Raw genomic sequence first — 56,003 nt, 5'->3', positions numbered from 1 at the left:
GGGCCCCCCCCCTCCCCCGGCGCGCGGGGGGGGGGTCGGCGCGCCCGGGCGGGGGGGCGGCGCCCCCGCGGGCGGCCGGGCGGGCCCCCCCCCCCGCCCCACGCCTCGTCGCCGGGGTCCTCCCCGGCGATCCACCGGCGGGCCAGGGCTGCCGGGCCGGTGTCGGCGGCTGCCGGGTCCGCGGTCGCCGCGGCTCCGGCCCGTCCGTGCCACAGCCCCGCCGGGGCGGCGGCTCCCTCGGCGAACGCGAGCAGCGCCCTGGCGACGGCCGGGCCCTCGGCGCCGACCACGGCGAGCCGCTCGGCCATGGGCTCGCGGCCGCACCTGAGGGTGTGGGCGACATCGGGCAGGGCGACCCGCGCGGTGTGCAGGAACCGGCCGAGCCGGCCGGCGTACTCGCGCAGCCGCTCCTCGTCCCACGCGGACAGCACGTACAGCAGCGGCTCGGAGGTGCGCTGCTCGGCGGCCGGGACCGCCGCGGCGTCCTGGGCCCCGGTGCGGGGCGGTTCGGCCAGGACCAGGTGGGCGTTGGAGCCCCCGGCGCCGAAGGAGCTGAGAGCGGCCCGGCGCGGCCCGGGCGCGCCGCCGTCCCCGGTCTGCGGCTCCCACTCGGCGAGTTCACGCTGTACGCGGAAGGGCGAGCCGGCGAAGTCGATGTTCGGGTTGAGCCGCTGCGAGTGCAGGGACGGCACCAGCCGGCCGTGCCGGAACTGCAGAAGCACCTTGGTGAGGCCCGCGATGCCCGCCGCGGCCTCCAGGTGGCCGACGTTCGACTTGAGCGAGCCGATGGGGAGGTGCGGCAGGTCCCCGTCCGCCCCCTGCTCCCGCTGGAGGGCCTCGTACGCCTTGCGCAGACCGGTGATCTCGATCGGGTCGCCGAGCGAGGTGCCGGTGCCGTGGGCCTCGACGTAGCCGATGTCGCGCGGGGAGGTGCGGGCCCGGCGCATGGCCTGCTCGATCACCCGCTGCTGGGCATGGGGGCTGGGCACGGTGTAGCCGTTGGTCCGGCCGCCGTGGTTGACCGCCTCGCCGAGGATGACGCCGTGGATGTGGTCGCCGTCCGCCAGGGCCCGGCGCAGCGGCTTGAGCAGTACGGCTCCGACGCCCTCGCCCGGCACGTAGCCGGTGCCGTCCGCGCCGAAGGAACGGCAGCGGCCGTCGGCCGACACGAACCGGCCCTGGCTGAGGTACACGTACTTGTGCGGGTGCAGGGAGAGGTTGACCCCGCCCGCGATCGCCAGCTCGCTGTCGCCGCCGCGCAGGCTCTGGCAAGCCAGCTGGATGGCGGTGAGCGAGGAGGAGCACATGGTGTCGACCGCCAGGCTCGGCCCCCTCAGATCGAGAACGTAGGAGACCCGGTTGGCGATCGAGGCGTGCAGCGAGGCCGCCACCGGCCCATCGCCATGCGCCAGGGCGGCCGCGCCGAACAACTGGTATTCGGCGTACATCGCCGCGGCGAACACCCCGACCTGGCGGCCGGCGAGGTCGGCGCGCCGGTATCCGGCGTCCTCCACCGCATGCCAGGCGGTCTGCAGGAACATCCGTTCCTGGGGGTCCATCAGCTCGGCCTCGCGCGGCGAGATGCCGAAGAACAGCGGATCGAACCGGTCCACGTCGTCGAGGAACCCGCCCCATTTGGTGGAGGCGCGGCCGGGGGCCGGGGGGCCGTCCTCGAAATAGCGGCTGTGGTCCCAGCGATCGCCCGGTATCTCGGTCACGCAGTCACGGCCGCTCTCCAGGTTCTGCCAGAACTCCCCCAGGTCGGCGGCCATCGGGTAACGGCCGCTCAACCCGATCACGGCGATGGCGTCCTCGTCCTCGTCCACGGGATGGCCGTCCGCGCCGTCCGCGCCGTCCGCGCGGGCCGGGACGGCGGGGGCCGGGACCGCGGGGGCCTGCTCGCGGGGCGCCGGGGCCGCCGGTGCGGGCTCCGGCCGGTCGACGGGCGCCAGTTCACGAAGCCGGTCCGCATGGTGGTCGGCGAAGTAGCCGGCCAGCTCGGCCAGGGTGGTGTACTCGAAGAACAGCGTCTTCGACAGCTCCCCGAAGGTCTCCTCCAAGTCGCCGTTGAGCCGGACGATCAGCAGCGAGTCGATGCCGTAGCGGTCCAGCGGGGCCTGCGCGTCCATGGCCGCCGGATCGAGCTTGGTCCGCGCGGCGAGGGTCTCCCGCAGCAGGTTCTCGGCCACCGCCCGGGGGTCGGCCGCCGCCTCGGAGCGTGCGGCGGGGGCCTGGGGCACGTCCGGTTCCGCCGTCCTCGGCCGCGCCGCGGGGCTCTCGGCCGGTGACAGGGCGGCCTGTACGGTCCCGGTGTCGCCGAGCGCGACCAGCACGGCACCGCCGGGGAGGGTGAGGGCGGTTTCGAAGGCGGTCAGGCCGACCGGTGCGGGCAGTGCCGCGGAGCCCAGGCGCCGTTCCAGCTCCGCGGCGGACGCCTCGTCGGGCGCCATCCCGCCATCCCGCCACAGCGGCCAGGCGATCGACACCGACCTGCCGTTGCGCCGCCCGTCCGCCACCAGCCGTTCGCGGTGCGCCAGAGCGGCGTCCATGAAGGCGTTGGCGTACGCGTAGTCGGCCTGGCCGACGTTGCCGAGCGGGGCCGCGACGGACGAGAACGCCGCGAAGAAGTCCAGCGGGTGGTGGGCGGTCAGCCGGTCGAGGTGGACCGTGCCGTGGACCTTGGGCGCCAGCACCGCCGACAGGTCCTGCGGCGACTTGGCGGCCAGGAAGGAGTCCCGCAGTACTCCGGCGGCGTGCACCACGCCGTTCAGCGTCCCGTGGTCGGCCTCGACGGCGGCGAGCACGGCTCGTACGTCGTCCTCCCGCGAGACGTCCGCCCGCAGATAGCGCGCCGAGCCCCCGGCTGCGGCGATCGCCTCCAGGCGCGCCCGGGTGCCCGGGTCCGGCTCGGAGCGGCCGACCAGGACCAGGTTCGCGCGCACCCGTCGGGCCAGGTGCTCGGCGAGCAGCAGCCCGATCCCCCCGCCGCCGCCGGTGATCAGGTAGACGCCGCCGTTCCGCAGCGCCGCTCCTCCGGTGTCCTGGGCCGGCGGGTCCACCGGGCGGTACCGGCGGACCAGGCGCTGGTCCCGCTCGTAGCGGACCTCGGCCTCCCGGCCGGTGTCCGTACCGAACTCGCGGAGCAGCACCGGCAGCTGAGCGGTGAGGGTGTCCGGGGCGAGGGCAGCCACTCGGTACTCCAGCGCCGGGTTCTCCAGCCGCGCGGTCCTTGCGAAGGCCGCGACCGCCTCGTGCACCGGTACGGCCTGGTCCGGGCCGCCCGGGACGGCACCCAGGGGATGCGCGAACAGCAGCCGGACCGCGGCCACCGGCCGCCGGCCCAGCAGGGCCTTGGTGAGGTGGAACAGCGAGCCGACGCCCAGGTCGATCAGGCCGGTGCCGAAGGCGTCGGCGGGCGGCGCCGGGCGGCTCCACGCGTGAAGGATCCGGCGGGGTGTGATGCCGTCGGCGGCCAGCGCCGCCATCAGGCCGGTGAAGTCGTCGGGCCGCTCGGGGGCGACCCGGTAGGTACGGGCGTCGTCGCGGCGAAAGGCCGGTCCCGGGGTCACCAGGACCACCGGGGTGTCCGGCTCGCCGGTGTCCCGCAACGCCTGTTCCAGGGCCCGGCGGGCCGCTTCCGCATCCGCGTCCGCGAGCAGCAGGAACGGGCCGCCGGGAGCGCCGGCCGCGGGGCCGAGGGGCGCGGCCTCCCAGTGACCGCGCAGGAACACGGGAGCGGGGCCGCCGACGGCCTCCTGCCGGGGCGCCGCTGCCGGGGTCCCCGCGCCCGCCGGCAGCCGGCGCAGGACCAGGTCCGTCAGGTGGACCGCCACGGTGCCGTCGTCATGGGCCAGGGCGAGGTCGAAGCGTACGACCTGGTCCCCGGGGCCGCCGGAGGACCGCGTGACGTGCACGGTGCACCGGCCCGTCAGGTCGGCGTGCAGGTGCAGCGCGCCGAGTCGTATCGGCAGGTACGCGGCGCCGTCGTCCTCGCCGGATGCGGCGAGCAGGCAGGCCGCCACCTGGAGGGCGCCGTCGAGCAGCGCCGGAGGCAGGACGAACGCCCCGGACGGGCCGAAGCCGCCGTCCGGCGTGGCGGCACCGGTGTCCGCCAGGTCGAGGACGCCGACGGCCTCGTGGCCGGCGCGGTGCGCGAACTCCCGCAGCGCGCGCAGGCTCGGGCCGTGCCGCACCCCGCGTTCGCGGAGCAGGCCGTAGCAGGTGGCGGGCTCGGCCCTGCTCGGGCAGCGCCGCCGCAGGGCGTCCAGTCCGAGGCGCCGCGGGGCATCCGCGGTGGAGGCACCGGCACTGTCCATGACGAGCAGCTCGCCGCGCGAGTACACCGCTTCGGCGCCCGCGCCGTCCTCGGCGTCCTCGCCGTCCTCGCCGTCCTCGGCGTCCGGTGCGCCGTCCGCCGTCACGGTGAAGCTCCGCGCCCCGCCGTGCGGCTCCAGAACCACCCGCAGCGTGCGGGCGCCGCCCCGGAAGGAGAGCATCCGCTCGAAGGCGACGTCCCGCAGTACGCCGATCTTCGCACCGACCGCCGCCTCCCCGGCGGCCCGCGCCAGTTCCAGGTGGACCGCAGCGGGCAGCACGGCCGCGCCCGCGACGGTGTGGTCGGCCAGGAACGGCTCGGCGGTGGTGAGAGTGACCTCCGCACAAGCCCGTCCGGAGCCGGCCGGGTCCGGGACCGTACGCAGCCGCGGGCCAGGCTCCCCGGAGCCGGCCGGTGCGGGGGCGGTGGGCTCCAGCCAGTGGCGGCGCCCCTCGAACGGGTAGGTCGGCAGCGGTACCCGGTGGCGCCGCTGGCCCCGGTGGAAACGCTCCCAGTCCACCTCCGCACCGCGCAGCCAGGCGTCCCTCAGCGCGGCCGGCGCAGAGCCGTGCCCGGCCACCAGAACCACCCCGGCCCCCGCGGCGGCTTCGGCCTGCGCGTACGGCAACACCGGCAGTCGGGGCGCGCGCCGCGCCGGTGCGGTGCCGCTCCCGCCGGAGGCGGCGAGCGCGCGGATCGCCTCGTCGAGCCGGAGGGCGCCGGCCCGGCAGTGGGCCACCAGCTCACCGGCGCCCTCCGCGAAGAAGGTCTCCGGCCGCAGGCCCCAGTCCTCCCAGAGCCCGGCCAGGGCGTACTGGTACGTGAACGCCAGGCCGCGCGGGCCGTGTCCGAGTGCTCCGGCCGCCGCGCACGCCTCGTACGCCTCGGCGAAGGCGGGCTCGGCGGCGGCGAGTTCGGCACACTGCCGCTCATCGGGGCCGTCCAGGGCCGGGAAGGCGAAGGCCGCCGCGGGCGGCGCGTAGCCGGTCTGCGCGGTGTGGCTCTCCCGCGCCGCCCGGTCCTCCAGCAGCGTTACGGCCTCGTCGGTGTCACGGCACAGCAGCCCGAGCCGGAAGCGGTGCGCCGTGCGGCCGACCGCGAGGGTGTAGGCGACGTCCGCCAGCGGCACACCGGTGTCGCGGCGCAGGTGACCGGCGAGCCGGGCGGCGGCCCGGTCCAGTGCGGACGGCGTCGCGGCGGACAGCAGCAGCAACTGCTCGGGACGGGACGGTCCGGACGGCTCGCGCGGCGGCGCCTCCTCCAGTACGGCGTGGGCGTTGGTGCCGCCGACGCCGAAGGAGCTGACCCCGGCCCGGCGGGGACTTCCGTTCGCCGGCCACGGACGCAGCTCGTCGGCGACCCGGAAGGGGGTGTCCTCGAAGTCGATGGCAGGGTTCGGGCGCTGGAAGTTGATGCTCGGCACGATGGTGCGGTGCCGCATCATCAGCACGACCTTGATGACGCCGGCCACGCCGGACGCGGCGTCCAGGTGCCCGATGTTCGGCTTGACCGAGCCGATCGCGCAGTACCCGTTGTCCTGTGTGGTGTGGCGGAACGCCTGGGTGAGCGCCGCCACCTCCACCGGGTCGCCCAGGGTGGTGCCCGTGCCGTGCGCCTCCACGTAGGTGATCGTCCGGGCGTCGGTCCCGGCGGCGGCCTGGGCCTTGGCGACGACCTCTGCCTGCCCGTCCCGGGCCGGCGCCGCATAGCTGACCTTCCCGGCACCGTCGTTGTTGGTCGCCACGCCCCGGATCACCGCGTGCACGGTGTCGCCGTCGGCCACGGCGTCCGTCAGCCTTTTCAGTGCCAGGACGCCCGCGCCGTTGCCGAACACCGTGCCGCTCGCGTCGGCGTCGAAGGCACGGACCTGCCCGTCGGCCGACAGGATGGCGCCCTCCTCGTACAGATGGCCCTTGGCCTCGGGTATCCGCACCGACACGCCGCCCGCCAGCGCGAGGTCGCACTCCCCGGCCCGCAGCGCCTGGCAGGCGAGGTGGAGGGCGACCAGCGAGGTGGAGCAGGCCGTCTGGACGGTGTAGCTGGGGCCCTTCAGGTCCAGCTTGTAGGCCACCCGGGTGGCCAGGTAGTCCTTGTCGTTCCCGAACAGGACGCGGAAGTACTGCGAGGTGGTGCTCTGATCGGTGGCGCCCAGCACGTTGTGCTGCAGGTACGCGTTGTTGGCCGCGCCGCCGAAGACACTGATCGTCCCCGGGTGCCGCGCGGCGTCGCAGCCGGCGTGCTCAAGCGCGGCATGGCACGTCTGCAGGAACAGCCGGTGCTGAGGATCGGTCAGTTCCGCCTCGGCCGGGGTCAGCCCGAAGAAGGCGGCGTCGAACATCTCCGCGTCGTGCAGCGCGCCGAACGCCTTCACGTAAGCCGGGTCGCGGATCAGCTCCTCGGGCACGCCCGCCGCGGCGAGTTCCTCGTCGTCGAAGCGGGCTATCGCCTCCCGGCCGCCGCTCAGCAGGTCCCAGTACTCCTCCAGGTCCCTGGCCCCCGGGAGCCGGGCCGCCAGGCCCACGATGGCGATGGCGCCGTCCGGGAGACCGGCCGCGGCGGGGGGCTCCGCGGCCTGCGGGACGGCGGCTGGGGATGCGGCGTCCGCGGAGACGGCGGTTGCCGGGGCGGCCGCCTCGGGGGCGGGCCGGCCGGGCGCCGTACCGGCGGGGGCGTCGCGCAGCTCACCGGCCAGGAAACGGGCCAGGGCGCGCGGGACCGGGTGGTCGAACACCAGGGTGCGGGGCAGCCGCAGGCCGGTGTCCTGGGTCAGCCGGTCCCGCAGGTCGACAGCCAGCAGCGAGGTGAACCCCAGGGCACCGAGAGACCGGCCCGCCCAGCTCGGTGCCACCTCATCGGGCGACCCGACGCCCAGCAGCGCGGCCACATGGGAGCCGATCAGCTCCAGGACCATACGTTCGGCCGCGGCCTCGGGCATCCCGGCCAGCCGCCCGAGCGGCCCGGTGTCCTCGTCCTCCGGCTCCTCGGCACGGTCCGCGGGCACCGGGGCGGCAGCTGCGGCGGTCACCGCGGTCGGGGCGGAAGCCGGGGTCCCGCCCAAGGGCCCGGCCCAGTCCACCGGAACGCCGCGCACGTACAAACCGGCCAGGGCGGACAGCAGCGCGGTCCGCCCGTCGCGGTCACGCCGGAGGGATCCCATGACCACGCTGTCGAACTCGGCGTCCGCGGCCTCAAGGGTGTTCGTGACGCCCATGGTCAGCGCCGGATGGGGGCTGAGCTCCAGGAACGTCCGATAGCCCGCCTCCACCTGGGCGCGCACGGTCCGTGCGAACTCGACCGTACCGCGCAGATTGCGGCACCAGTAAGCGGCGTCCAGCTCGGTGCCGTTCAGCAGCTCGCCGGTGACGGACGAGCGGAAGGGCACCCGGGCGGGGCGCGGTGTGAGCGACGCCAGATCCCGCGTCATGCGGTCGGTGATGGCGTCGATGTGCGCGGAGTGCGCGGCCAGTCCCACGTTGATCAACCGGGCCCGTACGCCCTCGGCCGTGAGCTCTTCCACCAGCTGCGCCACGTCCTGCTGGCCGCCGGAGACCAGCACCCAGTCCGGCCCGTTGACCGCGGCCAGCCCGAGCCGGCCGTCGTAGCCGGCCAGCCGGTCGCGCAGTGCCTCCGCCGGGAGTTCGACGGAGGCCATGTCCCCGGCGCCGACCAGGGTCGCCTGGGCCTTGCTCCACTGCGCGGCGACCGTGGCCGCGTCCTGAAGCGAAAGGGCGCCGCAGACGTACGCGGCGGCCACTTCGCCGAGGCTGTGCCCGATCACCGCGTCGGGCCGCACGCCCCAGGACCGCAGCAGCGCGGCCAGGGACACCATGATCGTGAACAGCGCGGGCTGCACCACGTCAACGCGTTGCAGCGAGGCCGCCCCGGGCCGGTCGTGCAGCAGGTCCGTCAACGACCAGTCGAGGTGCGGTGCGAAGGCTTCGACGCACGCCTCGGCCTCCTCGCGGAAGGCCGGGCAGGACTCCAGCAGGTCGGCGGCCATGCCTTGCCACTGAGTGCCCTGGCCGGGGAAGACGAGGACGATGCGGCCATCGCTCACCGACGCCGTGCCGCGGATCATCCCGGCGGCCGGCCGGTCGGAGCAGAGTGCGGTGAGGCCCCGCAGGAAGTCCTCGCGGTCGCGGCCGAGCACCACCGCACGGTGAACGGACCCGGCCGCGGCGGCGTTTTCGGCGACCAGGGACCGGCCGAGGTCCAGCGGCGACCGCCCGGGCTCGCGCTCAGCGGCGGAGCTCAGCTCGGCGGCCCGCGCCTTGAGAGCCGCGGCCGACGACGCCGACAGCACCCAGGGCAGCACCTCGGCCCCGTCCGTGCCCGCTCCGTCCGCACCCGCCCCGCGGTGCGCGGCGGCCGGGGCGCCCCGGCCGCCGCGGGGGCTGCCCGCGCTCCTCGGCTGGGAGGCGGCCGGGCGCGCGGGCAGCCGGATCCGGCGGCGCTCCTGGCCGTCGTAAACGTTCTCCCAGTCCACCTGCGCACCGGCGAGCCAAGCCTGACGCAGCGCCTCCAGCGGGGAGCCGCCACCCGCCCGCAGCGCCACGTCGCCCGCCTCGGGACCGGCCTGGTCGAGGGACTCGACGGGGATACGGAAGGAACGTGTGCGCCCGTCGGCGGGCGGCTTCGCACCGTCGAGCAGTGCCACCGACTTGGCCAGGCCCAGCGCGCCACTGACGCAGGCGGCGGCGATCTCGCCGACGCCGCTCGCGTGGATGGCACGTGGCCGCAGTCCCCAGTGCAGCCACAGCCGCGCCATCGCGTACTCGAAGGCGAAGACGGCTCCCCGGCCACCGTGCCGGAAGGCCCCGGCGCGGCGGCACGACTGGTGGTATGTGGCGAAGCGGGGGTGGGCGCGGGCGGCCTCGGCCGCCAGGCGTTCGACGTCGGGCACGTCGCCGGGAAGCTCGAACACCAGCGAGCCGGGGCCATCGACGGCGACCGCGCCGGTGTGGCCGTCGGACGGCGGCTCCTCCAGCAGCCGGGCGGCCTCACCGGGGTCGTGGCAGAGCACCGCACGGCGGTGCCGGTGGGCCCGGCGCCCGGTGGCGAGCGTGTAGGCGGCGGCCGCCAGGTCGGCCTCCGGCAACCGGCGCAGGCGTGCGGCCACGTCGGCGGCCGCGGCATCCAGCGTTCGGGGTGTCCTGGCGGACAGCACGACGAGAGTTTCGGGCCCGGTCGGCGCGGTAGCCATGGGGTGGGTATGGGCACTCTTCGAGAAGCGCGTGGACATCTTCCTCTTTCCTGACCGCCGGCACCCCGGCAGCGAATACCGGATTTCCGCGATGTCAGACCCTCAGCGCGGGCGCCTCGACGCGCCCGCCGACGAGCAACGGTCCGCCCTGCGGTTCGTCGTCGCCGTACGTCGGCGCGGAGCACCCGGGATCGTCGAGGGCCGGCACCCGGACCTCGGTGAGGCATGCCCTGACGGCAAGGGTCGCTCGGGCGGCCATGGCGCCCGGTTCGGCGAAGAAGGCATCCGAGTCGATGAACTCCTCGGCTTTGCGGCGCAGTTGCGCAGGCAACACAGCGGTGTTTCTCCTGGATATCGCCCTGGACCAGGGCATGATCGGACACGGCGCACACGGTGGACACAGCTCGCACGGTGGGCGCGGCGGACGCGGCGAACACGGAGAGGGCAGCGCGGTACGTCGGTGGACTGCGCGCGGAGGACGGGGGTTGGCTTTGAAGCGTAGGTCGACAACCGGCCAACGGCTATTGCCGTTTGCGATGTGGGGCGTTCTCATCTCGTCAAAGGGCCAGGTGTGCCGTGGTGAGTGCAGGGCGCGCTGTGGCGACGGCAACACGCGTGGGAGCTGAAGAAGGGGGCGACATGCCGCTGGTTCCGGTCAACCTCGTGTATTTCCTGGAGGTGGCAAGGGCTGGATCGGTCAGCGAGGCCGCCCACATCCTGAACGTCGCCCCGTCGGCGATAAGTCGTCAGATAGCCAAGCTGGAGGCCGAGATCGGGGTGCCGCTCTTCATCCGTCATCCCCGCGGGATGACCGTGACCGACGCGGGCTCGCGGCTGCTGGCGCACGCTCGCCGCAGCGAGATCGAATCGGCCGCGCTCGTCGAGGAGCTGCGCACAGGGCAAGGAGCCGATGTTCGCTGTGTCGCCGTCGCCTGCTCCCAGGGATTCGCGCGCCGTGTCGTACCGGGTGCGATGGCCGCCTTCCGGCGCCGGCATCCGGACGTGACCTTCCGCCTCGACATCGTGTCCCGGCAGGAGGCGACGCGACGGGTGGCCGACGGGATCGTCGACGTCGCCGCCACCTACGCCATGGGCCCGCAGCACGATGTGCGTGTGGAGTGCGCCGTCGTCATCCCGGTGGCCGCGATCGTCCCGCTCGGCCACGAACTGGCCGGGCGGGAGCGGATCACCCTGCCGGAGCTGTGCGCGTATCCGCTGACGCTCAGCCCGACCGGCTCCAGCCAGCGTGAACTCTTCGACATCGGCGTCCGTCTGGAGGGTCTTTCCGTCCGCCCGGCCCTGGTCTGCGACGGCCTCGCCCCACAGTACGAGTTCGTACGCTCCGGGGGCGGGCTGGCTCTCGTCGGCGATCTCGGCGACCTGGGCGACCTGGGCGAGTGCGCCTCCGCGGAGGGCGTCGCGTACGTCCCGATCGACCACCCGGTCTTCCGGCAGCGCGAGGCGCAGGTCCAGACGATGCTCGGCCGTCGGCTCCCGTGGGTGACCTCGCAGTTCACCGAGCTGCTGGCTTCGCTGCTACCAGGACACTCAGGGGCCCGCCCACCATCGCAGTGACCGGTGCCGCCGGCCGTCGGCAGGCGCACTTGGTCCTCGAATCGCCGGCCCGGCTCGTCCGCGCTGCCGTCACAGGCTCAGCAGCAGGTCCCGGACCGCGGCGGGCTGGGACAGGAACGGGTGGTGGCCGGCGTCGAGTTCGACGACGCTGTCGGCCCGGCGGGCGAACTCGCGCTGGAGGCGCGGCGGGGTGCCCCGGTCCTGGGCGCAGAGGAGGTACGTCGAGGGCACCTGCTGCCATGCGGCCGCCCCGACCGGCTGCGCGGTCACCCGCACGCTCTGCCGGGCGAGGTGGTCCGCCGCCTGTGCCTGGATCGCGGGGTCGCAGTCCTGCAGGAACGTGTCCACGAGCAGCTCGGGGCGGACCCCGAAGGTGCCGTCGTCGGGATCGACGTCGAGGAACGGGGCGGGGCGGCCGCTCCCGAACTCCGACAGGCTCTGCCCGACCTCGGGCAGGTAGCTGGAGACCATCACCAGGTGGCGTACCGACGCGACGCCCGCGGCGGCTTCCGCGGTGATGATGCCGCCGTAGCTGTGGGCGACCACAACGGTCGGCTCATCGCTGTCCAGCAGCGCCTGCCGCACCGCCGCGACGTCCTCGGGCAGGCCCGGACCGCCGGCGCCTCCGGGCAGGCCCGCCTCGCCGCAGCTCGGCAGCGCCGGGGCCACGCTCAGCACCCCTCGCCCCCGCAGCAGCTCGGCGGTGCGGTGCCACCACCACGACCCGTCCCGCACGCACGCCCCATGCACGAACACGACCCTCATCGCTACCTCCATGTCTGCCTTGACTGCTCTTCGATCAACGAGGACAAAGCCACCGTTACGGGGACGTGGCTGATCAGCGTACGCAGCACGGGCCACTGGGAGACCAGGCCACGACGGGATCAGACGGTGAGGACGAGCTGCGCGTTCCCCGGCGCCGTGAACGGCCCCGCACCAGGCCGGACGTGGGCATGGCCGACAAGGCGTACTCCTCCCGCGCGATCCGCGAGCATCTGCGCAGGCGCGGTATCCGCGCGGTGATCCCCGCCCCAGTGGACCAGCGCGGTCACCGGATCCGCCGAGGCGGCAGGCCACCGGCCTTCGACCGCGAGACCTACAAACAACGCAACACCGTCGAGCGGTGCATCAACCGCCTGAAGCAGTGGCGAGGCATCGCCACCCGCTACGAGAAGACCGCCACCATCTACCTGGCAGGACTCCACATCGCAGGCATCTTCCTCCCGTCGATCACCTGTCGATGATCTCGCCAGCACCCGCACCGCCTGTTGCTCACCGGCAGGTGTGGCCGGAGCCGTTCCCACTCGGCATCCGTGAGACCACCGCGTTCCTGTTGCCTCATACGGCATGGCCTCCCCTACCGTCGCGCCAGCCAGGTCGCGATCTCGTCCACCACCGCGGAGTCAACGTGTCCTGGCCGCGCGTACTCGGCTGGGGTGGGTTGGCCGCTGCCGGTAAAGAAGAGGTGGTTGGCGTCCTCGTGGATCCGGATCGTCACCTCGGGCCGGTGCGCCAGGGCGCGCTGCCAGCCTGTCAGGTCGTCGGCGATGGTCACTTGGTAGTCTCGCCCGCCCTGAAGGATCAGCATCGGACAGCCCAATTGGGCTGCTGTGGCCACTGGGTCGTAGGCACGCAGGTCGAGCCAATAGGCGGCGGGGAACCCCAGTGGCAGCTGCTTTGACGGCATGTCAGGCGAGAGTTCCGGGTCCGCCACCGACGCGGCCTGCTGGATCAGTGCTGACACCGCCTCGTCCGCGCTCGGACCGGGTGCGAGCTCCGCGAGATAGCGGGCTACCCGGACGGCCGCCTCATGCATCGGCTGCGTGTCCGCGGCGAGCAGCACCAGGCCCGCGATCGACGGGTCGGCGGCGGCGATCCGGGGGGCCACCTTGCCGCCCATGCTGTGGCCGAGCAGGTGGATCCGGTCCGCTGCCACCTCGGGCTGCTGCCGGAGCAGCCGGACGGCGGCGAGCGCATGGGGCAGGTACTCGTCGGCCATGGTGAAGTCCGATGGCAGACGATCCGGATGCGCGAAGGTCACCTTATCGAAGCGCAGCACGGCTACCCGTCGGGAGGCGAGTCCCCAGGCGAGGTCCTTCAGCGGCTTGTTCGGGCCGCTGCTTTCGTCCCGGTCGAACGCGCCGCCACCGCTGAGCAGCACCACGGCGGGCCACGGTCCGGGGCCGGCGGGCATGCTGAGCGTGCCGGGGACCGCGAGCGGACCGGTACCGAGCAGGACGTCCCGCTCGGTGAACCGGTCCGCATCCGCATAGTGCGGTGACTGCCACTCGGCGCCGCCGTGCAGATCGAGTCTCAATCCATGCAATAAACCGTCGTCGCCGACCGACGTGACCACGGTGAAGCTGCCATGTGCGCAGGTCACCGGGATACGCAGGCGCACCAGGTCGCCCTCGCCGGCCTCGGCCACCGGCTCCTCAACCACTTTGACGCCGCCTTCTCCGGCAGCCTCGGCCGCCCACGCGAGCCGCAGGGCCTCGGCCGAGACTGCGGCCCGCAGTGGGGGCGCGAACAGCGCCACGATTTCGCCGAACCGCTCCGCCCGCAGCAGCGCGGCGAAGCCTCGCGCCAGCTGCTGACCACCGCTCAGCTCTGCGCGCGCATCCCAGAAGCCTCCAAAGCCACCGTCTACCGGCACATCGATCTGCTGGTGAGCGGCGGGATTCTGGAGGTGGCCGAGGAGCGTAGGGTGCGCGGCGCGGTGCAACGGCACTACCGGCTGCGGCGGGACCGAGCTGTGATCGGCTCTGAGATGGCCCGCACGCTCACCCCCAAGGACCACCGACAGGTATTCGCCACCGCAATGACCGCCCTGCTGGCCGAGTTCACCGCTTATCTCGACCGCGATGGAGCTGATCCTGTGGCCGACCAGGTGGGGTACCGGCAGCATGCGCTCTGGCTCAGCCCGGCGGAACTGGATGAACTGATCGGCGAACTGCGGGCGGCCATCGCGCCGAAACTCGCCAACCAGCCGAGTCCCGAGCGAGCGCAATACCTGCTCAGCCCTATCCACTTCCCAATGGAAGCCCCTCAGCTGGAGGCCGAGCGGCGAACGACAGGAGCCGAGCAGGAGACAGATACATGATCGGCCGGACAGCTCCTAGCTGTTCTGCCGGTCCTCTGCCTCGTGCGCACGCGAACGACGACTGCGGAGGCGTTCCAGGACGACTGCGCCGAGGAGCACGAGCCCGATGGCGACGACTTTGCTCCCCTGGTAGCCAGCCGCCGGGTCGTTCGCGGCGCCGGTTCCCAAGAACTCCCACAGCGCCCAGGCGATCCCGGTGACGATGAGGAGGACGGCCCCCACCGGGCCGATGCCCCACCACCACGGCGCCTGGGGGTGCTCGTCGGACTGGTCGCGTTCGTCGTGCGCCAAGGTTGTTCTCCAGGTCATGAGTCGGGTAGCGGTGCCCGGCGCCGTCACGGGCCGGTGAAAGGAGAGACGCGTGGCGCGGACCACCTGGTTGCCTGCGGCGCGGCTCTGTCCCACCGACTGCCGCAACCCCAGGGCGCACGCGATCGGCGAGCTGATGCTCGAAGTCTCGCCGCCCTACCTGTCCGACACCGCCACGGCCGATGTCCTCGCCCCGCTCTGCGAAGAAATCGACGAGGAACTCGAGCACGGCTTCGCAGCCCGCCGCTACGCCCTGTCCGGCAACCGCCGCGCCCTGCACGGCACTGTTCTGCGACCGCTGCTGCTTGGCTGCTGCTGTGAGGCACCAGCGACACCGCCCTGCAACAGCGGCTCACCACCGCCGAAACCGCCATCAAGAAACTCAACCAGAAGCTGGCCGAGGCTGGCTCTGCCGCACGCGCTCAGGCCACCGAACTCCTGGACCAAGCCGAGACGATGGACGCCGAGCACCTTGCTGCCCGCATCGCCGTTGCCGACAGAACTCTGAAGGACGCTGAGCGTGCGGAGGCGGAAGCGGGGCTGCTGGTGCGGCAGGCCACCAAGGACCACGAAGAGGCGGCCACCGCCCTCGATGACTTCCCCGGTGTCAAGGTGCCGGCCATCGACAGCACCCAGGAAGCGCAGAAGCAGCTGCAGGAAGCCCAGCACCTGCTGGAACAGGACCGCGTCCTCGCCCAGGTACGGCATCTGGACGCCGAGAAGATCCACCGGCGCGCCGACCAGGCAGCCAGCCACGCCGCGCAGCTTCGGCAATCGGTCAGCGCCCTCAGTGCGGCAAGCGACCATCCAGCCCTTGGCCAGGGTGCTGACGGCGCCGCGGAGATGACTGTGGACGCGCTCCTGCTCGAACAGCACGGGCTGTCCGCCGTGACCGCGCAGTCGCTGCAGCCGCACGACGCCGAGCAGATCAAGGACGCCCTCGTCCGCGAGGTCACTCAGGCCGACCGCGCCCTGGAGAGAGCCAGAACCTCCCTGCGCAAGGACGTGCAGAAGGTGGAACGGCTCGCACAACAGCCGGAGTACCTGCAGATCGTCGACGGACGGCTGCGCGAGCGCCTTGCAGCAAGACCTCACCACCCCCGCCCGGCTGGCCACACTCCTGGAGGACATCGAGGAGCGCGAACGGCAGGTGGTCGCGCTGCTGGCCGAGTCCGCCGAGGACCAGGCCCGCGTCGTGGACGCCTGTACGAGCACAGTCGAAGCGGTCCTGGACAGCGTGGAAGAAGTCGCCCGCCACTCCCGTCTTCCCAAGTATCTGGGGAGTTGGTCCAGCCAGCGGTTCCTGTCGCTGGAGCTGCGCCAGCGCGCCACAGGCGACGAACTGGCTCGGAGACTGTCCGCCGAGGTCGACCGTCTCATCACCAACCTGCCGGCCAAGGCCGCCGGACGGGCCAGCGCCCTGCCTGAGGCGATTGACCTGGCCAAACGACTGGTCCTGGCAGCTCTTGGCGGCCACGGCAACATCGTCGCGAAAATCATCAAGCCGACACAGAGCCTGGACAACGTCGAACGCCATTCCGTCACCGAGATCCAGAAATTCAGCGGCGGCGAACTGCTGACCGTGTCCGTGCTGCTGTACTGCACGCTTGCCCGGATGCGTGCCGCCCAGCGCGACCGGCGCATCCCCGGCGGAGTGGGCACACTGGTGCTGGACAATCCCTTCGGGAAGGCCGACTACAGGCCCTTCGTCGACCTGCAGCGCCGCGCCGCCGCCCACGGTATCCAGCTCGTCTACACCACCGGATCCAACGATCTGCCTGCCCTGGGCCGTTTCCCCCTCATCATCCGCATGCGCAACGGCGTGGACGTGCGCACTAAACGGCGCTACGTCCAGATCCTCGACCGGTACGGCGACGCCGTCGCTGCCGGCGTCGCCCGCGCCCAAGACGACGGCATCACCTCTGCCCATCTCCTGCGCCGAACCGTCCTGCGCACCGAGGCAGAACCAGACACTCAAGCCCCCGAGCAGGATGCCGTGTGACCGCCGCCGATCACATGGCCGCGTTCCTCGCCCGGCAGCCCCGCCAGCGCGTCGACTTCGACGCGCTGGCGGGCGCCGCCGACGCGGGCGACTCCAGCCTGGCCGCCTCGCCCCGGCGACGCCGCATCCTCGCCGACGCCGCCCGCACCTTGGCCCACCGCGGGCTGGCCATCCTGCCCAAGGGAAGCGACGGCTGGGACTACAGCGCCCACCCACCCCTGCCCCCGCTGGGTCAAACGCCCGCCTGCCACCCGGCCACCCCGCCGCCGACACACCCCCACGCCTATGTCGAGCAGCTGCGCTTCGCCACCACCCTGCGCCTGACCGCGGGCGACCACGCCCTGCTCGGCCCGGTCAACGCGCTGCTGCGCGAGCAGCCGGACGCCGAGATCATCCCGCTGGCCGACCGCTCCTACGAGCTGTACGGCGACGAAAAGCGCCTTAAGAACATCGAACGCCGCCACCTCGTCACCAAAGGACTGCTGGACCTCACCGTGCACCTCCGAGCCCGGCCCACGCCCGCCCCCCTGGCGATGTATGAACTCGGGTCGGCGCCCTGGATGCTCATCGTCGAGAACACCGCCGCGTTCACCAGCCTGCGCGACGTCCTCGGCACCTGGCCCGACCGCAGCCAAGTCGGCTGGCTCGGCTTCGGCGAAGGCGACCACCTAATCGCCTCCCTGCCCACCGCCCAGACCTCCTTCCGCGAGCGCGACCACCCCGTGGACACCCTGCTGCTCTACGCAGACCTCGACCTCAAGGGCCTGTGCTGCGCCCAGAAGGCCAGTGAGCGCGCCCATGCTGTCGGCCTTCCCCCGCTGCAGCACGCCGCCGGCCTCTACCAGGCCCTCCTCACCCGTCCACCGCGCACTCACCCGCCCGTCGCCGCCGACGACGCCCATGCCGCGGCCACCTGGCTGCCACCACACCTCGCCGCTCCCGTCGCACAGTTGCTCACCGATGGCCTGGTCCTGCGCCACGAAGCCCTCCCCTTCCCCCAACTCCGCTCCCTCCTCATCCCCAACACCCCGCTGCTGCCCCAGATCCGCGGCATGACGCTGCCCACCACACCGGCGATCTCGCAGCCCCCGCCTCGATCCGCACCGGCACCGAGAGACCCCAGCAGATGAACCCCCGCTACCCCCGCCATGCCTGCCGGTCCCCAGCGCCGACCTGTCCCGCTCCGACTCACAAACCTGGAGCGACATCTTCATCACGACCATCGGCACCGTCCCGACGCGATCGAACGCGTCCTGTTCGCCCTCGCCCGTGCGCAGGGCATCGATCCCGGCACCGCTCCCTGACCCAGCCGAACCCGTTCGTCACGTAACGGGCACAACTGCGGGCCCCGGGCTTATGGACGGTCCAACGGAATGGTGAGGCGGGCTGCCGGACCATCATCATTTAGCGAGGCGACAGCGGCGATCCAATATCGACCGCACCCGGCGAAGTGCGGATCATCGTTCACGACGAGCGCCTGTTGCCGATTGCGGTCCTCGTGTTGGAGCAGTCGAGGGGGAGCCAGGGCGGACCACCTAGCCCGTGGCGGCGAGGTGGGCGTCCACGTCGACGACACCGTCGACGCCCTGGCAGAGGCCCACGACCACTGGGATGAGACGCGGTTCCGGGACGTGACCCCGAAGGGTGACGTCCCCGTCACGGACTGCGACCGAGACGGTGCCCTCGTCCAGGCCGAGGATGCGCCCCAGGACGTCCTGCTCGACCTCGTCGCGGATCTCGAGGTCGGAGCGGAGGAAGGCGTCGAGGAGGTCGCTGCGGCTGATGATGCCGATGAGGAGCCCGTCGCCGCCGACCACCGGCAGCTGCTTGACGTGCCGCCTGCGCAGTTCCCGCGCGGCCCGGGGGATCGTCCAGTCGGCGCGGGCGGTGAAGACGGGGCTGCTCATGAGCGCGCCCGCGGCCTGGGCCCGGGCCTTGGCCCAGGCGCGGTCGTCGTTCCCGTCCTGCCCCTGCGGATCGGGCCTGCCGGTCTCGTGCCGCAGTACGTCGGACGCGGACACCATGCCGAGGGGTGCGCCGTTGTCGTCGAGGACCGGGGCCGCGGCGATGTCGTTCGCGTCCAGCAGGGCGGCGACCTCCTGGAACGGCGTGTCGGGGCGGAAGGTGACGACCTCCTCGGTCATCACGTCCCCGACCGTGCGGCGGTGCAGCATGGCATCGGCCTCCTCCGCTTCGCGACGGGGCGGCCGCGGCCGGGCCGCCCCGGGCGGGCCACGCGCGGTGCGCCGGCCTCCGCGGCCCTGCCGGCTCGCCCACGACGTCTTCTCTACCCATGACAGCACCGTGCCGCTCCGGCGACCACTGACGTTCGACCTGGCGGGGAAGGCCGGCGGTCCTTACGGCCAGGAGTGCGGCCGAGCGCATGCCCACGGGCACGACCCCCGGAACGGACGAAGGGGCCGCGGCCGCCGGACAGTGGCGGGCGCGGCCCCTTCGGGCTCCGGGGGAGGCCTCAGACAGGCGACCTGGTGCCTGATCAGCCGTCGTCGCCGTCGTCCTGGTTGTCGTTGTCGTCGTGGTCCACATGCTGGTTGAGGACCTTGCCACTGGCGGCGTCAACGGTGACGTCGTGGTTCTTGTGGTCCTTGCCGAAGACGTCGACCTCCCAGATGAGGGAGCCGTTGCGGTCGGCGGTGTCGAGTTCGGCGGAGGTCGCGGTGCCGGGCACGGCCTTCAGCGCGGCGGCGGTGGCCTCGTTGTAGCTGACCGTGTCGGCCTTGACCTCGGTGCGGTCCTGCGCGGTGTCGTCCAGCTGCCGCTCGCCCTGGGAGAGCTGGACCGAGGACTTCGGCGCGGGGCCGTTGTCGTCGGCGAAAGCGCCGGCGGCACCCGTGCCACCGATCAGGGCGACGGCGGCGGCCTGCGTCCAGCCGGTCGTACGGCCATGTGCGGGGGAGGTCTGCGCGACCAGGCCCCCTTCGTTCGCCGCGCCCTGTTGCCTTCGAATTCGAACAAGCGATCTAATCAGGGCATGACCCAGAACGATTTCCCCTCTGACCTCACGGAGGCGCAGACCGCCTGGTACCGCACGTACTGGCAGCTCGCGGAATCCGGCCCGGCAGCCAGCACGACCACGGACCGCCGACGCCTCCAAGAGCTGTCAGCACAGATCGCCGACCACCCTTACTGGCGCGGACCATCGGGCACACCCGCCGCACGCATGGAGCTCAAGGAACTCGCGCGGCGCAGAGTCGGGCGGTGAGTCTCCCTGGTCCTATGAGCTCAGGAACCGGTGCCTCCCGCGGCTCCGGAGAGCACCAGCCGCTGTCGTGGTCGGTCTGCTCGGCAGCGACCTGTTGGTGGTGATTGCTCGTAGCCGAGGTCGTCGACCTCCCCCAGCTCGGAGCGCAACGAGAGCAGCTCGCTCTCCACCGAGCTGGTCTGGTTCGTGAGCCGACGGATCTGGTAGCTGTACTCGTCGCTCACGGCCGCGCCTTCCCGCTGGTCTCCGAATCCTCCATCGAGGCGCCAAGGACGACCATCCAGCCCAGGATGATGGCCGGCAGGAACCACAAGCTGATCAGGCTCAGGCTGACCAGGGCGACCAGGACCGCGACCACATGCAGGCCGACGGCCACCTTGCGGCAGTGGAGGTGCCTGTCGGCATCGACCTTCTGATGGAAGCAACCGGCCATGGTCCCCACAAAGTGCGGGACCAACAGGAACAGCCACCCAAAGGAGCGGTCCCAGGCAAAGGTGAGGGCGATCAGCCCGGCCCCGACCCCCGCCTGCCCGCGCCAGGACCACACCACGATGCGCTCGCTGCGCTTCCGCTTCGGTTCGGCTATCCGCTCGGGGATCGTCTTCTCGAACTCCACCAGCTCGTCGGCGGCCTCAACCAGCCGCTCGTACTCCACCTCGAACTGGTCGTCGTCGGTCGAGCACTTCAGCACCTCGGCATGGCAAGCCCCCACATGATGCTGGAGCTGCGCGAACTGTTGATCTAATTTCTGCTCGGTGCTGTCCACTGAGGTACCCCCACCTGCGATGCGACAACGAGTCGCCCGAACACTGCCCAGCGACAACCGCCGCCAGCCGTCGAACTGATCGACCGTACCCGTACTCGGGAGGGCTGCGCAGAGGGCGGAGGACAAAAGGGGCTGACCCCTCCAGACACCCGCGTCCGAGGGTTCAGGACAGGTTGTCAGTGGGAGCTGGCACCCTCCCCACCGGGACACATCAACCGCTGCCGGTGACACGATGAGTTGGGGCGAAGGGGTGGGGATTCCTTGCGGGATGACAGGCGGCAGATCCAGACCGCGGTATTGGGTAGCGCGGACTCGGAGGAGCCGCTGATGCTGCCGTTGGAGGCGATCGAGCTGGACGCCTTCCGCCACCGGCACGAGCACGACACGTTCTGGTGCGGGCTGCTGCTCGGCGGGTGCGGCGGCCAGTTGACGACCAAGCTCTACACCGACCGGGTCTGTTCCCTGTCAAGTCGTACGTGTTGAGGGGTGGCGAGCCCTGGCTTCGCGTGCTTCAACGCAACGATCGAGGGGTGAGCCGACCGTGCGTGGTGGGGTACACCTCGCCCCACTTTCCCGACCCTCTTGCCGGTGAGTCAGTCCTGGGCGAGGTGGTCGAGGAACTGGCCGATCAGTTCCAGGCCGGTGCGCAGGGTCTCGGTGTCGTCGGCGAAGCCGATGCGGACGGTGTGCTCGATGTCGAAGGCGGCGCCGGGGGTGAACATGACGCCGGTCTGCTGAAGGAGGCGGGTGCAGAATTCGTAGGAGCCGATCGGAGCGCTGTAGCGCAGGAGCGCGGTGGTGCCCGAGGCCGGTTTGACGTAGGTGATGTCGTCGCGGCCGGTGATCCATTCATCGAGGATGGCGAGGTTGGTGCGGGTGATCTGGTGGGAGCGGGCGAGGATGGCGTCCTTGTTCTCCAGGGCGACGCAGGCCAGGAGATCGTCGACGCGTCCGACGCTGATGGTGGTGTAGTCCCGGTGGGTGGCTACCTCGGCGAGGAGGCGGGTGGGGCCGACGATCCAGCCCAGGCGCAGTCCGGCCAGGGAGTAGGGCTTGGACATGCTGCCGGTGGAGATGCCGCGCTCGTACAGGTCGGCGATCGAGGCGGTGAAGCCGTCGCCGTCCTGGTCGACGCCCCGGTAGACCTCGTCGCACAGCACCCATGCGCCGACCCGTTCGGCGATCTTGGCGATGCGGGCCAGTCCGGCTTCGCCGATGAGGGCGCCGGTGGGGTTGTTGGGGTTGTTGACGGCGATGAGCTTGGTGTCGGCCGTAACCAGGCGGTCGAGTTCGTCGAGGTCGGGCAGCCAGCCGTTGGCCTCGCGCAGCGGCAGTTGGGTAACGCGGGCGCCGTAGCTCTCGGGGATGGAGTAGTGCTGCTGGTAGGTGGGGACGACGGCCACGATGTGGTCGGCGGGTTCGACCAGAGTGGCGTGCACGAGGGCGTTCGCGCCGATCGCGCCGTGGGTGATCAGGACGTTGTCCGGGCCCTGGCTGTCGTAGAGGCCGGCGACGAGGCTGCGCAGGCGTGGGCTGCCGGGGATGGGGCCGTAGGTGAGCGGGGTGGCGTCGAGTTCGGCGAGGATCTCGCCCCGCCGTCCGGACATCTGCAGCAGTTCGCCGGTGGTCAGGGAGCGGACGCAGGTCTCGGCGAGGTTGTAGCGGCAGGTCTCCTCGTAGTCGTTCATCCACTGCTCGACGGCGAACGGGCGGATCTTCACCGGGACTGTCCCTTCGTCATGGCATTGTCGTTGTACAGGGCGGCCCAGGCGACGGCCGCGTCCTCGATGCCCAGTCCCACGGACCGGAAGTACACCGGCCGCTCGCCGCTCGGGCGCTGGGCGCAGCCGGCCACGAGGCCGGCCAGGTCGCCGCGCACGGCTGCGGGGTCCCAGCCGTCAGCGGCGGCGCGGGTCAGGTCGGCGGCGACCTGCAAGGTGGTGAGCGCGTCGACGTAGACGTCAAGGGCCTCGACGGCGGCGGGCGGGATCTCGCGGGCGCCGGGGGCGTTGGTCGAGATCGAGGTGACGACCGTGCCGGCGGGCAGGGTGCGGGGGTCGATCACATCGTCGGCGGCCGAGGTGCACAGCATCACCAGGTCCGCACCCGTCACCGCGTCCTCAAGGTTCGCCGCGGCCTGGACGCCGTCGCCGGCCTCGTCGACGCCCTGCGGGGAGAAGGCGCGGACGGTCATGCCGGGGCGCACGTGGCGCAGGTAGCGGGCGTGGGCACGGCCGACTCGCCCGTACCCGATGACGGCCGCGGTGCGGGCGGCAGGAGCAGGTCGGTGGCGAGCACGGTGGTGGCCGCGGTGCGCTCGACGGTCAGCCCGGAGGCGTCCAGAAGCGCGATGGGCTTCCCCGTGGACAGGCTCACGAGCATCGTCCACGCCGTGACCACGGCGGGCCCGGCAGGGTAGGTCAGGTACGGGGAGACCTTGACCGAGTACACGTCGGCATGGGGCAGGACAGCCGGGTAGTGGATGACGTCACCGTCACCGGGCAGGTCGACCGTGAACTGGCCCGGAGTCGGTGCCGTGCTGAGGTAGGGGGCCCCGAAGGCGTCGCGGAGAGCGGCGAGAACGGCCTGCTCGGAGACGCGGGGAGAGCTGATCACACGCATGATGAGCAATATATTGCTCATCTAGCCAGGTGGCAACCTTTTGCGCACTATAGTTCTCACTATGAGTCGTGAGAACGCCCCAGACGGAGACGGCCAGGCCACGCAGGAGTTCGCCACCCGCATCGGCACACGCATCCGCACGCTGCGCAAACAGCGAGGCTGGGGCGTCCAGCACCTCGCCGACGCCGCCAAGCTCAGCCGGCGCATGCTCACCGACATCGAACTCGGCCAGGCCAACCCCAGCCTCGCCACCGTCGACCGCGTCGCCCGTGCCCTCGACACCGACTTCGCCGCCCTTGCCCTGCCCGAGAACGACGCTCCCGGCACGGAAGCCGAAGGCACGCTCGTATGGGAGGCCCCGGACGCCAGCACCGCCCTCCTGCTGGGCGCCACCGAGAACCCGCGCGCCGAACTATGGCGCTGGACCCTCGCCCCAGGCGGCCGTTACGACGCCGAACCCGACCGGCCTGGAGCACAGGAGATCCACCACGTCCTCGCCGGCCGCCTCACCCTCGTGCTGGAAACCGGACCGCAGGTGGTGGGACCGGGGCAGAGCGCCACCATCCCCAGCGACCAGCAGTACGCCTACCTCAACGAGCACGCCGAACCGACCGTCTTCATGCGGGTTGTCAGCGGCGCCTGACGCCGTCGGCTTGCCCCGACCCGCCCCGTCCCCGACGGATCCAGGACGGGCCGGGAGGCACCCGGAGCTCATCAACCGGGCCAAGGCCACGGGCCGGCTGCGCGAGGACTTCGATCCCTCGGACCTGGTCTTGATCCATATGGCCTACGCCGGCGTCGTCAACGCCACCGGCGACGCCGCCCTCGACGCATGGCGGCGCGTCGTCGCCATGCTGATCCAGTCCTGCGAGGCACCGGCCCGCGGCCCCCTGCCCTCCTCGCCCGAGCATGACGCCCTCTACAAGGCCATGCTCCGCGCCAGCCCGGCGGACGCGACCGCGCCGGCGCCGGATGAGAGCGCCTGACGACAGCTGGCCGAGCCGGCGGGGCACTGCCCTTTGTCGACCGGGCAGGGGTGGGTTGCGGCAGGTGCCTGCGGGGGCGCTCCTTTGCCGTGGCGTGGAGCGGCCCCCTGAGCAGATGGGCAGGCGTGCCTGCCCGCCAGGGTTGCGTACACCGTAGACGGCGTGGTGCTCCGGCGCGGGGGTGTGCTCAGTTGCCGCGCGGCGCAGTGGGGTGAGTAGTGATTCAGAGTGTCTGGTTCGGGTTCGGGTTCGGTTGGGTCGGCAGCATTCGAACGAGGGAGGTGGGCTGCGGCAGTGCACCGCGCAGTTGTCGATTCTCCACGGTCAGTTGGTTAACAGCGCGAACAAGATGATCGACGTCGGTCCGCAGCTGGGACAGCTCCGTTGTGTCCTTGGCTCGGAGTTCCTTGAGTTTGACGATCTGTTGGCGCAGGCGGATCTCGGAGTCCGGCGTCTGTCCGCGCGCCCTGACCTGTGTGTAGAAGTCGTTCTTGAGGTCGAGGTGGCGCTGGGTGAGCGCGTTGCGCGGTACGTCGGCTTCCTGGGCCAGGGCGACGATCGTCAGCGCGCCGTTGGAGTGCTGCGCGGTTCCTTGCAGGATGCGGTCCATGCCCGCGCGGATACGGTCGCGTTCGTCGGGTGCGGGCTCATGCGGTGGCGTCCTGGAGGCTGATGCGGGTGCGGTGGTGGGTGTCGGCGAGGTCGCGCAGGCGGGTGGCGTTGTCGGGCAGGCGTTCGCCCAGCGGACCGGGGACGTGGCCTGCCTGCTGGTCAAGCGCGGTGGCGCGGAGGCGGAGGCCGGTGGCGTGCTGGTCGGTGCGGGCGATGTTCGCGCAGGCGGGGACGCACTGGTCGAGGCTGGGGGTGTCCTTGAGGCCGCGGTGGCACAGGGCCTTGTCGCGCTTGTAGACGCACATCAGCAGCGTCCGGGGATTGTCGTAGACGGCCAGGTGGGGGTTGGCGAGGATCTGTCGGGCCTGCCGTGCGGTGATGACGGTGCCGGTGTACTGGGGCGCGGTGGCGGCGGCCTTGATGGCCCGGCGGGCGGCGGGCCCGGAGATGCCGAGGCCGTCCTCGATCGCGGCATTCAGGTCGGCGACAGTGTCGATGGTGGCGCGGGCCGTCTCGACGTCGAGGAGGTCGTGGATGCCGTCCCGGCTGCGCGCGGCGTATCCGGCCGCTACGGAAGTTCGCAGATGACGGTACTGAATTGCGAGTGCGACCAGGCCCCCGGGGCGGCGGGCGATGTGCCAAGCCAGGCTCCTGCGGAACCGTTCGGTACCAATCCTGCCGTGCGGGTCCGGCGGGATGACCTCGTGGACCAGGCCGCGGGCGGCTGCCTCGTGGTTGGCCCAGGTGATGAAGTCCTCCACCCGGGTGCCCAGGGTGTGCACGGTGAGGGAGCCGGTGCCGGCCCGGGTGCCGCGCAGGTCGTGGGCGTGGTGGTCGAACAGCAGCTGCCCTGGGGCAACCATGCGTTCCAGGACACGGATGGCGTTCACGACAGGGGCGATGGCCATCCAGGGAGCATCGCGGACTTCGCCCTCGGGGCGGTGGTTGCCGTCTTCGTCGCTGGCGGTCTTGTACACGGTGCTCGTGATCAGGTGCCGCCCTGTGTGCCCGGCGCTGTCCGGCTTCGGGTCGGGGCAGCAGCCGCTGCGCAGTCCGGCCGCCTCGCCGGGACGCATCCCGGTCAGATAGGCGATGACGATGAAGCACGCCGTGCCCAACTGGCGCATCAGGAAGCCTGCTTCGGTGTAGTCGACGGCCTCTGTCCAGGGGATCCCGCCGAGTCGGCCGGTGATCGGAACACGGAGCGGGCAGGGGCCGGGCCGATCCAGGACGGCCTGGCGCCAGCCGTGATCACGGGTGGTGCTGTGGACCTGGCCCAGGGAGGCGCCGGTGAGCGCGGCGATATACGCGCCCGCGATCGTAGTTCTGCCCAGCCACCGTGTGGTCGGAATCGGCAGCCGGTCGGCATCGATGCGGTCCATGAATGCCCGAAGAGCGGCTCGTGAGGCGGGCGTGGCGATGTTGGCGGCAGCCGGTTGGCTTCGGCCCAGGCGGCCAGGATGTCGTCGCTGAACTCCTCGACTGCGCGGATCGCCCACACCAGCAGGGGGCCCATGGTCTGCTCGGCGATCGCCTCGGTGGCGTTCTCGCCGCGCGGCGTCGCCGCCGGCAGGTAGTCATCCACCCCCTCGGACTCCCACGGCGGGCAGCCGATTCCGCTGGGACGGCCACTGAGCTGGTCGAAGACCCACAGCTGGGTCAGCGACGACAGCACGCTGTGTACCGTGATGCGGGCCGCCCCGCTGTCGCGCACGTGACGGCCGTACTCACCCGGTACCTGCGTGGTGCAGTTGCTCAGCGTGGTGATGCCCCGGTCGGTGAGCCACACGGCCAGCCGGCACCAGGTCCCGATCGTCTGGCAGAGCGCCTTGGGGGCCTGGCGTGAGCGCCAGGTGGGATGGCGCTCACGCAGGAACACCGCGGGCAGTTCGCCGTTGATCAACGTCCAGGCGGCCAGCCGCATCTCCTCCCGGAACGTGTCGGGGAACGTCGGCCAGTGGATGGTGCTGTGCGTGACGCCCGGGTTGGCGTTCATGGGGATCAGCGGCCAGGCCGGCGCCGCATAGCGCGCGATGGGGCCGGTGTAGCCGTCGACGATCCGGTGGGCGGCGATGACGGGGGTGTCGGGTCCGGGAAGGAAGCGGGCAGGGGCTGGGGTGACCGTCACGGGTCGAGGTCTCCGTTGAGCAGCAGGGCGATGAGTTCGCGGTCGGTGTCGTTCACGTCGGCCAGGGCGCGGGTCCACACTGCGGTGCCGAGCTGGCTCTTGAGGTGTTCCAGGCGGGCGTGCCCGTCCTCCCACTGGCTGTGCCACTGGCCCGGGTGCACGGCGGTGCGCAGGTTGTCGAGGGAGTGGTGCAGGTGGGCCAGACGGCTGTGTTGTGCGGGGTGGATTCGGGCGTTGGGGCAGGCCAGGCACATCAGGAACGAGGCCCCGCATCCTCCGCCGGGGCCGGGACAGGGGCTGTTGTCGTAGTCATGACAGTCGGCGGTGTCTGTCGGCTGGTCGGCCGGATCGGCTTCCTCGCGCAGTTCGGCGGCGAACACGGTTGCGCGGGCCTCGGCCACGACGGCTTCGGCCGCCTCGGCGATGACCGGGACCGCGGCCTGGCGGACCTGGGGATCGGTGAGCGTGTAGACGCGGTCGTGGGTGGCCTGGCTGTTCTGTCCGGGCGCGCGCCGGTGCAGCGTGTTCACCGTCCGCCACCCCCTGCGGAACGGCGAGGAGGAGAAGCCCTGTTGGGTCGCCCAGCCCTTGGCCGTGCTGCCGGAGATCCCGAACCCGAACACCCCGACGGTTGACGTGGCCTTCGACGACGCCCGAGTTCCACTGCAGGGTGAGGCCAGCGATGACGGCGTCGCGATCGCGGTCGATACCGGCGGCGAGGGTGTGGAGGCTGGGCAGGTCGTCCTGCCGGACGGCGTCGGGCCAGTGCGGCAGGCGTTCGCCCTGGCGCTCGGTGAGCATGACCGCGAAGTAGCGGACATGCCGGATGAGGGCGTCGAGCTCGGGGCAATGAAAGCGGACGGTCTTGAGCTGGAGCTGTTCGGGCTCGGTGAGGGTTTCCGGGCGGCTGAGGATCCATCCGGCGACCTTCCGCGGTGAATGCGGCCGCGCGGTCACCGGCCGCGGCGAAGTGCGCTTCTCGTGCAGGTAGGCGCGGACGCGCTGGTAGCTGCCTTTGTAGCCAAGCGGCACAATCTCCTCTCAGAGCTTCCAGGCGTGTCACGTCCACCGACAGCACCGCGACACCGGCGATCGACGGGAACAACAACTCCTTCAGCCGGAGTACGACCTCTTGCACGGCCCCGAACCCTCGGCCCAGCCGCCTTGCCCACGGGTCGTTTTCAGTCGACTTCGCGTGCGGCCCGGAGAAACTCAGCTGTGACTCAGCGTGGCCGCGTCACAGAAGTTGAGCCAGAACCAACTCGGGTTCTGGCTCAACTTCCGTGAAGTGCGACTGTGCGCGTTCGCGGTGGTACACCACAGATGCCGCCCAAGGGCTGTCCCGTAAGTGACCTTCCAGGTCTCGCAACCTGATCCGGAAGGCCCCTACACGGGAGTTGTGGACGCCAGCTCCCGTTGACCGGGCTGGGAGAGGACGCTGTGCCTCGCCGCCCGCTGGCGGAGTGCCTGGACGGCGGGTCTCGGAGTCACGGGGTCCGGTTGCGCGCCTCATCGTCCACACCAGATGCATCAGGTGGTCAGGCCGGCGCTGATCAGCCAGATGTGTTCGCAGGTCGAAGATGCCTTTTGCAACTCCTCGCGGGATTCCTGCGAGGCGTGGTAGAAGGTCCGCTCGATCATCCAGCACAGGGCGTGTGCCATCGCTGACGCTTGCTCTGGTTCGGTGCCGGCCTCAACGCCGGCTCGTTCCAGGACGGCGGTGATGGCCGTGATGAACAAGTCAGCCGTGTGGCTCCACAGCTCGCCGATCTCCGGCACGGTCAACGACAGGTCGATCGCCGTGCGCATGACCAGGCCGTGCTCATCCCACAGCTCAATCGTGCGCTGCATGGCTGCTGCGATGGCCTGGCGCGGCTCGTCGGTCTGCGCAGTGGCCCGAGACCGCTCCCACAGGTGCTCAACGGTCCGGGCCACGAGTGCCGTGACCGCTTCTTGTTTGGAGCCGAAGTAGAAGTACAGGGCGCCGCGTGTGATGCCGGCGCCCTGGGCGATGTCGCCGACGGTCATGGCGTCGTAGCCCTTTTGCGCGAGCAGAGCTTCGCAGGTGTCCAGAATGGCCCGCTCTCGGACATCGCCCTTGCGCTCGGTGGCGCGCCGGCTCCGCGCGGGGTGGTGGCTGGGCATCAGAGCTGAGCGCCCTCGGCGAAGTCGGTCGTACGGGAGAGGGGCTCCCATGCGCGGATGTCCTCGTCCACGGCCGTGCGCGCGGCGGTGACCAGTCGCAGCGCGTCCGAGCCCAGGACGAGGTGGGCCGGCGGCTGGTCGACCGACGTGATGTGCACGACGGCGTCTCCGGCCTTGGCCGGATCGCCCAACTGGTTCCCGCTGGCCTTCTGCCGCGCTTCCCGGATGGGGGTGAACAGCTCCTCGTAGTCGTCGATGGACTGCGCGGCGCGTGTCATGGACCGTCCGGCCCAGTCGGTGCGGAAGGAGCCGGGCTCGATCGCCGTCACGTGGATCCCGAACTGTGCGACCTCCTTGCCCAGTGCTTCCAGGATGCCTTCCAGGGCGAACTTGCTGCCGCAGTAGGCGGACATGCCGGGCACGGCCATGAGCCCGCCCATGGAGGTGACGGCCATCAGGTGTCCGCGGCGGCGCCGGCGCATGTGGGGCAGGGCTGCCTGCAGGGTGGCCACTGCCCCGAATACGTTGACCTCGAACTGCCGCCGCACCTCGGCCAGCGGGGTTTCCTCGAAGGTGCCCTCCAGGCCGTAGCCGGCGTTGGCGACGACGACATCCAAAGGACCGACGCTCTGCTCCACCTCCGCGACCACACTCGAGACGGCGTCGCCGTCAGTCACATCCAGGATGCGGCCGTGAGCGTACCCGGGTTTCAGTCCTTCGAAGGCCCGCAGGTCCTCCTCGGAGCGGACCGTGCCGACGACGGTGTGCCCGGCGGTCAGGGCGGCCTGGGCGAAGGCACGGCCGAGGCCCGTGCTGACGCCGGTGATGAGCCACTTTTGCTGCTGCACTGTTCCTCCAGAAAGGTCTCACGAGGAGCTGGGCTGCCCCCTCACCCGGAAAGTCTACACTACGTCGAGTTTAATCAACGCGATGTTGATTCTGCCCGCCCCCAACGGCATCATGCTCAGCCGAGGTCGATCCGGCCCCTCACCGACCCGCTCGCCTCGGCTGAAACGATCACGGTGTGGGTGGAGTGATCACGGCGTCGGTGCCGTCCTGGACAGGTCCCTTTACGGGGCTGAGTCCGCGCTGCTTCGGCAAGTTGGTAGCCGCAGGCCGGCTGGCGCCGCTGTTCGGGAACTCCAAGTCGGCCGCAGACCGCATCATCGACCACCTCGGTCCGCTGTTGGCACTCCGGCAGCGGAGCCGGTTCCGCAGGGACACCGTCCTCATCGTCGACGGCACCCTGGTGCCCACCCGCGACCACTCGGTGGCCGAGCAGTCGAAGAACTATCGATACTCCACGGCCCATCACGTTGTGATCGATGCCGATACCCGCCGGGTCGTAGTCGTCGGTCGGGCCGTGCCGGGTAACCGGCATGACTCCCGAGGCTGGGAGGACAACCTCACCCTCACCGGATAGAGGGCCCCAGAGCCGGTGAGCCGTGCCCGAACGCGTTAGAAGATCACTTACGGGACAAGGCTCAGGCGTCGGCCCACACCGACACACCGGCGCCAGGTCTGACGTGTCCGGAACGCGCCGGTCTGGTGATTGTTGACGAAATGACCTCCAGCAAGGCAATTCATGAGGTGATGCGTCGGTAGCAGATGAGGATGCAGCCGATGGTGGTGACGGCGATGAAGTGCTCGGGCTTGCGTTCGTAGCGACGGCGCATTCGGCGGGTGCCGGACAGCCAGCTGATAGTGGGCTCGACGACCCATCGGTGCCGGCCCAGCCGTTCGGAGGACTCGACGCCTTTTCGGGCCAGGCGGTGCCGGATGCCGCGGGAGGCTAGCCATCGCCGCAGGTAGCGGTAGTCGTGGCCCTTGTCGCCGTGCAGTTTGGCCGGGCGACGCCGTCGGTGGCCGCGGCGGGACGCGGGCGGGCGGTCCCGGACGTGCCGAAGGCGGCCGCATGGTCGAGGGCGGCAAGACGCCGCTGCTGCCGCGCGACGAGCTGACGGCCATGGGCTACTCCGTCCTCCTGTACACCAACGCCGCGATGCAGGGGACCATCCTCGGCACCCGGACCGTGCTGATTGGCCTGCGCGGCGCCGGTTCCCTCGCGCCGGTCATGGACCGGCTCGCCCCCTGGGCGGAACGCCAGCGGCTGGTCCGCCGCGCCGAGTACGAGGAGCTGGAACGGCGCTACACGGCCTGACGGCGCCCGTTCGCGCTGAGCGAGCAGTGCGCGCTACGCGGCCGGAGCGTCGTCCAGGACGCGGAAATCGCGATCACCTTCGGGGTTCTCGGCGGCCACAGCGCACTCGGTCACCTCGGCGGCGCCCGGCCCCTCGGCGGCCCAGCTCACCAGGCGCTGTACGCCGCGCGGTGAGCCCTCGAAGACGGCTTCCACGTCGCCGTTGTGAAGGTTGCGGACCCATCCGTTCACGCCCGCTTCGCGGGCCAGTCGGCGGCAGGTGTCGCGGTAGTACACGCCCTGTACGAGGCCGCGGACGTGGACGTTTCGTCGGATCAGCACGGGGAGCCCTTCGAAGGAGAACGGCGGTGGAGCAGGCCCGTAGGACGCACCCGGCGAGGCAGACACGCCGGGTGGGCCGTACGGGCCGTTATTGTCGGAGTCGGCTGGTCAGCCGCTCGATGGTGCGGAATACGGGTTCGATCCTGGCCTCTCGGTAGCCGGTTCCGGCCCACAGGTGGATCAGGCGCGTGTCGCCGACCGCGGTGGTGGCCTTGCGGAGCCCGCTGGTGAGGTGGTGCAGGGCGGGGTAGCCGGCCGGGGCGCGATCGGAGTACCGGTCGGTGAAATGGTTGCGCAGGGCGCGGGCCGGCCGTCCCGTGAAGGCGCGGGTGAGGACGGTGGAGTCGAAGGCGGGGTCCGCCAGCGCCGCCTTGTGGGGTGCGGAGGCCCCGCTCTCGTCGGTGCGCAGCAGCGCGGTGCCGACCATGGCGGCGTCCGCCCCGGCCCGTAGGACGTCGGCCACGTCGGTGGGGGCGGCGATCCCGCCGGTGGCGACGGTCGGCAGGGCGGTGGCGCGGCGTACCTCGGCGACCAGGTCGGGCAGGGCGGCGGGGGCGAGCGGCCGGTCGGGGGTGAGCGTGGCCGAGTGGCCCCCGGCGGCCGGCGCCTGCACGATCAGCGCGTCGGCCCCGGCATCGGCGGCCCGCCGTGCCTCGTCTGCCGTGGTGACGCACTGCAGGACGGTGGTTCCGGCTCGGCGCAGGCTCGTGATGACGTCGCCGTGGGGGATGCCGAAGGTGAAGGACACCCAGGGGACGGGGTGGGCCTTCAGCAGCTCGATCTTCTCCGACCAGTGGTCGTCGTCCAGCGGTACGGCGTCGGGCAGGGTCAGCCCGTAGCAGTCGGCCTCTTCCCGCAGCTCACGCGCGTAACGGCCGTACTCCTCAGGAGAGATGGGCACGGGGTTGCGTACGAAGAGATTGACGCCGAACGGGACTCCCTCGGCTTCGACGGCGTGGATCTGCCCGGCCAGCGCCTGCGCGCTTTTGTACCCTCCGGCCAGGAAGCCCAGTCCGCCCGCGCGGGCGACGGCGGCGACCAGGGCGGGCGTGCTCGGCCCGCCGGCCATCGGCGCGGAGAGGATCGGACGGTCGATGCCGAGACCGGTCAGCAGTGTGCTCATGGGCGCTCCTTGAGGCGCGAGGTCAGGCGGTCGGGGCCGCCGGGGCGAGGTGGTGCGGGAAGCGGACGCGGACGGCCGCCGCCGCGGCCCCGGCCAGGGCGACCATGACACTGCCCAGCAGCAGGGCCTGGTTGTAGCCATGGTTCAGCAGCGGCGCGGCAAGCAGCGGGCCGAGGATCTGGCCCGCGCTGTACCCGGCCGTCAGCAGGGCCACGGCGCGCGGCACGCGCAGGTGGGCGCCGATCGACAGGGCGATCGTGCTGACGCCCATGAAGGTGGCGCCGAACAGCACCGCGGAGACGAGTGCGGGCACCGCGCCGCCGACGACGGCCGGCAGCGCGATGCCGACGGCCTGGATGATCAGCGCGGTCAACCGGAGGGCGGGCCGGGACCAGCGGCGGGCCAGCCGGGTCCATACGGCGCAGGAGGGCAGGGCGGCGAGGCCGACGACGATCCACGCCCCGCCGCCGAGCCGGCCCGGAACGCCTTCCTGGATGGCCGCGACGAGGAAGGTGCCGGCGATGATGTAGCCGATCCCCTCGAAGGTGTAGCTGGCCAGCAGGGCGATGAACCAGCGGTGGGTGCGCGGCCGGTCGGCCGGCCGGCCCGGTTCGGAGTGTTCGCTCGCATGCCGGTGCGGGGCCAGCGGCCAGGCGAGGGCGGCGAGCACCGCGGCGAGGGCGGCGCAGGTCAGCCAGGCCGCCTGCCAGGTGGACGCCGCCTGCACGGCGACGACCAGCAGGCCGGACAGGGCGATGCCGGCGCCGACCCCGCCGAAGGCCCAGCCGACCAGGTGGGCGTGTGCCCGTAGGCCGGTGAGCATGGCGCTGACGGCGATCACGAAGGTCAGTGCGCTGGCCGCGCCCGCCACGAGCCGCAGTGCGAGCCACAGGGCGCCGTCGTGCGTGGCCGGCATCAGCGCCCGCGTGCCGACCAGCACGAGGAGCGACCCGCGCAGCGCCGCCGCCGACCGTACGACGGCGGGGGCGCCGATCCCGATGAGGGCGCCGAGGAGGTAGCTGATGAAGTTGGCCGTGGCCAGGTTCGCCCCGAGCGCCGAGGAGAGCCCGGCCTGATCGCGCATCAGCGGCAGGATGGGGGTGTAGACGAACCTGCCGACCCCCATGCTCGCGGCGAGCGCCGCCGCTCCCTGGACGACGATCGTCCAGGGAGATGCCGTACGCGGCGGGGGCGTGGATGACGCGTGCACAGCTGTGGTCACCTTCCTGGTGGTGTTCAGGGCCGCCTTCGACGCTAGGGAGCCCGCACGCGCCTGAGAAATGCCGGTTAGGCCGCCTCTATGCATGACGCGCCTGGACGCCGGTGAGGGCCGCTACGGGCATGGACATCGAACTGCGCCATCTGCGGGCCTTCAGCTCCGTCGCCCGCCACCGCTCCTTCTCACGGGCCGCCGAGGAACTCCTGATCACGCAGCCGGCGCTCAGCCGTACGATCGCGCAGCTGGAGAACAGGCTGAGCGTCCTGCTCCTGGACCGGTCCTCCCGGCACGTCGAGCTGACCGAGACCGGCGCGCGGTTCCTGGACCACGCCGAGCGGGTCCTCGCCGCCCTGGACGACGCTCTGGCCGTGGTCCAGCACCGCGGCGCCCTCCGGCTCGGCTTCAGCTGGCTGCTGCCCGACCCCTGGGCGCAGCGGACGGTCAGCCGCTTCGAGGAGGACACCGGCGCCTCGGTCAGCCTGAGCCGCACCGACGACCCGGTCCAGGCGCTGCGACAGCGCACCGTCGACATCGCCCTCGTCCGAGGGGACGCCGAAGTGCCCGCGGGGACTGCGGGGGTCCAGACCCGTGGTCGGCTCGTCGAGGAAGAGCACCGTGGGGGCGCGCAGCAGGCTGGTGACCAGGTCGAGGCGGCGCCGCATGCCACCGGAGTAGGTGGCGACCAACCGATCGCCGGCGTCGGCGAGTTCGAAGCGCTCCAGCAGATCGTCGGCGCGCTGCCGGGCGCCTCGCGTGCCCAGACGGGCCAGCCGGCCGAACATCCGCAGGTTCTCCCGGCCGGTGAGCCGCTCGTCGAGCGCGGCCTCCTGGCCGGCGGCGACCCACAATGGCCCGAGATCCACCGCGGTCGCCGGCCCGCTGCCCGAACTGGAGCGACTGCTGGGCGAGTTGAAGGTCGACGGGGTGCTGTGCGCGATGATCAGGGTGAACGTCGCGGCGCACAGCCCGGCGATCGACGAGGTGAGCCCGCAACTGGTCGCCGACATCGGCACCCTGGCCACGGCACCGGCCGCCGTACCGATGATCTCGACGCTGACCGGCGCCGCCGTGGACGGCACGGAGCTGGACGCGGAGTACTTCGCGCGCAACCTGCGCGAGCCGGTACTGCTCGCCGACGTCACCGCCAAGCTGCTGGCCGACGGCTACCAGGTGCTCGTCGAGCTGTCCGCCCATCCGGTGCTGCTGCCCGCGCTGAACCAGAGCGTCCGGGACGCGGGCGGTACCGGCACCGCGCTGGCCACGATGGCGGCGGGCGAGGACGACCGCACCGGCGTGCTGGGCGCGCTGCGAGCACTGGACCGGCTCGGTGTCGTACGGCCTGGGCAGGGCGGCGAGCGGGCCGAGCTGTTCACCCTGTCCGCCAGGTCCGAGCCGGCGCTGCGCGCGTACGCCGACCGGGTCGCCACCGCGCTGGAGGCGGCCGGGCCGGTGCCGATGCCCGCGCTGGCCGCCGCCGCCGACCGACGGGCCGACCTGCCCTACCGGCTGGCCACGGTCACCGCCACCAGCGGCGCCCTCGCCGAGGCGCTGCGCGAGCCGACCGGCACGGTCCACCGGACGACCGCGCCGGCACGCCGGCCGGAGATCGCGTTCGTCTTCCCGGGGCAGGGATCGCAGTGGCTGGGCATGGGCGTGGACCTGTACGCCGACGAGCCGGTGTTCGCCGCTGCGATGCGCCGCTGCGACCGGGCCGCCGCCGACTTCGTGGGCTGGTCCCTCGTCGACGAACTGCACGCCGGCCCGGCCGCCTCGCAAATGGACCGCATCGACGTGGTGCAGCCGATGCTGTTCGCGATGCAGGTCTCGCTGGCCGAACTCTGGCGCTCCTGGGGCGTACGGCCGGACGCCGTCGTAGGGCACAGCATGGGCGAGGCCGCGGCCGCGCACATCGCGGGAGCCATGTCCCTCCCGGACGCGATCCAGGTGATCTGCCGGCGCAGCAGGCTGATGCAGCGGGCCAGCGGGAAGGGCGCCATGCTCGCCGTCGAGCTGACCGCCGAGGACGCCGCACGGGCGATCGGGCCTTGGCAGGACGTGGTGTCCGTCGCGGTGAGCAACAGCCCGAAGTCCACCGTCCTGGCCGGCGACCGGACTGCCCTCGACGCCGTCGCCGACGAGCTGGGCCGGCGTGAGGTGTTCTGCCGCTGGGTGAAGGTCGACGTCGCCTCGCACAGTCCGCAGATGGAGCCGCTGCGCGCCGACCTGCTCGACTCGCTGGCCGGCCTGTCCGGCAAGGCCCCGGCCGTGCCGATGTACTCGACGGTCTCCGGGCAGCTGTGCGACGGCGCCGACTTCGACGCCGACTACTGGTACCGCAACCTGCGTTCGCCGGTGCTGTTCGGCGACCAGGTGGCCAACCTGGTCCGCGCCGGCCACACCGCGTTCGTGGAACTGAGCCCGCACCCGGTCCTGTTGCCCGCCGTGCGCCAGGTCGCGTCGGACCTCGGTGCGGACGACGTCCTGGTGCTGGCGTCCGCCCGCCGGGACGAGCCGGCGCGGGACGTGCTGCTCGACTCGCTCGGCTCGCTGCACACCGCAGGCGTACCGGTGGACCGGAGGCGGGCCGCGACCCCTGCCCGGCCGGCCGACGTGCTGCCCGGCTACCCCTGGCAGCGCGAGCGGCACCGTCTCGAACCCGGCCGGCCCGCCGGCCCGCACGACGGATCGCTGCTCGGCGAGCGGCTGGATTCGGCGGTGGAGCCGGGCACCCGCTACTGGCGGCTGCGGTGGGACCCGAGGACCGGCGCGATCGGCGACCACGTGGTCGGTGGACACGCCCTGGTGCCCGGCAGCGCCTACCTCGACCTGGTGCTGCGCGCCGCCCGGGACGTCCTCCCGGGCGGCGGGGCGGGCGGGTTGCGGGCCACCGGGTTGCGGCTGCGCCGGCCACTGCAGGTCGACGCCTCCGGGCGTACCGCCCAACTAGTACTGGTACGCGACGAGTTGACCGGGTCCGCCCGGGTGCGGATCTACGATGAGCGGGCCCGCTGCGTGGCGGGCGCCGACGTGTCGGTGCCCGTCCGGTCCGCCGGTGGCGAGCGGCTGCCGGACGTCGCCGAGGCCGAGCGGCGACTGGAACGCGACGGCCTGTCCGGTGAGCGGTACTACGCCGCCCTGGCCGAACGCGGCCTGGCCTACGGCCCGGCCTATCGACTGCTCGAACGCGTCTGGCACGCCGACGGGGAGGTCCTCGCCCGGATCGGTCCGCCGCGCGGCGGCGGCGAGCCCGGCACCCTGGTCCACCCGGCGGTGTTCGACGCCGCCCTGCAGGCCGCGCTGGCACCGGTGCTCCCCGCCGCCGACGGCCGGCTGATCCTCGGCGGCATCGAGGACGTCGTGGCGCACCGCGCCCTGGACGGCGACGGCTGCTACGCGCATGCCCTCGTACGCCGGCAGGGGCGCGACTTCCGGGCGGACGTCACCGTCCACGACCGCACCGGGCGACCGGTGATCGAGGCGACCGGCGTGACCATCGTCGTGTCGTCGGGCACCGCCGCGAGCGAGGGCCCACCCGCCCCCGCCGCGACGGAGCAACGCAGCGAGTCGCGACCCGCCGGGCGGAACCCCGAGCCGGTTCGTGACGCGCTGCTGACCCTGCCGCACGGAGACCGGCTGGCCGCGATCGAGGCACACACCGCCGCATGCGTGGCCGCTGTCGCCCGGATGTCCCCCTCGGCGATCGACCCGGAACAGCCGCTGCGCGCCGTGGGCATCGACTCGCTCATGACCCTGGAGGTGCGCAACCGCCTCCAGGACGTGTTCGGCGTCGAGCTCTCCTCGGCGTCGGTGCTGAAGCGGCCGACCGTACGGCAACTCTCCCTGCTGCTCTCCGAGCAGGCGGGCATCCCACTCGCCGGCGGACAGCCGTCGGCGTAGACCGCACTCCTGGAAAGGACCGAGATGGCCACGTTCACCCAGTCCGACCTGGTCCGGCTGCTGCGCGAGGCGGCCGGCGAGGACGAGTCGATCAGCCTGGACGGCGACATCGTCGAGACCTCGTTCGCCGACCTCGGCTACGACTCGCTCGCCCTGCTGGAGCTCGCCAGCCGGGTCGAGGGGGAGTTCGGCGTGAGTCCGCGCGAAGAGGCCCTGGCCGAGGCGGAGACACCGAGGCAGTTCGTCGCGCTGGTCAACGAGCTGCTGTCCACGCCGGCCTGAGTGACGAGCGACCCGTCCCACCGGACAACCGTGAGGAGAGGCACATGCCGAGCACCGTCACCATCGACACCTTCGACAGCGGCAACATAGCCGAAGTCACCGCCATCCTTGAGGAGTTCGACGCCGAGACGGCGCCCGAACTGCCCCTGCTGCGCCGCAGGCAGGCCTTCACCTACAGCGATCTCTGCATACAGGTGCAGGACTGGAACACCGCGGACGCCGCCGAGGCCCACCGGACGCTGACCACCGACCCCCGATGCACCCAGCTGGACAAGCGACTGTCGGCGTACCTCGGCGAGTACACCGCGCGGGAGGGCTGGGACGGCCCCACCGACGTGCCGACGGCCGCCCGGTTCTACGTGTGGCCGACCGAGCAACTGGACGGTCTGGAGCGGACGTACAGCTCGGTGATCGTCAACACTCAGCGCCAGGAGCACATCCCGGAGACGTCGAGGCTCTTCGCCGAGTCGGACGCGACCGACTTCCCGCACACCATGGGCACGCTGCGCCGCCAGATCTACCTGTACCGGGGGATCTACCTGCACATCCAGGACTTCGCCGAGCCCGACGACCGCAAGGTGATCGGCGCCGTGTGGGGAGGACCCCGATCCCGCCTTCCTGCGACTGGTCGACGACCTCACGAAGATCATTCCACCGTACGACGCGGAGGGCGGACAGCTGGCCACCCGCTTCTACCACTGGGCCGCGGAGTAGGGGGACGCGCATGTACAGCAAGACGGAGGACGAACAGCAGGAGGGGTTCGACAACGCCAGGCCGGAGGCCCAGGACCAGCTGAGCCTGCTGTCGGACATCCTCGACCGGCACACCTTCAGGGTGCTGAACGGACTCGGCGTCGGCCACGGCCGGCGGTGCTGGGACATCGGCGCCGGCAACGGCTCGGTGGCCCGGTGGCTGACCGCCCGGGTCGGCACCACGGGCCAGGTGGTCGCCAGCGACCTCGATCCGGGGCATGTGCCCGAGCACCCGAGGATCGAGCCGCTCAGGCACGACCTCACCCTCGACCCGTGGCCGGGGCCGCCGTTCGACCTGATCCACGCCCGGCTGCTGCTGATGCACTTGCCCGCACGCGAGGAGATCGCGGTCCGGCTGGCCGGCCATCTGCGCCCGGGCGGTGTGCTCGTGCTGACCGACTGGTACTGCGACTGCGCGGCCGGCGTGGTGGCGTCCCCGGTGGACGCGTACACCGCCGAGATCTGGCAGCGCTTCCACGACGGCGTGCACGCGCTCGGCGAGAAGACCGGCATGGACCTGACGTGGGCCGCCCGGACGGCCGACGTGATCCGCGCCGCGGGCTACGAGGTCGGCACAGAGCTGTTCCAGGACACGGGACGGGGCGGCACGCCGACCGCGCGGCTGGCGCGACTGCACAGCTTCATGCTGGAGCCGCACCTGACGGCCAACGCCGGCCTCACCCCGGACGACCTGGCCGTCATCCGGGCCAACCTGCTCGATCCCGAGTTCGAGATGGCCACGTATCTCACCCACACCACCATCGTGCGGGCCGCGGCCGAGGTGACGGCATGACCGAGGTGCCGAGCTTCCCGATCCGGCGGCAGGAGCCCGGTGTGCTGCCACCCGAGTACGAGAACCTGCGGGAACAGGGGATCGGCCATGTGAAGATGCCCACCGGCGACCTGGCGTGGCTGGTGACGAACCCGGAGTACGCCCGTTTCGTCCTCTCCGACCCGCGCTTCAGCGCGAACAAGATGCGCGAGGGTTTTCCACGCCTGTCGCAGCACGGGCTGGACAAGCTGAAGTACTGCGCGCCGTTCCTCGTCAACATGGACGGCACGGACCACGCGGAGACCAAGAACTCGATCATTCACGAGTTCTCCCGGACCCGGGTGGCCGAACTGCGGCCGCGCCTGCAGGCCGGCACGGACGAGATCGTCGATGCGCTGCTCGCACGGCCGGCGAGACCGGTCGACCTGGTGCGGGAGCTGGCGTACCCGGTCGCATGGCGGATGCAGGAGATACTGCTCGGGATTCCGACCCACGAACTGGCCACGATGCGGCAGAACATGATGGACCTGCTGATCAAGGCCGAGACCGAGGACGAGGAGAAGGCGGCCGCCGCACACATGCACCAGCATGTGGCGGACGTCCTCGCGGGCAAGGAGAAGCACCCCGGCGACGATCTGATCAGCCGGCTGATCGAGCGGCACCGGGCCGAGCGCGGCGAGATCGACCGCTACGAGGTGGCCAGCCTGTTGCTGCTCTTCGCGTTCGGCGTGCAGCACTCGACGGCCACGATGATCTCCCTCGGTATCCTCACCCTGCTGAACCACGCCGAACAGCGCGCGGCGCTGCTGGCCCGGCCGGACCGGATGACGCAGGCCGTGGACGAACTGCTCCGCTACTTCTCGATCAACGACGCCACTCCGCTGAGGCAGGCCCTGGAGGACGTGCGCATCGGTGACACGGTGATCAAGGTCGGTGAGGGCCTGGCCGTTCCGACGCTCCCCGTCAACCGGGACCCGGGGGTGTGCCCCTTCCCCCACCGGCTCGACCTGCTGCGGGAGCGGCCCACCCGGCATCTGGCCTTCGGCCACGGGCCGCACCGGTGTGTGGCGTACCACCTGGCGCCGGCGGTGCTGGAGATCGCCTACACGACACTGTTCCAGCGCATCCCCACGCTGGAACTCGCCGTTCACGAGAGCGAGTTGGCGTTCGAGTACCACTCGCAGCAGGCGTACGGGCCGAGCACGCTGCCCGTCACCTGGTAGCGGTCCCGGCCGCGGCGGGCCGGCCCGGAAGAGTCCGTTGCGTCATCGCGTCCGTCACGCATGCCGGTCGCACCGTGAGGGTTGACTGAAGGAGGCGCCATGGCCGAGGAGACGGCGGAGAAGAGCGTATGGGGCGGCGGGCTGTGGGCGGCCGCCGATCTGGTGACCCCGATGTCCGTGCGGGTGGCGGCGACCTTGCGGCTGGCCGACCACATCGCCGCCGGCACGCGTACGACCAAGGAACTGGCCGCGACCGTGGACGCCGACCAGGACACCCTGGCGCGGCTGCTGGACCATCTGGTGACGGCCGGCGTGCTCTCGCACGAGGCGACCGGCACCTATGGCCTGACGGACCTTGGTGATCACCTGCGGGACGATCACCCCGACGCGATACGGGCCTGGTTCGACATGGAGGGTGCCATCGGGCACGCCGACCTGTGCTTCGTCGAGCTGCTGCACACGGTGCGCACCGGCGAACCCGCGTTCCCGCGCCGGTACGACAGGACGTTCTGGGAGGAGCTGTCGGCCGACGACAGGCGCGCCGAGTCCTTCGACGCGCTGATGGGCGCCAGGCTGGTGGCGGAGGCGCCCGCCGTGGCCGCCGCCTACCCCTGGGACTCCCTCGGGCATGTCGTCGACGTGGGCGGTGGCGACGGCAGCCTGCTGATCGCCATCCTGCGCGCCCACGGTGATCTGCGGGGGACGGTCGTCGACCTGGCCGGCCCGGCGGCCCGCGCAGAACGAGCCATCGCCGAGGCCGGCCTCGCCCACCGGGCCGAGGCCGAGACCGGCAGCTTCTTCGACGCCCTTCCCCCGGGAGCCGGCGGGTATGTGCTGTCGAGCATCCTGCACAACTGGGACGACGCGTCGGCCGCCCGCATCGTGCGACGGTGCGCCGAGGCGGCGTCGGGAACGGGAAAGGTGCTGGTCGTCGACCACTTCCCAACGGCGGCGGACGGGTTCAGACGGAAGGAGACCTGCGCATGCTCTGTTACTTCCGGGGCCGACAGCACACCCTCGACCAGCTGCGCGAACTGGCCGGCTCTGTCGGCCTTGAGGTCACCGCGATCACGCCGGCCGGCTCCCGCTCGATCGTCGAACTGAGCCCGGCCCACTGAGAGCTCTTCGGCACGCCTCGGAGGACACCGAAGACCCCTTGGCACAGATTGCTTGGAGCGATGTGCGATGACCGTCACAGAAGCCGCTCCCGACGACGTCGGCATGGCGCCGGCTGAGCCGACGGACGCACGCGGGCGCGTGGCCGCGCTGCACGAGATCCGTGCGCAGGCCGTGGCCGGGCCGAGCGAGAAGGCGACCGAGGCGCAGCACGCCAAGGGGAAGCTGACCGCGCGGGAGCGCATCGAGCTGCTCCTGGACCCGGGCTCGTTCCGGGAGGTCGAGCAACTGCGCCGGCACCGGGCGAGCGGGTTCGGCCTGGAGGCCAAGAAGCCGCACACGGACGGTGTGATCACCGGCTGGGGCACGGTGGAGGGCCGTACGGTCTTCGTGTACGCCCATGACTTCCGCATCTTCGGCGGCGCGCTGGGCGAGGCCCACGCCACCAAGATCCACAAGATCATGGACATGGCCATCGCGGCCGGGGCGCCTCTCGTGTCGTTGAACGACGGCGCGGGCGCCCGCATCCAGGAGGGCGTCTCGGCCCTCGCGGGCTACGGCGGCATCTTCCAGCGCAACATCAAGGCGAGCGGTGTCATCCCGCAGATCAACGTGATGCTCGGCCCGTGCGCCGGCGGCGCGGCGTACTCGCCCGCCCTGACGGACTTCGTGTTCATGGTCCGCGAGACCTCGCAGATGTTCATCACGGGCCCTGGCGTGGTCAAGGCGGTCACCGGCGAGGAGATCACCCAGAACGGCCTGGGCGGCGCGGACGTGCACGCCGAGACGTCCGGCGTGTGCCACTTCGCCTACGACGACGAGGAGACCTGCATCGCCGAAGTCCGGTACCTGCTCTCGCTGTTGCCGCAGAACAACCGCGAAAACCCGCCGGACGTCCCGTGCGACGACCCCGGGGACCGTCCTGTCGACGTGCTGCTGGATCTCGTGCCGGCGGAGGGCCATCGCCCCTACGACATGCACGCCGTGATCGAGGAGATCGTCGACGACCGCGAGTACCTGGAGGTGCACGAGCGCTGGGCCACCAACGTCATCGTGGCGCTGGCCCGGCTGGCCGGGCGGGTCGTCGGGATCGTGGCCAATCAACCACAGCACCTGGCGGGGGTCCTGGACATCGAGGCGTCCGAGAAGGCCGCGCGCTTCGTGCAGTTCTGCGATGCCTTCAGCGTTCCCCTCGTCACCCTGCTGGACGTCCCCGGGTTCCTTCCCGGCGTCGACCAGGAGCACGGCGGGATCATCCGGCACGGCGCGAAGCTCCTGTACGCCTACTGCAACGCGACCGTGCCGCGGATCTCGGTGGTGCTGCGCAAGGCGTACGGAGGTGCGTACATCGTCATGGACAGCCAGTCCATCGGTGCGGATCTGACGTATGCCTGGCCGACGAACGAGATCGCCGTGATGGGCGCCGAAGGCGCCGCGGGCGTCATCTTCCGGCGCCAGATCGCCGCGGCGGAGGACCCCGAGGCCATGCGGGCCCGCATGGTCAAGGAGTACCGGACCGAGCTGATGCACCCGTACTACGCCGCCGAGCGCGGCCTGGTCGACGACGTCATCGATCCGAGCGAGACCCGCGGGGTGCTCATCCGCGCCCTGGCCATGCTGCGCACCAAGCACGCCGACCTGCCGCCCCGCAAGCACGGCAACCCTCCGACTTGAACCTGACGTAGCGATAGGTTCTAACGTTGGCATCGCACAGGAGAGGAGGAGGGATGCCGACCACGGGCCACATCTCGCGGGAACCGGCCGGAGCCGACAGCGCGCCGTTGCGGATCGGCGAGCTGGCCCGGCAGACCAGGATCACGGTGCGGACGCTGCATCACTACGACCGGCTCGGCCTGCTCTCGCCGTCCCAGCGCACCTCGGGCGGGCACCGCTCCTACGGCGCGGACGACGTGCGCAGGCTGCACCACATCATCGCGCTGCGCAGCTTCGGGCTCTCGCTGGAGAAGATCAAGTCGGTGTTCGACACTCGGCCCGAGCAGGACCCGGCCGAGCTGGTGCGCAGTCAGCTGGACGTGGTCAACGAGCGGATCCACCAGCTGCTCGATCTGCGCGTACGCCTGACCGATGTGCTGGACGCGCTCGACCACCGGACCCAGCCTTCGACCGAACAGTTCCTGCAAGTGATCGAGGAGACAATGACCACGAACGAGCCCATCGGCCCGGAGCAACTGCCCGACCTGATCGAGGCCCGCCGGCGCAAGACTGCCCACTACAGCGACGAGGAGATGTCGGCGTTGACCCGCAAGCGCGAGCGGTCCTTCGCCGACCTCGGCGAGCAGGAGCGGGCACGCCTGCGCGAGCGGTTGCACGAGTCCTACGCTTCGCCCGCCGAGCAGCGGCAGGAGAGGTCCGACTCCGGAGACTCGGCCTGAGAGAGCTCCGTGTGACCTGTCCACGGAACATCGACGTGGCTCATTTCGATCGGGTGCGGCTCTTCTGGAGTGAGCCCGCCGGTCAGGCTAGAAGTTCGTAGGTGTGCTGGTCGGCCGGGGGTAGAGGCGTTCGCGTTCTCCGTGGGTGTGGGTGCCGGGAATTATGTCACCCGGGCTGACCTGCTGCTTCGGATCTGCCCAGATCTCGGGAGCGGCGAGCCGTTTTGAGGCAGCGTGCTGGTCGGGGTGATACGGCTGATCTACCTGCTCGCCTGCCAAGCCTTCCGATGGCTTGCCCAAGCGGAGACAGGAGCCGACCTCGCACCCGGTACTACTTGGGTCCACCCCCCGGAGGACGAGGACCCCGGCGAAGCCGCAGCCTGATCACCGAGGCGAAGGGCGCCGCGGCCTCTCACTCCTGAGCAGCGCCGACGGAATGCTGGCAGAACATCTCTCCCGCCTCGATGCCTGCGATCGCCCCGGGGAGCCGCCGGTCGGCGGCTGAGACGCCGCTCCTCCAAAGCGCGGAGGTGGCCGGATGGACGGGACCATCTCGCCCTCGGGCATCTTGTCGCCGGCAGCGTCGCGGACACCGACGGCCGCGACGGCGCGACCATCCTGCGCAGCCGCCTCGGCGGCTCCCGGTCGGAGACCCGAATCAACCACGACATCGCCGAATTCCTGGCCTGGGTCGAGACCTACTGCACCGAGCACGGCCGCAGCGATCACATCCCGCCGACCCGGTCCACCCGGTCATCTACTCCGCTCGCCTGCGCCGCACCCTGGCCTGGTTCATCGTCCGCCGGCCACGGGGCCTGGTTGCCGCCGCCATCCACGGACACCTTCGCATCCAGATGACTCTCGGCTACGCCGGAAACTACGCCTCGGGCTTCCCCGACGACCTCGCTTTCGAGGACTGGCCGGCCCGGCTGGACACCCTCGCCGACGCACACCAACGCCTGCGTGAAGGCGAGCAGGTCAGCGGCCCGGCAGCCGAGACCTACCGGCACCGCGTCCAGGCCGCCACTCGCTTCGCCGGCCGAGTCCTGCGCACCAAGCGGCATGCCAACGCCATGCTCAGCAACCCCGACTTGCAGATCTTCCCCGGAAAGGGCATGACCTGCGTCCTGGACCCGAAGCGGGCAGCCTGCCGCCTCCGCAGCGAGGAGGACGGCACCCGCCGCACCCCGACCTCGACGACTGCCGCCCGAACTGCGTCAACATCGCGCGGACCGATCGCGACATCGAACACGTCCTCGTTCAGATCGAGCAGCTACGGCCGCTGGTCGACGACCCGCTGGCTCCCGCCTTCCGACATGCCCGCGAACAGCACGAGCTCGACCGCCTGGAACGCATCGTTACCGCTCACGACCACACCGGAGAACTTCACGATGGCCACTGACCGCGACGCCGAGCGCGACGCCATCACCGCAGCGATGCAGCGGCTGCTCGACGGCTGTCCAACCCGGTCCACTGGGGCACTCACCACGTTGCAACTCTGCGCTTGCCGAGAATGTCATCCGCCCTGATCGGACGCCTGCACCCGGGCTATCGGTGGTCGGCCTCGGCGCTCTCGCGCAGCCGGCAGTCCACGCGTCATGATGATCGACCGTGCTGCTGCGACTGGCCTACCCGGCAGTGACCAACGCGTTCGCGCTGCTGCGTCTGCTGCCGATGAGCGACCGGAACAAAGTTGCGGAGATCCTGGCCCTCCGCCATCAGATCACAGTGCTCGAGCGCCAACTCGGCAGTGATCGAGTACGGTTCACGCCGAGCGATCGGGCGTTCCTGGCGGCGCTGCTGCACCGGATGCTGTTGCCCGCCCTGCGGCGTGTGCGGTTGCCCGTGCGTCCTGACACGGTGCTGCGCTGGCATCGCGACCTCGTCAGGCGCCGTCATGCCGCCTTATCGCGTCCCAAGCGACCCGGTCGACCTCGTACAGCGCGGTCCATCCGGATTCTGGTGCTGCGTCTGGTGAGGGAAAATCCGCAGTGGGGGTACAGACGGCTGCACGGCGAGTTACTCGTGCTGAGGGTGAAGGTGGCCGCCTCGACCGTCTGGAAGATCCTGAAGGATGCCGGCGTCGATCCGGCGCCCGACCGGAGCTCCAGCACGTGGGCCGACTTCCTGCGTTCCCAAGCCGACGCCCTCCTTGCCTGTGACGTCTTTGAAGCGGTCACCCTGTCCGGCGCGCGGATGTACGTACTCGCGGTGATCGAACGCAGCAGCCGCCGCATCCGGATCCTTGGTGCCACCGCACACCCGACCACATCCTGGGTCACACAGACGGCGAAGAACCTGGTCATGGGCCTCGAGGACATCGGCTGCCGGGCACGATTCATCATCAGAGACAGGGACGGGAAGTTCCCCGCCCTGTTCGACGCTGTCCTCAATGACACGGGGATCGAGGTCGTCCTCACCGGCATCCAGATGCCGAGAATGAACTCGATCGCGGAAAGGTGGGTGCAGACCTGCAGACACGAACTCCTGGACCGGACCTTGATCTGGAACCAGCGCCACCTCCTCCGCGCCCTACGGGAGTTCGAGGAGTTCTACAACTCCCATCGACCGCACCAAGGCATCGCGAACGCCCGACCGCTACACCCACTGCCCACACCAATCGACGACCCGGACAAGCTCAGCCACCTCGGCATACGACGCCACGACCGCCTCGGCGGCATCCTCCACGCATAAAGACATGCCGCATGACCTGCACGGACGAGGTACTCGGCAAGCGCACCGCTGGTCCGCCAGGTCTTGCAGCAGCGCAGAACGACGTGCCTCGCCGCGGAATGCCGCCCTGGCAGAGTCAGCAGCCGGGGCCGATCGGCGGAGACGAGGTCAGGGCGAGCGCAGCGACCCGCAGTTCTGTCGCCCACGTCCGCAGGTCAAGCCCCAACGTGTACTCGATGCAGCACCCGCATTGCGGGAGCAGCGATACGAACGATTGCTCCTTCTCGGATTCGACCTCCGTCTCCCACCAGTCATCCGTCGCCAAGTCGGCGGGAGCGATTTCACCATTGACCAGCCTCGCCGCCAGTCGGCGCAGAGCATGGCGTCGTGCAAGGCCCTGATCTGGCAACTCGATTCCGGCCTCGGAAAGTGCTTGCTCGAACGCGTGACGGATATCGCGGGCATCCGCGTTGCGAGGTAACCCGGCGAGCTCGCACAGTGTCGGGGTGTCCAGCCCTGCCGCCAGTGCCTGGGCAGCAACCATCGGCAGATCCTCCGGGCGGATCTCATCCGCCCGATAACGGCACGCCGCCTCACTCAGAGACCTGAGGCCACTGTGCGTCGGGGTTCCCGGTTCCGGTGTCGTTCCTGCTGCTCCCATGGCTCGTACGATGCCACCATCGTGCACAGGTCCGAGAGCCTGTTGTTCGAGGACAGCTGGAACGTCGACGAGCTGTGGACGCCGCGGCGCCGCGACCTCACGGCTGTCGGGGCAGCGGCCGACACGACAGGCGTAACGCGGTGTGATCGAGCCTGTGCATCGAGTTCGTACAGTGGGCCCATGTGGCGCCTTCCGCAAGCCGGTACCCTCGCCGTCCTCAAGCTTCCGGCTGCCCTGTTGCTGGTCACCCTTGTGCTGGTGGGCTTCGGCACGCTCCTGTCAGCGGGTGGTCTGACCGTGCTGACGGTGCACCCCACGCGAACGGTTACCCCGAATCCCACCGACACGGACACCACGTCCGGCCCGCCGACCTCACCGCCCACCACGCCGCCGACCTCGCCCGTCACATCCCCACCTACCTCATCGCCCACTTCACCGCAGTCCGCGCCCGCCACGCCCGGCCCCGCGTCGGGCCCACTGGCTCAGGACGCACAACAAGTGGTGGCCAATTCGGCGGCGCTGCTCACCGCCTGGATCGGGCTGATCAGCCAGGTACTAGGGCTGCTGACGGCGATGATCGGCCTGGCCACCGCGGGCCGTCGTCCGACCACCGCCGAGCCCGCCGACGGCGGTGGATCCGATCCACCTGAGGACAGGAGACCTCGTCATCGGTGACCGCCGTGATGTCACGCCACTGGGCCCGCGAGAGGGGAACTTGCTCCTGATCCATTCAGGTGAGGCGGCAGGCAGCCTCCGCGTGCGAGCCCGGGCGGTGCGGTACGTAGTGCGGCATGGCCACTCACCCCGATCCCCCGCCTGACGCCGAGACCGTGACCCGCGAATCCCTGGCGAACCGCAAGGGATACAACGACCGCTTCCTGGGAACGGCTGTACCGCTGCCGGGTGCCTGCCGACCCTGGCATCGACACGGTGATCCTCCCGTACACCAACTTCAGTGTCGTCTTCCGCCCGGACCGGCGGCTGGCCGCGGCAACAGCCGTCACGATCGACGGCGCGAACCTCATCGATGTCCCGCGCAATGACGACTGACGCTTCGCCCCCCGCCTCCCCGAAGCCCAGCAGACCGGCCACCCCATCTACCAGGACAACCCCCTGGACAAGGGCCACCTGGTCCGCAGACTCGACCCGGTATGGGGCCCGGAAGCCTCCACAGCGGACCAGGACACTTCCACTACACGAACGCAGCTCCGCAGACGGACATCTTCAACCAGGGCAAGCAACTGGCAGGGTCTGGAGAACTTTCTGCTCGAGCACGCCGTAAACTTCCACCGCAAGTTGACGGTCTTCACCGGGCCGGTGCTCGAGGACTCCGATCCGCCCTACCGGGGCATCAAGGTCCCTCTCCGGTTCTGGAAGGTCGCAGCTCTCATGCAAGACGGGGACCCGGCGGCCACCGCCTACGTTCTGGACCAGAGCCCCGACCTCACCAAAGACGCCGCTGCCCAAGCCATGGCCGAAGCCGCTCGAGCAGGCGACCCTCCCCCGCTCGGCGCTTTCCGTACTTTCCAGGTACCCGTCCTGGACATCGCCGACCTCACCGGCCTGGACCTCGGCCCGCTGCCGGCCGCCGACCGGCTCCCCACGGGAGTGCGCGCAGCACGGCCTTGGACACTCCTGGAGTCGTACAACGACATCACCATGCCCATCCCGTAGAACGGCACATGAGGGCGGCCGAGCTCAAACTCCCCGGACCCGGTTCCTGCGCCCCGGCGGCCGCGAGGAGGGTGCGCCTGCCCTGAGGCCTTCCTGAAGAGATCGCCAATTTCTGCCCCTGGAACGGAGACGGTTCTTAATGAGGTGGATGGGCGCTGATCGCCGTGTCTGAGGCGGGAGTTGAGCGTTCGGTTCGATGTGGGGACGTCGCCGTGGATCGTGTCGGATGAGCTGTGGGACCGCCTGGAACCGCTGCTGCCGCAGTGTGAGCGGCGCTTTCGCTATTCGAACACGATGACGTACGGCCCGACCCGACCCACGGTCCAGGTGCAGCTCTATTCCACGATTGGCCCAGTTGGTCACTCTTCAAATGGATCACATGTCCGGGTCACTAGCTTCATAGGCTCGACACCAATGCGGCTGAGACCACGAGCGACCTCTGGAGGGGACCCCGAGGTCGATACTGGTGCCTGCTTTGGGTTTCCGGCCCGTACCTCCCGGTCGGCCGGACTGAATGAGAGGACAAAGATCTGCTGTGAAGGCGTGCGGAGTGTCCGGGGCCGATAAGGAAGTCGCCCTGCTGGAGTTGCCCGAACCGTCATCTCCCGAGGCCGGTCAGATCCTGATGGCGGTTGAGGCGGCCGGGGTCGGCCCGTGGGACGAACTGCTAAACGGCGCTGGTTGGGACGTGGGGCTGCGCCCCCCGGCGGCGCTGGGAGTGGAGGGCGCGGGCAAGGTGCTGGCCATGGGCGCGGGTGTCACCGGGTTTGCCGTAGGCGACCGGGTGCTCGCACACGAGGCCCCACTGCCCGGGGGAAGCGGCTTTTGGGCCGAACGCGTTCTGATCAACGCGGATCACACGGCAGCCTGCCCACCCGGGCTGGACGCCGCGCACGCGGCGGCGCTGCCGGTCAACGGACTCACCGCGTTGCAGGCCCTGGAGAAGCTGGGCCTCAGCCGAGGACAGCGGCTCCTGATCACCAACGGAGGCGGGGCCACCGGAGCCCTGGCCATCCAGCTCGCCGCGGCCAAGGGCATCGAGGTGACCGCGACCGCGTCTCCTGCCGCCGCAGAGCGCCTGCTCGGTCTGGGAGCGATGGAGGTCGTCGACTACCACGACCCGAACTGGTCGGCCAAGGTACGCGGCGGGTTCGACGCCGCCCTCATCATCGCCACCGGCACGGCGGACGCCGCCCTGCCTTTGGTGCGGGACGGCGGCCGACTGTGCTCCCTGACCTCGGACGCGCCTCCGGAGGAACGAGGCATCACGAGTTGGGACCTCTACGTCGAGCCCAACGCCGCGCAGCTTGTCCAGCTGGCGGAGCAGGCCGCCGCGGGGACCTTGAAACTCGCACCGGAACCCCTGCCGCTGAGCGAGGGACCGGCTGCGTTCGCCCAGGTGGTTACCGGACGGGCCGGCGGTAAGAAGATCGTGCTCACCCGAGCATGACCCGACGGGGCACCGCCCGATCCCGATGCTGGGCCACGGTGCCCGCCAGGCGCGATCGAGAAGTCGTCAGACTGAGGGTGGGCGACCGAGGAGATGCTGACGCGGCATATCTCGCCGCCTGCCGCACGTCAGCCGGAACATCACCCGATGCAGAGCCCTCGAGCGACAGGCCGAGGTTGGTGAGCCGGTAGCGGACGGCGGGCGGCACGGTGGGTTCCACATGGCGGGCCGCCAGGCCGGCGCGAACCAGGCCCTGCGGAGTAACGGAGAGCATCTTCCGGGAGATGCCCGGCATACGACGGCGCAACTCCGCGGCGGTTACCGCGTTGCGGTGGCCAGTGCCGCGCGGATGGCGTCCTCGCCGACCGGCTGGCCCTTCTCGTTCGAGAACGGCCCGTACGGTGTTCCCCACACCGGCGTGCCCGTCGCCTGCCGCCAGCTGTCGGCCAGGGTTCCCGCGTCTACCACGCTGTAGCCGATGGAGTCGATGAATTCGGTCACCGCCGCCTTCGCCGGCGCGGAGTCCCCGGCGATCGGCAGGTAGGAGCGGTCGGCCGCCCCTGCCGGGCGGGCGAGTGACAGCAGGTGCTTGAAGAAGGTGTTGTTGAACGCCTTTACGAGCATGGCGTCCGGGACGTACCGCAGAAGCAGCTCGCTTGAGGTGAGGGACTTGCTGTCGAGCTCGGGGATGTGCCCGTCACGCTCGGGGCCGTAGTTGCAGGTGTCGATGACCGTCTTCCCGGCCAGTGGCGCGGCGGGCACGTGGGGGAAGGCGCTCACCGGCACCGTGACCACGACGATGTCACCGGCCGCCGCGGCCTCTTCGCTCGTCGCCGCGGACGCCTGCGGCCCCAGTTCCTCGGCCGTGTCCGCGAGCGTTTCGGGACCGCGCGAGTTGCTGAGCACCACCTGGTGCCCGGCCTCGATGGCGAGCCGCGCGATGGTACTGCCGATGTATCCGCTTCCGATGAATCCCACAGTCGTCATATTCTCGACGTCCCTTCAGAAGAGCCGAACCCTTGTCATTTGCCGGGCTCGTTTCGATTCGGGTCCCTGACGTCAGCCGGCGGAGAAGTAATGGCCGTTGTCCAGATCGGCGAGCAGGCTGGGTTGAGCGGGTTCCCAGCCGAGGGTCCGGCGGGTGATGAGGTTGGACGCCGGGTAGCTCTGCGTGACGATATTCGTGAGGAACCCGAAGTACCCCGGCGTCATCAGGGCATCGTTGGGAACGCTCACGGCGGGCAGGCCCAGGCGGCCGGCGATGGCCTCGGCGATGTCGCGGAACGGGATGCCCCCGTCCTCGACCGCGTGCCAGTATTTGCCGGCCGGCCCCTTCTCCAGCGCCAGGCGGAACAAGGTGGCGGCATCGCGGATGTGCACGGCGTTCCACAGGTTCGCGCCGTCTCCGGGGTAGCCGACGAAGCCCTTCTCCTTCGCGAGCGCGATCAGCGTGGGGAGGAAGCCGGCACGATCGGTCGTGCTGTGGGCGATGGTGGCAATCCGCACGACCGAAGACCGCACCCCCTGCTCGGCGAGATCGACAACGGCCCTTTCCACGACGTTGCGGACCCGCAAGGTGCCCTTGTGCTCCTCGCCAGCGGGGAGGGCCGGGTCCTCCTCGGTGGCCGGCCGCTCCAGGTTCCCGGGCGAGCCGATGCTTCCCGCCGTGACCAGCGGCTTTCCGGTTCCCGCGAGTGCCTCGCCGTACGCGAGCATGATCGGGAGCTCCGCAGCGGCCACGGCGTCCATCCCGCCGGAGGGCAGCAGGTCTTGCCGGTGCGCGACGTGGATGACGCCGTCGGAATCCGCAGCTGCCTCCTTGAGCCCGTCGAGATCCTGAAGGTCGCCGCGGCGCACCTTCGCGCCGAGCGCGGACAGGGCCGCCGCGGCCGTGTCCGATCGGGCCAGGCCGGTGACCTCGTGCCCGGCGGCGATGAGCTCGGGGATGATGTACGAACCGGAATGGCCGGTCCCGCCAGTGACGAAAACGCGCATGCTACTGGTCCTTGTGATTGATGTGGCGCGAGAAGTGGTGGTGCGGGCGCGCTCAGGCAGACGTGTTGACGCCGAGGGTGAAGTTGAAGCTTCCCGCGCCATAGCGGCCCAGGCCGATCATCACCAGGCCCGTTCCCTCCAGCCAGCGCGCCATTGTCAGGGGGCCGGTGTCCATCGGCCGCAGCCCGAGGCTTTCTATGAATGCCGACACAGTCGCCTTGGCCTCGGCGGCGTCGCCGGCGATGAGCACGTCCAGCGGGTTGCCCTGCGCCAGCATGTGACCGAAGACGGTGTTGAACGCCTTCACGACGTGCGCGCCGACGGGGGCGACCTTGGCGATCTCCTGCGCGCCGGAACTGCCTTCGGGGGTGACAAGGCCCTGGGAATCGGGGGAGACGGGATTGGTGATGTCGATGATGACCTTGCCGTGTAGTGCGTCCCCGTACTCGCTCACCACCGCCGCCGCGCTGGCGTACGGCACGGCGAGGACAACGATGTCCCCGGCCGGGGCGGCGCCGACCGTCCCGACAGTGGCGCCGCCGAGCGCGGCGGCCAATTCCTTGGCCTTGGCCGGGTCGCGGCCGATGATCTCGACGGCGTTGCCGCCGCCGAGCGCCCGGTCGGCCAGGGCACTGGCCATGTTCCCCAGGCCGATAATGCTGATGCTGCTCATTGGTGTGCCTGCTTTCTGGAGCTGGGATAGGACGCCACGCCCACCCCGTCGTCGTCAACGGTTGTGTCGTCGACGCTGTCGAAATGACGCGATGGACGGCACTCAATTTCTGATGTGCTCATTCTGAGCCTGGGCCCTGCTATCAAGTTCCGATAGCGAATTCTTGTGCCGAATCCACTTCGCCCCCATCAGGTACCTATTCAGGTTGCCATTGGCCTGAGCGGGTGTCCAAGACCTCTTTTAGCCCCGGTGATACCTTGGAGGCATCGCCGGACCGAAAGGCTCCATGGATCTGGACCTGCGCAAAATGCGTTACTTCGTCGCCGTGGCCGACGAGTTGCACTTCGGCGGCGCCGCCGACGAGCTGCATATCGCGCAGCCGGTGCTCAGCCGACAGATCCGCGCGCTCGAGCAGGATCTCGGCGCCTCACTGTTCACCAGGGATCGCCACGGCGTAGCGCTGACCGACGCGGGCCGACAACTGCTGGCCGACGCCGGTCCGCTGCTCGCCTCCGCGCACGCGGTCCGCCGCCGGGTGTCCGCGGCCGCCCGCGGCAGCCGGCGGCTGATGGTCGGTTTCCGGGCCGGCATCCCGGTCATCCCGGCGGCGCGGGCGTTCGAGGCCCGGCACCCGGACGTGGTCGTGGACGTGCAGCGGATCGAAGGGGACGACCAGGCCCCGATGCTGCTCGACGGCCGCATCGACGTCGGCTTTGTGCGGCTGCCCATTGACGAGGCCGGCCTGCGCGTCACCCCGCTGTACACCGAGCCGCGGGTGGTGGTGCTGCCCGCCGGCCACCGGTTGGCCGGCAAGGAGGAGGTCACCGAGGCCGAGCTGGCCGGCGAACCGCTCATCTGGCATGCCGACCCGAGTACGCAGCCCACCAGGCGCCCGCACCCTAACGCCGGGTACCTGGTGCGCGGGGCGGACGAGACGCTCGAGCATGTCGCGGCCGGCCGGGGCATCTCGTTCCTGGCCCGTTCGGCGACCGTGTTCTACTCACATCCAGATGTCAGCTATGTACCCATCCCGGACCTGGCGCCTGACCAGGTGTGCCTCGCGGTGGCGGCATCGCGCACCTCGCCGGTGGTCGATGACTTCTTCACCGCGGCTCAGGCGACGGCCGAGATCACGGCAGAATGTGGGAACTATGAAATGTGGCAGCTTGGAGGCGATGCAATTTCAAAGCAAGGTTGAGCACTCCGACTGACAACAGCAGCGCCAACAGGGGCACGCGGTCACAGCAATGGCGAAGGCATTCAGCTCGGGAGCGGAGGCGAAGTTGGCGCACAGTGAGAATCGACATCGTCGCACGGATGCGCCTGTCGTCCCGCAAGGAATCCCCCACCCCTTCGCCCCAACTCATCGTGTCACCGGCAGCATTGATGTGTCCCGGCGGGGAGGATGCCAGCTCCCACTGACAACCTGTTCTGAGCCCCCGGACGCGGGTGCTCAGTATGCTGGAATCAGAGCGGGTCCTGGACCAAGTCCACCGCGGTGAACTTGAGAATGATCAAGCTGTCGGGCTCCTCGGCGGGCTCCGGATGGCGGTGGTGGTGACGACCGCTGCGGCGTGCGGCGAAGACCGTACCGTCCAGCCCTGGTCAGAACCCGTGGGCAAGCCTGTGGGGCTTGCCGACACCTCTTCTCCGCGATAGCCGGGCCTGGCGGGTGCCTGTCGCCATTTCCAGCGCACCAGACGACGGTGCCACGTCACCAGTGTCCCCGGGGTGACCAGCCGACGGCGGCGCAAGGCGGATGGCAGGTGCTTGGCGAGAGCGGTGAACACGGCACGATCAGCCCACGAGAACCGCGGCCGCTCAACCTGCCGGCGCAGCACAGCAAGCTCATGACGAAGCACGAGGATCTCGGCGTTGTTCGCGACGGTCGATCGGCCAGCACGAGGAGGCAGCCCAGTAGTCGGCAGAAGACCAGGTAGAGCAGTCGCAGACCCACGATCATTGATCATGCCCACATTCAGACGATCGCAAAGCCCCAGGTCAACCACCGTACGGTAATAAAGACACCCTTCAGGCGGTGCCAGGGCAGAAGCGTGCCCGGGCCAAGAATTCAAATACCGCTGGTTGATCACTCTGCAATGGACAGAGACACCGTCCTAGGCAGCGGGAGGCAACCGAGCTCGTCGATGATCAAGAGGCTGGGTACGTCGAAGAACGGCATGCGGGTCTTCCAGCAGCTTTGGCGGCGCAGGAGATGATTGTCGGTGGCATCGGCCGAGTGCCAGCTGGAGAGAACCTGTCGGCGTCGGGCTGTTCCCCCGAGAGCCACAGCCCAGGGGCTGGGGATGTGGCGCATCAGACGTGCTGCCCGGCGTCGATCAGGGCGAGGGCGTTGCTAATCCCCTGATCGAGGAGCTGATTGGCGAGTTGGCTGTCGGTCAAGGCACGCGAAAGTTGCAGTGTCCCGGCCATCAGGGCGAGGAGGCTGAGCGCCTTCACACGTGCGGAGGACGGGGCCTCGGGCGCCATGCGGTCGGCAATGCCGTCGATGAGGACCAGCACGCCGTCGGTGTACGCCTGCCTGGTTGTGTCGGTACAGCGCCCGATCTCGTCGAGCAGAGCGGCGTTGGGGCAGCCGTCGCCGAGGCTGGCGCGGTGCTGGGGCGA

Annotated in this window: 49 protein-coding genes and 8 pseudogenes (1 of these 57 only partly in view); 28 read left to right on the top strand and 29 right to left on the bottom strand. The window is 70.8% G+C overall.

Translation table 11 applies throughout. From position 1 onward, the window contains the following. The coding region (locus ACFZCY_RS18655) for an SDR family NAD(P)-dependent oxidoreductase (RefSeq protein WP_391174252.1) at positions 1 to 9,518 on the bottom strand (9,518 nt) is incomplete at its 3' end. A 94-nt stretch (positions 9,519 to 9,612) separates the two neighbouring features. Then, positions 9,613 to 9,852: a hypothetical protein gene (locus ACFZCY_RS18650; RefSeq protein WP_391174254.1), complete on the bottom strand. Its 240-nt coding sequence runs from the start codon at positions 9,850 to 9,852 to the stop codon at positions 9,613 to 9,615. A 305-nt stretch (positions 9,853 to 10,157) separates the two neighbouring features. Between ACFZCY_RS18650 and ACFZCY_RS18645 the strand changes: the two genes are divergently transcribed. Continuing rightward, positions 10,158 to 11,093, top strand: a complete 936-nt coding sequence (locus ACFZCY_RS18645) for a LysR substrate-binding domain-containing protein (protein WP_391174257.1) — start codon at positions 10,158 to 10,160, stop codon at positions 11,091 to 11,093. A 69-nt stretch (positions 11,094 to 11,162) separates the two neighbouring features. Here the strand turns inward: ACFZCY_RS18645 and ACFZCY_RS18640 are convergent, their stop codons facing one another. Continuing rightward, positions 11,163 to 11,858, bottom strand: a complete 696-nt coding sequence (locus ACFZCY_RS18640; protein WP_391174260.1) for an alpha/beta fold hydrolase — start codon at positions 11,856 to 11,858, stop codon at positions 11,163 to 11,165. A 131-nt stretch (positions 11,859 to 11,989) separates the two neighbouring features. Between ACFZCY_RS18640 and ACFZCY_RS18635 the strand changes: the two are divergent. Further along, positions 11,990 to 12,410 (top strand): annotated as a pseudogene (locus tag ACFZCY_RS18635) (transposase); the annotation flags it as partial. Positions 12,411 to 12,450: 40 nt separating this feature from the next. Here ACFZCY_RS18635 and ACFZCY_RS18630 read toward each other — a convergent pair. After that, complete coding sequence (locus tag ACFZCY_RS18630) at positions 12,451 to 13,818, bottom strand: alpha/beta fold hydrolase (protein WP_391174262.1); 1,368 nt, start codon at positions 13,816 to 13,818, stop codon at positions 12,451 to 12,453. Between ACFZCY_RS18630 and ACFZCY_RS18625 the strand changes: the two genes are divergently transcribed. Then, positions 13,801 to 14,196: a hypothetical protein gene (locus tag ACFZCY_RS18625; protein ID WP_391174265.1), complete on the top strand. Its 396-nt coding sequence runs from the start codon at positions 13,801 to 13,803 to the stop codon at positions 14,194 to 14,196. The two genes, ACFZCY_RS18630 and ACFZCY_RS18625, sit on opposite strands and share 18 nt — an antisense overlap. 15 nt (positions 14,197 to 14,211) lie before the next feature. Here the strand turns inward: ACFZCY_RS18625 and ACFZCY_RS18620 are convergent, their stop codons facing one another. Beyond that, positions 14,212 to 14,487 carry a hypothetical protein gene (locus ACFZCY_RS18620; protein ID WP_391174267.1) on the bottom strand — a complete coding sequence of 92 codons (276 nt, stop codon included), beginning with the start codon at positions 14,485 to 14,487 and terminating at the stop codon, positions 14,212 to 14,214. Positions 14,488 to 14,751: 264 nt separating this feature from the next. Beyond that, complete coding sequence (locus ACFZCY_RS18615) at positions 14,752 to 15,621, bottom strand: hypothetical protein (protein ID WP_391174270.1); 870 nt, start codon at positions 15,619 to 15,621, stop codon at positions 14,752 to 14,754. Positions 15,622 to 15,655: 34 nt separating this feature from the next. Here ACFZCY_RS18615 and ACFZCY_RS18610 point away from each other — a divergent pair, with 34 nt between their 5' ends. Both ACFZCY_RS18610 and ACFZCY_RS18605 read left to right on the top strand, forming a co-directional pair. Continuing rightward, positions 15,656 to 16,507 carry a hypothetical protein gene (locus ACFZCY_RS18610; protein ID WP_391174273.1) on the top strand — a complete coding sequence of 284 codons (852 nt, stop codon included), beginning with the start codon at positions 15,656 to 15,658 and terminating at the stop codon, positions 16,505 to 16,507. Continuing rightward, positions 16,504 to 17,637, top strand: coding sequence for a hypothetical protein (locus ACFZCY_RS18605; protein WP_391174275.1), 1,134 nt, complete (start codon positions 16,504 to 16,506; stop codon positions 17,635 to 17,637). Before ACFZCY_RS18610 ends, ACFZCY_RS18605 begins: the two co-directional genes overlap by 4 nt. Before the next feature lie 405 nt (positions 17,638 to 18,042). Here ACFZCY_RS18605 and ACFZCY_RS18600 read toward each other — a convergent pair whose 3' ends face one another. The 4 genes from ACFZCY_RS18600 to ACFZCY_RS18585 all read right to left on the bottom strand — a co-directional run bounded on the left by ACFZCY_RS18600 (position 18,043) and on the right by ACFZCY_RS18585 (position 20,496). Continuing rightward, on the bottom strand, positions 18,043 to 18,681 hold the full coding sequence (locus ACFZCY_RS18600) for a CBS domain-containing protein (protein WP_391174279.1): 639 nt from the start codon (positions 18,679 to 18,681) through the stop codon (positions 18,043 to 18,045). A 323-nt stretch (positions 18,682 to 19,004) separates the two neighbouring features. Beyond that, positions 19,005 to 19,622: a PepSY domain-containing protein gene (locus ACFZCY_RS18595; protein WP_391174281.1), complete on the bottom strand. Its 618-nt coding sequence runs from the start codon at positions 19,620 to 19,622 to the stop codon at positions 19,005 to 19,007. A 128-nt stretch (positions 19,623 to 19,750) separates the two neighbouring features. Beyond that, the gene (locus ACFZCY_RS18590; protein ID WP_391174284.1) at positions 19,751 to 19,954 is read right to left on the bottom strand and encodes a hypothetical protein; all 204 of its coding nucleotides are present in this window, start codon (positions 19,952 to 19,954) and stop codon (positions 19,751 to 19,753) included. After that, positions 19,951 to 20,496, bottom strand: a complete 546-nt coding sequence (locus ACFZCY_RS18585; RefSeq protein ID WP_391174286.1) for a hypothetical protein — start codon at positions 20,494 to 20,496, stop codon at positions 19,951 to 19,953. The genes ACFZCY_RS18590 and ACFZCY_RS18585 overlap by 4 nt, the downstream gene beginning before the upstream one ends. Positions 20,497 to 20,823: 327 nt before the next feature. Between ACFZCY_RS18585 and ACFZCY_RS18580 the strand changes: the two genes are divergently transcribed. Continuing rightward, on the top strand, positions 20,824 to 20,979 hold the full coding sequence (locus ACFZCY_RS18580) for a hypothetical protein (RefSeq protein WP_391174289.1): 156 nt from the start codon (positions 20,824 to 20,826) through the stop codon (positions 20,977 to 20,979). Between the two features lie 110 nt (positions 20,980 to 21,089). Here the strand turns inward: ACFZCY_RS18580 and ACFZCY_RS18575 are convergent, their stop codons facing one another. Further along, complete coding sequence (locus tag ACFZCY_RS18575; RefSeq protein WP_391174292.1) at positions 21,090 to 22,217, bottom strand: aminotransferase; 1,128 nt, start codon at positions 22,215 to 22,217, stop codon at positions 21,090 to 21,092. After that, positions 22,214 to 23,118, bottom strand: a pseudogene (locus ACFZCY_RS18570) (hypothetical protein). Before ACFZCY_RS18570 ends, ACFZCY_RS18575 begins: the two are co-directional and overlap by 4 nt. Before the next feature lie 61 nt (positions 23,119 to 23,179). On the opposite strand from ACFZCY_RS18570, the gene ACFZCY_RS18565 reads away from it, so the two are divergent. Both ACFZCY_RS18565 and ACFZCY_RS18560 read left to right on the top strand, forming a co-directional pair. Beyond that, positions 23,180 to 23,761, top strand: a complete 582-nt coding sequence (locus ACFZCY_RS18565) for a helix-turn-helix domain-containing protein (RefSeq protein ID WP_391174296.1) — start codon at positions 23,180 to 23,182, stop codon at positions 23,759 to 23,761. 10 nt (positions 23,762 to 23,771) lie between these two features. After that, on the top strand, positions 23,772 to 24,104 hold the full coding sequence (locus tag ACFZCY_RS18560) for a hypothetical protein (RefSeq protein ID WP_391174299.1): 333 nt from the start codon (positions 23,772 to 23,774) through the stop codon (positions 24,102 to 24,104). A 223-nt stretch (positions 24,105 to 24,327) separates the two neighbouring features. Here ACFZCY_RS18560 and ACFZCY_RS18555 read toward each other — a convergent pair whose 3' ends face one another. The 4 genes from ACFZCY_RS18555 to ACFZCY_RS18540 are packed head-to-tail and all read right to left on the bottom strand — an operon-like array spanning position 24,328 to position 27,374. Further along, positions 24,328 to 24,714 (bottom strand): hypothetical protein, encoded by a 387-nt coding sequence (locus tag ACFZCY_RS18555; RefSeq protein WP_391174302.1) that lies wholly within the window; start codon positions 24,712 to 24,714, stop codon positions 24,328 to 24,330. 37 nt (positions 24,715 to 24,751) lie between these two features. Continuing rightward, a complete protein-coding gene (locus ACFZCY_RS18550; protein ID WP_391174305.1) occupies positions 24,752 to 25,843 on the bottom strand; it encodes a hypothetical protein in 1,092 nt (363 codons plus the stop codon). Further along, positions 25,843 to 26,844 carry a hypothetical protein gene (locus ACFZCY_RS18545; protein ID WP_391174308.1) on the bottom strand — a complete coding sequence of 334 codons (1,002 nt, stop codon included), beginning with the start codon at positions 26,842 to 26,844 and terminating at the stop codon, positions 25,843 to 25,845. Before ACFZCY_RS18545 ends, ACFZCY_RS18550 begins: the two co-directional genes overlap by 1 nt. After that, positions 26,841 to 27,374 carry a hypothetical protein gene (locus ACFZCY_RS18540; RefSeq protein WP_391174311.1) on the bottom strand — a complete coding sequence of 178 codons (534 nt, stop codon included), beginning with the start codon at positions 27,372 to 27,374 and terminating at the stop codon, positions 26,841 to 26,843. The genes ACFZCY_RS18545 and ACFZCY_RS18540 overlap by 4 nt, the downstream gene beginning before the upstream one ends. On the opposite strand from ACFZCY_RS18540, the gene ACFZCY_RS18535 reads away from it, so the two are divergent. Next, positions 27,367 to 27,783: a hypothetical protein gene (locus tag ACFZCY_RS18535; protein ID WP_391174314.1), complete on the top strand. Its 417-nt coding sequence runs from the start codon at positions 27,367 to 27,369 to the stop codon at positions 27,781 to 27,783. The two genes, ACFZCY_RS18540 and ACFZCY_RS18535, sit on opposite strands and share 8 nt — an antisense overlap. Before the next feature lie 591 nt (positions 27,784 to 28,374). Here ACFZCY_RS18535 and ACFZCY_RS18530 read toward each other — a convergent pair. Next, a complete protein-coding gene (locus ACFZCY_RS18530) occupies positions 28,375 to 28,989 on the bottom strand; it encodes a TetR family transcriptional regulator (protein WP_391174317.1) in 615 nt (204 codons plus the stop codon). Next, the gene (locus ACFZCY_RS18525) at positions 28,989 to 29,837 is read right to left on the bottom strand and encodes an oxidoreductase (RefSeq protein WP_391174320.1); all 849 of its coding nucleotides are present in this window, start codon (positions 29,835 to 29,837) and stop codon (positions 28,989 to 28,991) included. Before ACFZCY_RS18525 ends, ACFZCY_RS18530 begins: the two co-directional genes overlap by 1 nt. A 176-nt stretch (positions 29,838 to 30,013) precedes the next feature. Here ACFZCY_RS18525 and ACFZCY_RS18520 point away from each other — a divergent pair. Then, positions 30,014 to 30,394 (top strand): annotated as a pseudogene (locus ACFZCY_RS18520) (transposase); the annotation flags it as partial. A 178-nt stretch (positions 30,395 to 30,572) separates the two neighbouring features. Here the strand turns inward: ACFZCY_RS18520 and ACFZCY_RS18515 are convergent. Continuing rightward, positions 30,573 to 30,887, bottom strand: a pseudogene (locus ACFZCY_RS18515) (IS5/IS1182 family transposase); the annotation flags it as partial. A 17-nt stretch (positions 30,888 to 30,904) separates the two neighbouring features. Between ACFZCY_RS18515 and ACFZCY_RS18510 the strand changes: the two are divergent. Beyond that, positions 30,905 to 31,150 (top strand): hypothetical protein, encoded by a 246-nt coding sequence (locus ACFZCY_RS18510; protein WP_391174323.1) that lies wholly within the window; start codon positions 30,905 to 30,907, stop codon positions 31,148 to 31,150. Between the two features lie 33 nt (positions 31,151 to 31,183). On the opposite strand, the gene ACFZCY_RS18505 is transcribed toward ACFZCY_RS18510, so the two are convergent. The 3 genes from ACFZCY_RS18505 to ACFZCY_RS18495 all read right to left on the bottom strand — a co-directional run bounded on the left by ACFZCY_RS18505 (position 31,184) and on the right by ACFZCY_RS18495 (position 33,720). Continuing rightward, positions 31,184 to 31,468: an acylphosphatase gene (locus ACFZCY_RS18505; protein WP_391174425.1), complete on the bottom strand. Its 285-nt coding sequence runs from the start codon at positions 31,466 to 31,468 to the stop codon at positions 31,184 to 31,186. A 91-nt stretch (positions 31,469 to 31,559) separates the two neighbouring features. Then, a complete protein-coding gene (locus tag ACFZCY_RS18500) occupies positions 31,560 to 32,735 on the bottom strand; it encodes a nitronate monooxygenase (RefSeq protein ID WP_391174326.1) in 1,176 nt (391 codons plus the stop codon). Further along, entirely contained in the window at positions 32,617 to 33,720 is a 1,104-nt protein-coding gene (locus tag ACFZCY_RS18495) for a YbfB/YjiJ family MFS transporter (protein ID WP_391174428.1), read from the bottom strand. Before ACFZCY_RS18495 ends, ACFZCY_RS18500 begins: the two co-directional genes overlap by 119 nt. A 215-nt stretch (positions 33,721 to 33,935) precedes the next feature. On the opposite strand from ACFZCY_RS18495, the pseudogene ACFZCY_RS18490 reads away from it, so the two are divergent. Beyond that, positions 33,936 to 34,064, top strand: a pseudogene (locus ACFZCY_RS18490) (LysR family transcriptional regulator); the annotation flags it as partial. 396 nt (positions 34,065 to 34,460) lie between these two features. Here ACFZCY_RS18490 and ACFZCY_RS18485 read toward each other — a convergent pair. Next, positions 34,461 to 34,595, bottom strand: a pseudogene (locus tag ACFZCY_RS18485) (daunorubicin/doxorubicin resistance ABC transporter ATP-binding protein DrrA); the annotation flags it as partial. Between ACFZCY_RS18485 and ACFZCY_RS18480 the strand changes: the two are divergent. The 10 genes from ACFZCY_RS18480 (at position 34,567) to ACFZCY_RS18435 (ending at position 46,943) form a co-directional block, all read left to right on the top strand. Further along, entirely contained in the window at positions 34,567 to 37,710 is a 3,144-nt protein-coding gene (locus ACFZCY_RS18480) for an acyltransferase domain-containing protein (protein WP_391174378.1), read from the top strand. The pseudogene ACFZCY_RS18485 and the gene ACFZCY_RS18480 overlap by 29 nt on opposite strands. Positions 37,711 to 37,734: 24 nt before the next feature. After that, complete coding sequence (locus ACFZCY_RS18475) at positions 37,735 to 37,992, top strand: phosphopantetheine-binding protein (RefSeq protein WP_391174332.1); 258 nt, start codon at positions 37,735 to 37,737, stop codon at positions 37,990 to 37,992. Between the two features lie 44 nt (positions 37,993 to 38,036). Beyond that, positions 38,037 to 38,789 carry a TcmI family type II polyketide cyclase gene (locus ACFZCY_RS18470; RefSeq protein WP_391174334.1) on the top strand — a complete coding sequence of 251 codons (753 nt, stop codon included), beginning with the start codon at positions 38,037 to 38,039 and terminating at the stop codon, positions 38,787 to 38,789. Further along, positions 38,717 to 39,538 (top strand): methyltransferase domain-containing protein, encoded by an 822-nt coding sequence (locus ACFZCY_RS18465; RefSeq protein ID WP_391174337.1) that lies wholly within the window; start codon positions 38,717 to 38,719, stop codon positions 39,536 to 39,538. The genes ACFZCY_RS18470 and ACFZCY_RS18465 overlap by 73 nt, the downstream gene beginning before the upstream one ends. Then, positions 39,535 to 40,740 carry a cytochrome P450 gene (locus ACFZCY_RS18460; protein ID WP_391174340.1) on the top strand — a complete coding sequence of 402 codons (1,206 nt, stop codon included), beginning with the start codon at positions 39,535 to 39,537 and terminating at the stop codon, positions 40,738 to 40,740. The genes ACFZCY_RS18465 and ACFZCY_RS18460 overlap by 4 nt, the downstream gene beginning before the upstream one ends. A gap of 99 nt (positions 40,741 to 40,839) precedes the next feature. Then, positions 40,840 to 41,844 (top strand): methyltransferase, encoded by a 1,005-nt coding sequence (locus ACFZCY_RS18455; RefSeq protein WP_391174343.1) that lies wholly within the window; start codon positions 40,840 to 40,842, stop codon positions 41,842 to 41,844. Positions 41,845 to 41,925: 81 nt separating this feature from the next. Next, positions 41,926 to 43,530, top strand: coding sequence for a carboxyl transferase domain-containing protein (locus tag ACFZCY_RS18450; RefSeq protein ID WP_391174345.1), 1,605 nt, complete (start codon positions 41,926 to 41,928; stop codon positions 43,528 to 43,530). 53 nt (positions 43,531 to 43,583) lie between these two features. Next, complete coding sequence (locus ACFZCY_RS18445; protein WP_391174347.1) at positions 43,584 to 44,249, top strand: MerR family transcriptional regulator; 666 nt, start codon at positions 43,584 to 43,586, stop codon at positions 44,247 to 44,249. An 854-nt stretch (positions 44,250 to 45,103) separates the two neighbouring features. After that, entirely contained in the window at positions 45,104 to 45,778 is a 675-nt protein-coding gene (locus ACFZCY_RS18440) for a hypothetical protein (RefSeq protein WP_391174349.1), read from the top strand. An 82-nt stretch (positions 45,779 to 45,860) separates the two neighbouring features. Continuing rightward, positions 45,861 to 46,943, top strand: coding sequence for an integrase core domain-containing protein (locus tag ACFZCY_RS18435; RefSeq protein WP_391174352.1), 1,083 nt, complete (start codon positions 45,861 to 45,863; stop codon positions 46,941 to 46,943). Positions 46,944 to 47,058: 115 nt separating this feature from the next. Here ACFZCY_RS18435 and ACFZCY_RS18430 read toward each other — a convergent pair whose 3' ends face one another. Next, a complete protein-coding gene (locus tag ACFZCY_RS18430; RefSeq protein ID WP_391174354.1) occupies positions 47,059 to 47,466 on the bottom strand; it encodes a hypothetical protein in 408 nt (135 codons plus the stop codon). A 615-nt stretch (positions 47,467 to 48,081) separates the two neighbouring features. On the opposite strand from ACFZCY_RS18430, the gene ACFZCY_RS18425 reads away from it, so the two are divergent. The 5 genes and pseudogenes from ACFZCY_RS18425 to ACFZCY_RS18405 all read left to right on the top strand — a co-directional run bounded on the left by ACFZCY_RS18425 (position 48,082) and on the right by ACFZCY_RS18405 (position 50,707). Then, complete coding sequence (locus ACFZCY_RS18425) at positions 48,082 to 48,258, top strand: hypothetical protein (RefSeq protein ID WP_391174357.1); 177 nt, start codon at positions 48,082 to 48,084, stop codon at positions 48,256 to 48,258. A 228-nt stretch (positions 48,259 to 48,486) separates the two neighbouring features. After that, the gene (locus tag ACFZCY_RS18420) at positions 48,487 to 48,633 is read left to right on the top strand and encodes a hypothetical protein (protein ID WP_391174360.1); all 147 of its coding nucleotides are present in this window, start codon (positions 48,487 to 48,489) and stop codon (positions 48,631 to 48,633) included. A gap of 45 nt (positions 48,634 to 48,678) precedes the next feature. Next, positions 48,679 to 49,257, top strand: a complete 579-nt coding sequence (locus ACFZCY_RS18415) for a DNA/RNA non-specific endonuclease (RefSeq protein WP_391174439.1) — start codon at positions 48,679 to 48,681, stop codon at positions 49,255 to 49,257. 168 nt (positions 49,258 to 49,425) lie between these two features. After that, positions 49,426 to 49,542: pseudogene (locus ACFZCY_RS18410) on the top strand (IS5/IS1182 family transposase); the annotation flags it as partial. Between the two features lie 265 nt (positions 49,543 to 49,807). Continuing rightward, positions 49,808 to 50,707: a zinc-binding dehydrogenase gene (locus ACFZCY_RS18405; protein WP_391174363.1), complete on the top strand. Its 900-nt coding sequence runs from the start codon at positions 49,808 to 49,810 to the stop codon at positions 50,705 to 50,707. Positions 50,708 to 50,861: 154 nt separating this feature from the next. Here the strand turns inward: ACFZCY_RS18405 and ACFZCY_RS18400 are convergent. From ACFZCY_RS18400 to ACFZCY_RS18385, 4 genes and pseudogenes are all read right to left on the bottom strand, one after another. Beyond that, positions 50,862 to 51,029: pseudogene (locus ACFZCY_RS18400) on the bottom strand (winged helix-turn-helix transcriptional regulator); the annotation flags it as partial. Continuing rightward, positions 51,026 to 51,685 carry an NAD(P)-binding domain-containing protein gene (locus tag ACFZCY_RS18395; protein WP_391174435.1) on the bottom strand — a complete coding sequence of 220 codons (660 nt, stop codon included), beginning with the start codon at positions 51,683 to 51,685 and terminating at the stop codon, positions 51,026 to 51,028. The gene ACFZCY_RS18395 and the pseudogene ACFZCY_RS18400, both read right to left, overlap by 4 nt. Before the next feature lie 81 nt (positions 51,686 to 51,766). Continuing rightward, on the bottom strand, positions 51,767 to 52,702 hold the full coding sequence (locus tag ACFZCY_RS18390; RefSeq protein WP_391174366.1) for an NAD-dependent epimerase/dehydratase family protein: 936 nt from the start codon (positions 52,700 to 52,702) through the stop codon (positions 51,767 to 51,769). A gap of 52 nt (positions 52,703 to 52,754) precedes the next feature. Then, positions 52,755 to 53,375, bottom strand: coding sequence for an NAD(P)-binding domain-containing protein (locus ACFZCY_RS18385; RefSeq protein ID WP_391174368.1), 621 nt, complete (start codon positions 53,373 to 53,375; stop codon positions 52,755 to 52,757). Between the two features lie 286 nt (positions 53,376 to 53,661). Here ACFZCY_RS18385 and ACFZCY_RS18380 point away from each other — a divergent pair, with 286 nt between their 5' ends. Continuing rightward, positions 53,662 to 54,573, top strand: coding sequence for a LysR substrate-binding domain-containing protein (locus ACFZCY_RS18380; protein ID WP_391174371.1), 912 nt, complete (start codon positions 53,662 to 53,664; stop codon positions 54,571 to 54,573). A 1,118-nt stretch (positions 54,574 to 55,691) separates the two neighbouring features. Here the strand turns inward: ACFZCY_RS18380 and ACFZCY_RS18375 are convergent. After that, positions 55,692 to 56,003, bottom strand: the 3' portion of a protein-coding gene (locus ACFZCY_RS18375; RefSeq protein WP_391174374.1) for a TetR family transcriptional regulator. 279 nt of this gene lie beyond the right edge of the window; only the last 312 of its 591 coding nucleotides appear in the window; the start codon falls outside the window, past its right edge — the gene reads right to left on this strand; the stop codon is at positions 55,692 to 55,694.

Origin of the sequence: Streptomyces sp. NPDC007983 (assembly GCF_042958345.1) — a bacterium.
In the GTDB taxonomy this organism is placed as follows: Bacteria; Actinomycetota; Actinomycetes; order Streptomycetales; family Streptomycetaceae; genus Streptomyces.
Note: the sequence above shows the minus strand (reverse complement) of the source record. Positions and strands in the feature narration are given on the sequence as shown.

What these genes read in the sequence shown, in the direction of transcription:
- ACFZCY_RS18470 (WP_391174334.1), top strand. Translation starts at nt 38,037, where the DNA reads ATGCCGAGCACCGTCACCATCGACACCTTCGACAGCGGCAACATAGCC.
- ACFZCY_RS18475 (WP_391174332.1), top strand. Translation starts at nt 37,735, where the DNA reads ATGGCCACGTTCACCCAGTCCGACCTGGTCCGGCTGCTGCGCGAGGCG.
- ACFZCY_RS18645 (WP_391174257.1), top strand. Translation starts at nt 10,158, where the DNA reads ATGCCGCTGGTTCCGGTCAACCTCGTGTATTTCCTGGAGGTGGCAAGG.
- ACFZCY_RS18500 (WP_391174326.1), bottom strand. Translation starts at nt 32,735, where the DNA reads ATGGCTACAACCAGGCCCTGCTGCTGGGCAGTGTCATGGTCGCCCTGG.
- ACFZCY_RS18440 (WP_391174349.1), top strand. Translation starts at nt 45,104, where the DNA reads ATGACTCTCGGCTACGCCGGAAACTACGCCTCGGGCTTCCCCGACGAC.
- ACFZCY_RS18530 (WP_391174317.1), bottom strand. Translation starts at nt 28,989, where the DNA reads ATGCCCAGCCACCACCCCGCGCGGAGCCGGCGCGCCACCGAGCGCAAG.
- ACFZCY_RS18510 (WP_391174323.1), top strand. Translation starts at nt 30,905, where the DNA reads ATGGTCGAGGGCGGCAAGACGCCGCTGCTGCCGCGCGACGAGCTGACG.
- ACFZCY_RS18385 (WP_391174368.1), bottom strand. Translation starts at nt 53,375, where the DNA reads ATGAGCAGCATCAGCATTATCGGCCTGGGGAACATGGCCAGTGCCCTG.
- ACFZCY_RS18555 (WP_391174302.1), bottom strand. Translation starts at nt 24,714, where the DNA reads ATGGACCGCATCCTGCAAGGAACCGCGCAGCACTCCAACGGCGCGCTG.
- ACFZCY_RS18455 (WP_391174343.1), top strand. Translation starts at nt 40,840, where the DNA reads ATGGCCGAGGAGACGGCGGAGAAGAGCGTATGGGGCGGCGGGCTGTGG.
- ACFZCY_RS18380 (WP_391174371.1), top strand. Translation starts at nt 53,662, where the DNA reads ATGGATCTGGACCTGCGCAAAATGCGTTACTTCGTCGCCGTGGCCGAC.
- ACFZCY_RS18445 (WP_391174347.1), top strand. Translation starts at nt 43,584, where the DNA reads ATGCCGACCACGGGCCACATCTCGCGGGAACCGGCCGGAGCCGACAGC.
- ACFZCY_RS18430 (WP_391174354.1), bottom strand. Translation starts at nt 47,466, where the DNA reads ATGGTTGCTGCCCAGGCACTGGCGGCAGGGCTGGACACCCCGACACTG.
- ACFZCY_RS18600 (WP_391174279.1), bottom strand. Translation starts at nt 18,681, where the DNA reads ATGCTGCACCGCCGCACGGTCGGGGACGTGATGACCGAGGAGGTCGTC.
- ACFZCY_RS18450 (WP_391174345.1), top strand. Translation starts at nt 41,926, where the DNA reads ATGACCGTCACAGAAGCCGCTCCCGACGACGTCGGCATGGCGCCGGCT.
- ACFZCY_RS18390 (WP_391174366.1), bottom strand. Translation starts at nt 52,702, where the DNA reads ATGCGCGTTTTCGTCACTGGCGGGACCGGCCATTCCGGTTCGTACATC.
- ACFZCY_RS18550 (WP_391174305.1), bottom strand. Translation starts at nt 25,843, where the DNA reads ATGCGCCAGTTGGGCACGGCGTGCTTCATCGTCATCGCCTATCTGACC.
- ACFZCY_RS18640 (WP_391174260.1), bottom strand. Translation starts at nt 11,858, where the DNA reads ATGAGGGTCGTGTTCGTGCATGGGGCGTGCGTGCGGGACGGGTCGTGG.
- ACFZCY_RS18495 (WP_391174428.1), bottom strand. Translation starts at nt 33,720, where the DNA reads ATGGGGGTCGGCAGGTTCGTCTACACCCCCATCCTGCCGCTGATGCGC.
- ACFZCY_RS18465 (WP_391174337.1), top strand. Translation starts at nt 38,717, where the DNA reads ATGTACAGCAAGACGGAGGACGAACAGCAGGAGGGGTTCGACAACGCC.
- ACFZCY_RS18580 (WP_391174289.1), top strand. Translation starts at nt 20,824, where the DNA reads ATGCTGCCGTTGGAGGCGATCGAGCTGGACGCCTTCCGCCACCGGCAC.
- ACFZCY_RS18565 (WP_391174296.1), top strand. Translation starts at nt 23,180, where the DNA reads ATGAGTCGTGAGAACGCCCCAGACGGAGACGGCCAGGCCACGCAGGAG.
- ACFZCY_RS18460 (WP_391174340.1), top strand. Translation starts at nt 39,535, where the DNA reads ATGACCGAGGTGCCGAGCTTCCCGATCCGGCGGCAGGAGCCCGGTGTG.